60 protein-coding genes (2 of these 60 only partly in view) are annotated in these 57,036 nt (G+C 36.9%); 32 read left to right on the top strand and 28 right to left on the bottom strand.

Annotated elements, in window-relative coordinates; genetic code table 11:
• The 3 genes from BXY75_RS14065 to BXY75_RS14055 all read left to right on the top strand — a co-directional run.
• Positions 1 to 921, top strand: partial view of a mevalonate kinase family protein gene (locus BXY75_RS14065; protein ID WP_121908393.1) — the 3' portion only. Its footprint begins 162 nt before the window's first position; only the last 921 of its 1,083 coding nucleotides appear in the window; its start codon lies off the left edge, out of view; its stop codon occupies positions 919 to 921.
• Positions 914 to 1,780, top strand: coding sequence for a sugar phosphate nucleotidyltransferase (locus BXY75_RS14060; protein ID WP_121908392.1), 867 nt, complete (start codon positions 914 to 916; stop codon positions 1,778 to 1,780). The genes BXY75_RS14065 and BXY75_RS14060 overlap by 8 nt, the downstream gene beginning before the upstream one ends.
• 188 nt (positions 1,781 to 1,968) lie before the next feature.
• The gene (locus tag BXY75_RS14055; protein WP_121908391.1) at positions 1,969 to 2,631 is read left to right on the top strand and encodes a hypothetical protein; all 663 of its coding nucleotides are present in this window, start codon (positions 1,969 to 1,971) and stop codon (positions 2,629 to 2,631) included.
• A 64-nt stretch (positions 2,632 to 2,695) separates the two neighbouring features.
• On the opposite strand, the gene BXY75_RS14050 is transcribed toward BXY75_RS14055, so the two are convergent.
• From BXY75_RS14050 to BXY75_RS14025, 5 genes are all read right to left on the bottom strand, one after another.
• Positions 2,696 to 4,960 carry an aconitate hydratase gene (locus BXY75_RS14050; RefSeq protein WP_121908390.1) on the bottom strand — a complete coding sequence of 755 codons (2,265 nt, stop codon included), beginning with the start codon at positions 4,958 to 4,960 and terminating at the stop codon, positions 2,696 to 2,698.
• A gap of 312 nt (positions 4,961 to 5,272) precedes the next feature.
• On the bottom strand, positions 5,273 to 6,226 hold the full coding sequence (locus tag BXY75_RS14040; RefSeq protein ID WP_121908388.1) for an AAA family ATPase: 954 nt from the start codon (positions 6,224 to 6,226) through the stop codon (positions 5,273 to 5,275).
• A gap of 15 nt (positions 6,227 to 6,241) precedes the next feature.
• Positions 6,242 to 7,696 (bottom strand): peptidylprolyl isomerase, encoded by a 1,455-nt coding sequence (locus BXY75_RS14035; protein WP_245962985.1) that lies wholly within the window; start codon positions 7,694 to 7,696, stop codon positions 6,242 to 6,244.
• Positions 7,668 to 8,522: a peptidyl-prolyl cis-trans isomerase gene (locus BXY75_RS14030; RefSeq protein WP_121908386.1), complete on the bottom strand. Its 855-nt coding sequence runs from the start codon at positions 8,520 to 8,522 to the stop codon at positions 7,668 to 7,670. The genes BXY75_RS14035 and BXY75_RS14030 overlap by 29 nt, the downstream gene beginning before the upstream one ends.
• Positions 8,522 to 10,477: a peptidylprolyl isomerase gene (locus BXY75_RS14025; protein WP_121908385.1), complete on the bottom strand. Its 1,956-nt coding sequence runs from the start codon at positions 10,475 to 10,477 to the stop codon at positions 8,522 to 8,524. The genes BXY75_RS14030 and BXY75_RS14025 overlap by 1 nt, the downstream gene beginning before the upstream one ends.
• Positions 10,478 to 10,643: 166 nt before the next feature.
• Here BXY75_RS14025 and BXY75_RS14020 point away from each other — a divergent pair, with 166 nt between their 5' ends.
• The 4 genes from BXY75_RS14020 to BXY75_RS14005 all read left to right on the top strand — a co-directional run bounded on the left by BXY75_RS14020 (position 10,644) and on the right by BXY75_RS14005 (position 12,437).
• Positions 10,644 to 11,096, top strand: a complete 453-nt coding sequence (locus tag BXY75_RS14020) for an SRPBCC family protein (RefSeq protein ID WP_121908384.1) — start codon at positions 10,644 to 10,646, stop codon at positions 11,094 to 11,096.
• A gap of 2 nt (positions 11,097 to 11,098) precedes the next feature.
• Complete coding sequence (locus BXY75_RS14015) at positions 11,099 to 11,341, top strand: hypothetical protein (protein WP_121908383.1); 243 nt, start codon at positions 11,099 to 11,101, stop codon at positions 11,339 to 11,341.
• The gene (locus BXY75_RS14010; RefSeq protein WP_121908382.1) at positions 11,338 to 11,781 is read left to right on the top strand and encodes a DinB family protein; all 444 of its coding nucleotides are present in this window, start codon (positions 11,338 to 11,340) and stop codon (positions 11,779 to 11,781) included. The genes BXY75_RS14015 and BXY75_RS14010 overlap by 4 nt, the downstream gene beginning before the upstream one ends.
• Before the next feature lie 149 nt (positions 11,782 to 11,930).
• On the top strand, positions 11,931 to 12,437 hold the full coding sequence (locus BXY75_RS14005; RefSeq protein ID WP_121908381.1) for an OmpH family outer membrane protein: 507 nt from the start codon (positions 11,931 to 11,933) through the stop codon (positions 12,435 to 12,437).
• A 75-nt stretch (positions 12,438 to 12,512) separates the two neighbouring features.
• Here BXY75_RS14005 and guaB read toward each other — a convergent pair whose 3' ends face one another.
• The 10 genes from guaB to BXY75_RS13955 all read right to left on the bottom strand — a co-directional run bounded on the left by guaB (position 12,513) and on the right by BXY75_RS13955 (position 21,846).
• Entirely contained in the window at positions 12,513 to 13,985 is a 1,473-nt protein-coding gene (gene guaB / locus BXY75_RS14000) for an IMP dehydrogenase (protein WP_121908380.1), read from the bottom strand.
• Between the two features lie 81 nt (positions 13,986 to 14,066).
• On the bottom strand, positions 14,067 to 14,531 hold the full coding sequence (locus BXY75_RS13995; RefSeq protein ID WP_121908379.1) for a hypothetical protein: 465 nt from the start codon (positions 14,529 to 14,531) through the stop codon (positions 14,067 to 14,069).
• Between the two features lie 25 nt (positions 14,532 to 14,556).
• Entirely contained in the window at positions 14,557 to 15,051 is a 495-nt protein-coding gene (locus BXY75_RS13990; protein ID WP_121908378.1) for a hypothetical protein, read from the bottom strand.
• Positions 15,051 to 15,581 (bottom strand): FMN-binding protein, encoded by a 531-nt coding sequence (locus BXY75_RS13985; protein ID WP_121908377.1) that lies wholly within the window; start codon positions 15,579 to 15,581, stop codon positions 15,051 to 15,053. Before BXY75_RS13985 ends, BXY75_RS13990 begins: the two co-directional genes overlap by 1 nt.
• Positions 15,582 to 15,743: 162 nt before the next feature.
• Entirely contained in the window at positions 15,744 to 16,919 is a 1,176-nt protein-coding gene (locus BXY75_RS13980) for a hypothetical protein (RefSeq protein WP_121908376.1), read from the bottom strand.
• 136 nt (positions 16,920 to 17,055) lie between these two features.
• The gene (locus BXY75_RS13975) at positions 17,056 to 17,532 is read right to left on the bottom strand and encodes a heme-binding domain-containing protein (protein WP_121908375.1); all 477 of its coding nucleotides are present in this window, start codon (positions 17,530 to 17,532) and stop codon (positions 17,056 to 17,058) included.
• A 2-nt stretch (positions 17,533 to 17,534) separates the two neighbouring features.
• Positions 17,535 to 19,112, bottom strand: a complete 1,578-nt coding sequence (locus tag BXY75_RS13970) for a bifunctional metallophosphatase/5'-nucleotidase (RefSeq protein WP_245962979.1) — start codon at positions 19,110 to 19,112, stop codon at positions 17,535 to 17,537.
• Positions 19,113 to 19,234: 122 nt separating this feature from the next.
• The gene (locus BXY75_RS13965; protein WP_121908374.1) at positions 19,235 to 20,098 is read right to left on the bottom strand and encodes a hydroxymethylglutaryl-CoA lyase; all 864 of its coding nucleotides are present in this window, start codon (positions 20,096 to 20,098) and stop codon (positions 19,235 to 19,237) included.
• A gap of 115 nt (positions 20,099 to 20,213) precedes the next feature.
• Positions 20,214 to 20,828 (bottom strand): LysE family translocator, encoded by a 615-nt coding sequence (locus BXY75_RS13960; RefSeq protein WP_121908373.1) that lies wholly within the window; start codon positions 20,826 to 20,828, stop codon positions 20,214 to 20,216.
• A 4-nt stretch (positions 20,829 to 20,832) separates the two neighbouring features.
• Positions 20,833 to 21,846, bottom strand: a complete 1,014-nt coding sequence (locus tag BXY75_RS13955) for a quinone-dependent dihydroorotate dehydrogenase (RefSeq protein WP_121908372.1) — start codon at positions 21,844 to 21,846, stop codon at positions 20,833 to 20,835.
• An 87-nt stretch (positions 21,847 to 21,933) separates the two neighbouring features.
• On the opposite strand from BXY75_RS13955, the gene pepT reads away from it, so the two are divergent.
• The gene (pepT, locus tag BXY75_RS13950) at positions 21,934 to 23,169 is read left to right on the top strand and encodes a peptidase T (RefSeq protein ID WP_121908371.1); all 1,236 of its coding nucleotides are present in this window, start codon (positions 21,934 to 21,936) and stop codon (positions 23,167 to 23,169) included.
• A gap of 78 nt (positions 23,170 to 23,247) precedes the next feature.
• Here the strand turns inward: pepT and yajC are convergent, their stop codons facing one another.
• From yajC to BXY75_RS13930, 4 genes are all read right to left on the bottom strand, one after another.
• A complete protein-coding gene (gene yajC / locus BXY75_RS13945; RefSeq protein WP_121908370.1) occupies positions 23,248 to 23,541 on the bottom strand; it encodes a preprotein translocase subunit YajC in 294 nt (97 codons plus the stop codon).
• A gap of 19 nt (positions 23,542 to 23,560) precedes the next feature.
• Complete coding sequence (locus BXY75_RS13940; RefSeq protein WP_121908369.1) at positions 23,561 to 24,025, bottom strand: DUF1573 domain-containing protein; 465 nt, start codon at positions 24,023 to 24,025, stop codon at positions 23,561 to 23,563.
• Between the two features lie 50 nt (positions 24,026 to 24,075).
• Entirely contained in the window at positions 24,076 to 25,020 is a 945-nt protein-coding gene (gene nusB / locus BXY75_RS13935) for a transcription antitermination factor NusB (protein WP_121908368.1), read from the bottom strand.
• A 124-nt stretch (positions 25,021 to 25,144) separates the two neighbouring features.
• Entirely contained in the window at positions 25,145 to 26,242 is a 1,098-nt protein-coding gene (locus tag BXY75_RS13930; RefSeq protein WP_121908367.1) for a Glu/Leu/Phe/Val family dehydrogenase, read from the bottom strand.
• Positions 26,243 to 26,357: 115 nt separating this feature from the next.
• On the opposite strand from BXY75_RS13930, the gene BXY75_RS13925 reads away from it, so the two are divergent.
• From BXY75_RS13925 to BXY75_RS13875, 11 genes are all read left to right on the top strand, one after another.
• Positions 26,358 to 28,112: an ABC transporter ATP-binding protein gene (locus BXY75_RS13925; RefSeq protein ID WP_121908366.1), complete on the top strand. Its 1,755-nt coding sequence runs from the start codon at positions 26,358 to 26,360 to the stop codon at positions 28,110 to 28,112.
• A 64-nt stretch (positions 28,113 to 28,176) separates the two neighbouring features.
• Positions 28,177 to 28,566 (top strand): PUR family DNA/RNA-binding protein, encoded by a 390-nt coding sequence (locus BXY75_RS13920; RefSeq protein ID WP_121908365.1) that lies wholly within the window; start codon positions 28,177 to 28,179, stop codon positions 28,564 to 28,566.
• A 100-nt stretch (positions 28,567 to 28,666) separates the two neighbouring features.
• Positions 28,667 to 31,186 (top strand): M14 family zinc carboxypeptidase, encoded by a 2,520-nt coding sequence (locus BXY75_RS13915; RefSeq protein ID WP_121908446.1) that lies wholly within the window; start codon positions 28,667 to 28,669, stop codon positions 31,184 to 31,186.
• Between the two features lie 108 nt (positions 31,187 to 31,294).
• Positions 31,295 to 32,911, top strand: coding sequence for a SulP family inorganic anion transporter (locus tag BXY75_RS13910; protein ID WP_121908364.1), 1,617 nt, complete (start codon positions 31,295 to 31,297; stop codon positions 32,909 to 32,911).
• 86 nt (positions 32,912 to 32,997) lie between these two features.
• The gene (locus BXY75_RS13905; RefSeq protein WP_121908363.1) at positions 32,998 to 34,854 is read left to right on the top strand and encodes a mechanosensitive ion channel family protein; all 1,857 of its coding nucleotides are present in this window, start codon (positions 32,998 to 33,000) and stop codon (positions 34,852 to 34,854) included.
• Positions 34,855 to 34,940: 86 nt separating this feature from the next.
• Positions 34,941 to 35,369 (top strand): MarR family winged helix-turn-helix transcriptional regulator, encoded by a 429-nt coding sequence (locus BXY75_RS13900; RefSeq protein WP_121908362.1) that lies wholly within the window; start codon positions 34,941 to 34,943, stop codon positions 35,367 to 35,369.
• Between the two features lie 9 nt (positions 35,370 to 35,378).
• Positions 35,379 to 36,098, top strand: a complete 720-nt coding sequence (locus BXY75_RS13895; RefSeq protein WP_121908361.1) for a hypothetical protein — start codon at positions 35,379 to 35,381, stop codon at positions 36,096 to 36,098.
• The gene (locus BXY75_RS13890; RefSeq protein ID WP_121908360.1) at positions 36,088 to 36,804 is read left to right on the top strand and encodes an SDR family oxidoreductase; all 717 of its coding nucleotides are present in this window, start codon (positions 36,088 to 36,090) and stop codon (positions 36,802 to 36,804) included. Before BXY75_RS13895 ends, BXY75_RS13890 begins: the two co-directional genes overlap by 11 nt.
• Positions 36,805 to 36,886: 82 nt before the next feature.
• Positions 36,887 to 37,939, top strand: a complete 1,053-nt coding sequence (locus BXY75_RS13885) for a helix-turn-helix domain-containing protein (RefSeq protein ID WP_121908359.1) — start codon at positions 36,887 to 36,889, stop codon at positions 37,937 to 37,939.
• A 120-nt stretch (positions 37,940 to 38,059) separates the two neighbouring features.
• Positions 38,060 to 39,223 (top strand): pyridoxal phosphate-dependent aminotransferase, encoded by a 1,164-nt coding sequence (locus BXY75_RS13880; protein ID WP_121908358.1) that lies wholly within the window; start codon positions 38,060 to 38,062, stop codon positions 39,221 to 39,223.
• Positions 39,224 to 39,234: 11 nt separating this feature from the next.
• A complete protein-coding gene (locus BXY75_RS13875) occupies positions 39,235 to 39,663 on the top strand; it encodes a nuclear transport factor 2 family protein (RefSeq protein ID WP_121908357.1) in 429 nt (142 codons plus the stop codon).
• A 7-nt stretch (positions 39,664 to 39,670) separates the two neighbouring features.
• Here the strand turns inward: BXY75_RS13875 and BXY75_RS13870 are convergent, their stop codons facing one another.
• The gene (locus tag BXY75_RS13870) at positions 39,671 to 40,171 is read right to left on the bottom strand and encodes a MarR family winged helix-turn-helix transcriptional regulator (protein WP_121908356.1); all 501 of its coding nucleotides are present in this window, start codon (positions 40,169 to 40,171) and stop codon (positions 39,671 to 39,673) included.
• Positions 40,172 to 40,286: 115 nt separating this feature from the next.
• On the opposite strand from BXY75_RS13870, the gene BXY75_RS13865 reads away from it, so the two are divergent.
• From BXY75_RS13865 to BXY75_RS13840, 6 genes are all read left to right on the top strand, one after another.
• Positions 40,287 to 41,189, top strand: a complete 903-nt coding sequence (locus BXY75_RS13865; protein WP_121908355.1) for a hypothetical protein — start codon at positions 40,287 to 40,289, stop codon at positions 41,187 to 41,189.
• A 58-nt stretch (positions 41,190 to 41,247) separates the two neighbouring features.
• Positions 41,248 to 42,693: a S41 family peptidase gene (locus tag BXY75_RS13860; protein ID WP_121908354.1), complete on the top strand. Its 1,446-nt coding sequence runs from the start codon at positions 41,248 to 41,250 to the stop codon at positions 42,691 to 42,693.
• A 127-nt stretch (positions 42,694 to 42,820) separates the two neighbouring features.
• Positions 42,821 to 43,315: an SRPBCC family protein gene (locus BXY75_RS13855; RefSeq protein ID WP_121908353.1), complete on the top strand. Its 495-nt coding sequence runs from the start codon at positions 42,821 to 42,823 to the stop codon at positions 43,313 to 43,315.
• Between the two features lie 63 nt (positions 43,316 to 43,378).
• Entirely contained in the window at positions 43,379 to 43,669 is a 291-nt protein-coding gene (locus BXY75_RS13850; protein WP_121908352.1) for a DUF1272 domain-containing protein, read from the top strand.
• A 28-nt stretch (positions 43,670 to 43,697) separates the two neighbouring features.
• Positions 43,698 to 44,150: a pyridoxamine 5'-phosphate oxidase family protein gene (locus BXY75_RS13845; protein WP_121908351.1), complete on the top strand. Its 453-nt coding sequence runs from the start codon at positions 43,698 to 43,700 to the stop codon at positions 44,148 to 44,150.
• Between the two features lie 23 nt (positions 44,151 to 44,173).
• On the top strand, positions 44,174 to 44,557 hold the full coding sequence (locus BXY75_RS13840) for a RidA family protein (RefSeq protein ID WP_121908350.1): 384 nt from the start codon (positions 44,174 to 44,176) through the stop codon (positions 44,555 to 44,557).
• 1 nt (position 44,558) lies between these two features.
• Here BXY75_RS13840 and BXY75_RS13835 read toward each other — a convergent pair whose 3' ends face one another.
• From BXY75_RS13835 to BXY75_RS13825, 3 genes are read right to left on the bottom strand one after another with little or no spacing between them, the layout of a single operon-like run.
• On the bottom strand, positions 44,559 to 45,374 hold the full coding sequence (locus BXY75_RS13835) for a GNAT family N-acetyltransferase (RefSeq protein WP_121908349.1): 816 nt from the start codon (positions 45,372 to 45,374) through the stop codon (positions 44,559 to 44,561).
• A 7-nt stretch (positions 45,375 to 45,381) separates the two neighbouring features.
• Positions 45,382 to 45,915 (bottom strand): DUF6265 family protein, encoded by a 534-nt coding sequence (locus BXY75_RS13830; protein ID WP_211331826.1) that lies wholly within the window; start codon positions 45,913 to 45,915, stop codon positions 45,382 to 45,384.
• Between the two features lie 11 nt (positions 45,916 to 45,926).
• Entirely contained in the window at positions 45,927 to 46,262 is a 336-nt protein-coding gene (locus tag BXY75_RS13825; protein WP_121908347.1) for a tRNA-binding protein, read from the bottom strand.
• A gap of 248 nt (positions 46,263 to 46,510) precedes the next feature.
• Between BXY75_RS13825 and BXY75_RS13820 the strand changes: the two genes are divergently transcribed.
• Positions 46,511 to 47,116: a DinB family protein gene (locus tag BXY75_RS13820; RefSeq protein ID WP_121908346.1), complete on the top strand. Its 606-nt coding sequence runs from the start codon at positions 46,511 to 46,513 to the stop codon at positions 47,114 to 47,116.
• Between the two features lie 107 nt (positions 47,117 to 47,223).
• Here BXY75_RS13820 and BXY75_RS13815 read toward each other — a convergent pair whose 3' ends face one another.
• Positions 47,224 to 47,535, bottom strand: a complete 312-nt coding sequence (locus BXY75_RS13815) for a phosphoribosylpyrophosphate synthetase (RefSeq protein ID WP_121908345.1) — start codon at positions 47,533 to 47,535, stop codon at positions 47,224 to 47,226.
• Positions 47,536 to 47,656: 121 nt separating this feature from the next.
• Here BXY75_RS13815 and BXY75_RS13810 point away from each other — a divergent pair, with 121 nt between their 5' ends.
• Positions 47,657 to 48,211: a thioredoxin family protein gene (locus BXY75_RS13810; RefSeq protein ID WP_121908344.1), complete on the top strand. Its 555-nt coding sequence runs from the start codon at positions 47,657 to 47,659 to the stop codon at positions 48,209 to 48,211.
• 156 nt (positions 48,212 to 48,367) lie between these two features.
• Here BXY75_RS13810 and BXY75_RS13805 read toward each other — a convergent pair whose 3' ends face one another.
• The 3 genes from BXY75_RS13805 to recQ all read right to left on the bottom strand — a co-directional run bounded on the left by BXY75_RS13805 (position 48,368) and on the right by recQ (position 52,220).
• On the bottom strand, positions 48,368 to 48,904 hold the full coding sequence (locus BXY75_RS13805) for a YfiT family bacillithiol transferase (protein ID WP_121908343.1): 537 nt from the start codon (positions 48,902 to 48,904) through the stop codon (positions 48,368 to 48,370).
• Between the two features lie 87 nt (positions 48,905 to 48,991).
• Positions 48,992 to 49,927 (bottom strand): peptidylprolyl isomerase, encoded by a 936-nt coding sequence (locus BXY75_RS13800; protein ID WP_121908342.1) that lies wholly within the window; start codon positions 49,925 to 49,927, stop codon positions 48,992 to 48,994.
• A 100-nt stretch (positions 49,928 to 50,027) separates the two neighbouring features.
• Complete coding sequence (recQ, locus tag BXY75_RS13795) at positions 50,028 to 52,220, bottom strand: DNA helicase RecQ (protein WP_121908341.1); 2,193 nt, start codon at positions 52,218 to 52,220, stop codon at positions 50,028 to 50,030.
• A 204-nt stretch (positions 52,221 to 52,424) separates the two neighbouring features.
• Between recQ and BXY75_RS13790 the strand changes: the two genes are divergently transcribed.
• From BXY75_RS13790 to lptB, 4 genes are read left to right on the top strand one after another with little or no spacing between them, the layout of a single operon-like run.
• The gene (locus tag BXY75_RS13790; protein WP_121908340.1) at positions 52,425 to 53,390 is read left to right on the top strand and encodes a KpsF/GutQ family sugar-phosphate isomerase; all 966 of its coding nucleotides are present in this window, start codon (positions 52,425 to 52,427) and stop codon (positions 53,388 to 53,390) included.
• Positions 53,390 to 54,232, top strand: coding sequence for a twin-arginine translocase subunit TatC (gene tatC / locus BXY75_RS13785; RefSeq protein WP_121908339.1), 843 nt, complete (start codon positions 53,390 to 53,392; stop codon positions 54,230 to 54,232). Before BXY75_RS13790 ends, tatC begins: the two co-directional genes overlap by 1 nt.
• The gene (locus BXY75_RS13780; protein ID WP_121908338.1) at positions 54,222 to 54,575 is read left to right on the top strand and encodes a carboxymuconolactone decarboxylase family protein; all 354 of its coding nucleotides are present in this window, start codon (positions 54,222 to 54,224) and stop codon (positions 54,573 to 54,575) included. The genes tatC and BXY75_RS13780 overlap by 11 nt, the downstream gene beginning before the upstream one ends.
• A gap of 60 nt (positions 54,576 to 54,635) precedes the next feature.
• Positions 54,636 to 55,376 carry an LPS export ABC transporter ATP-binding protein gene (gene lptB / locus BXY75_RS13775; RefSeq protein WP_121908337.1) on the top strand — a complete coding sequence of 247 codons (741 nt, stop codon included), beginning with the start codon at positions 54,636 to 54,638 and terminating at the stop codon, positions 55,374 to 55,376.
• Between the two features lie 115 nt (positions 55,377 to 55,491).
• Here lptB and BXY75_RS13770 read toward each other — a convergent pair whose 3' ends face one another.
• Positions 55,492 to 56,244, bottom strand: a complete 753-nt coding sequence (locus BXY75_RS13770; protein WP_121908336.1) for a CDP-alcohol phosphatidyltransferase family protein — start codon at positions 56,242 to 56,244, stop codon at positions 55,492 to 55,494.
• 181 nt (positions 56,245 to 56,425) lie between these two features.
• On the opposite strand from BXY75_RS13770, the gene BXY75_RS13765 reads away from it, so the two are divergent.
• Positions 56,426 to 57,036: the 5' portion of a putative type IX sorting system protein PorV2 gene (locus BXY75_RS13765; protein WP_121908445.1), read on the top strand. The gene runs 460 nt beyond the window's last position; the window shows 611 of its 1,071 coding nt (coding positions 1-611); it begins with the start codon at positions 56,426 to 56,428; its stop codon lies beyond the right edge, outside the window.

The following is a 57,036-nucleotide window of genomic DNA, read 5'->3' as shown; positions in this document are numbered from 1 at the left end:
TCTTCGGAAAGGCATATTTCACTTGATAATACTTTCGAACAACTTGAATCATTGGACTTTTTTGGAGCAGCTTTAAGGGTAGTAAAAAGGCATGGTTGTTTTCCTTCGGAAGGATATACGGTTTCAATTCAAGGGAATATTCCAATTAATGCAGGAGTTTCCAGTTCATCTGCAATAGTCGTTGCTTGGATTCATTTTCTTCTGAAGGCATTTGGATGTAACAAACCTGTCACTTCTCAATTAATTGCACAATTAGCTTACGAAGCCGAAATTGTAGAACACGATGCTCCCGGTGGAAGGATGGATCAATATGCAATCGCAATAGGCAATGTTCTTTATATTGATACTTCAACAAATTCAGGTTTTAATACTATTGGAACTACACTTAATGGATTGATTCTGGCCGAGTCAGGGGTACCTAAACAAACGCTAACTACTTTAAAAGATTTGCGATCAAAAGCTGTTTTATCTATAGAATACGTTCAGAAAAAGGATCCAAAATTTGAAATTAAAAATTCAAAGCTTTCCGAATTTGAAGTCCTTAAAAAATATATTCCTGAGGATCTTCAAGCTTACTTTTATGCCGCTATCGCAAATCATGAGATTACGCAAAAGGCGTTGAAACTATTTAAAAGCGATATTATAAATTTTAAGCTTATTGGGAAATTGATGAATGAGCATCATACTATATTAAAAGATGTATTGAAAATTACAGTCCCAACAATTGATACCATGATCACGACTGCTTTACAGCATGAAGCCTATGGAGCGAAAATCGTTGGTTCTGGAGATGGTGGAAGCATAGTTGTCTTATCACCACCCAACAAAGAAAAAATAATAATAGACGCTTTACTTAAAAATGGAGCCAAAGCGGCTTACAAAGTTTCAGTAACTCAGGGTTCAAAAGAAATAAATGCATAAAAATCTTATCATACTAGCCGCCGGAGCATCTTCAAGAATGAAAAATTCTGTGGCGACTTCTTCCCTTTCCGAAGCTGAGAAAAAACAGGCCAATTCAAAGAGTAAAGCCATGATTGGAATCGGTAAAGACAATCGCCCTATGATAGATTATGTACTTTACAATGCCGAAAAAGCCGGGTATCGATCAGTCTATATTGTAATAGGTGAAGATGCAAAAGAATTCAAGGAATACTTTGAAACCCCTACTCCCACTAAAAATTTTAATAAGCTCAACATTTATTTCGCGACACAGTATATCCCCAAAGATCGAACTAAACCTTGGGGTACAGCAGATGCCATATATCAGACATTAAATCAATTTCCACAACTTCATAAAGAAAAATTTACGGTCTGTAATGGTGATAATCTATACTCTATTATGGCGCTAAAGACTATTCGGGAATGCAATCATAGAAATGCTCTTATTTGTTATGACAGAGACGGCTTACAATTTAGTGAAGATCGAATCGCACAATTTGCATTGGTAGTTACAGATGAATCAAATTATTTGAAAGATATTATAGAGAAACCCAATTCTAATGAATTGAATGCATTTAAGGATCCCTTCGGAAAACTTCGGGTGAGCATGAATCTTTTCAAACTGGATGCTTTAGAGATATTCCCATATCTTGAAAGTTGCCCTATTCATGAAATTCGTAATGAAAAGGAACTTCCCACAGCGATATTGTCGCTTTGTAAGGACATTCCAAATGCGGTAAAAGGCATTCCATTAAGTGAGCACGTTCCTGATTTGACCGCGAAAGGTGATATTCTTACACTAAATGAATTTTTGAAAATTAATTTCAATTTTAAGTTTTAGTTCTAGTAAATGAACTTATCCTAGGCTGTGAGTGCTATAGATGATTTAAAAATTTAACAATAAAAGTTAAAATATTATAAAATATATGCTTTTAATCGATTATTTTGGTTTTTAATCGAAAATATTAAAGATTTTTCCTACATTTGAAATGCTCCCCGGCAATAGACTAATAACTTAACGACCTACTTATGTATATCAAAGCTATTCTATTTTTATTGGTGAGCCTTCCATTATTTTCACAAGTCGGAATCGGCATCACATCCCCAACAGCAACATTAGATATTAACGGAGACTTGCGAATACGAAATACAACTCAAGAAACCGAAATAGAAATTGCAAAAGACTCAATGCTGGTCATATCCAGGAACGGTACTGTCAATAGAATATCATCAAAAACAGTGGTAAGCAGTGCACTACGAACGGCAGTTAAAGGAAATTTTTCATCTACCGGTCTTATTTCACTTTCTTTGGTATCAAACACAGCTTTGCTCACTTTCAATGACGAAGAATTCGATTTAAACAATGAATTCAATACAACCACAAGTACATTTACGGCCAAACAAGATGGGATCTATGATGTATATGCTCAGATAAAGGCCAGCGCTTTAATATCGGCTGCAACAAATTTTGGAATTGTAATCCTAAAAAACAACGTAACTACTGCGAAAAGCGACTTTGCGAATGTTGGAGTAATTGGAGTCAATGTCACCCCACCTGTCCGAAATGCACAAACTCTTTTGCAACTTAATGAAGGGGATACTATCACCATTAAAACGATATGTACGCTAGCTACAGTAGATGTTATAGGTGCCAATGAAGATAGTTATTTTACCATTCATCAAATTCGTTAAAACAATGTAAATAAAAAAAAGCTCCCAAAATTGGGAGCTTTTTTTTATTTAAACTATTTAGGAGTTAAGCGTTTTGTTTCTTAATAAGATTCAATGCAGATCCTTCACGATACCATACAATTTGTGCCTCATTATATGTATGATTTGCTTTTATCATGTCTTTACTTCCATCCTTGTGGACAACTTCAATCATTAATGGTTTTCCCGGAGCAAAGTCTGCAATATCAACAAAGTTGAAAGTGTCATCCTCTTGGATTTTATCATAATCAGCTTCGTTAGCAAAAGTAAGTCCCAGCATCCCTTGTTTTTTAAGGTTGGTTTCATGAATACGAGCAAATGATTTTACCAATACAGCCGCTACACCCAAAAATCTTGGTTGCATTGCCGCATGTTCACGTGAAGACCCTTCACCATAGTTATGATCCCCAACTACAATGGTTTTTATACCTGCCGCTTTGTATTGACGTTGAACATCCGGTACACCACCAAACTCACCATTCAATTGATTTTTAACAAAGTTTGTTTTCTTTCCAAATGCATTTACCGCACCAATCAAAGTATTGTTTGCAATATTATCAAGATGTCCTCTGAAACGCAGCCAAGGTCCAGCCATAGAAATATGGTCGGTTGTACATTTACCAAAGGCTTTTATCAATAATTTCATGCCCTGTAATTCACTGTCTTTAATTGGAAGGAAGGGTTCCAACAATTGTAATCTTTCCGAAGTCAAACTCACCTTAACATCAATCTTACTTCCATCTTCAACCGGTTCCAAATATCCATTGTCTTCAACGTCAAAACCTTTTGGAGGTAATTCTATACCCTGAGGGATTTCAAGTTTCACTTCCTGACCATCTTCATTAAGTAAAGTATCATTCATTGGATCGAAATCTAGTCGGCCAGAAATTGCGATAGCCGCTACCATTTCCGGAGATCCCACAAAAGCATGTGTATTTGGATTTCCGTCAGCACGTTTAGAGAAATTTCTATTAAAAGAGTGTACTATAGTATTTTTCTCTTCCCCTTTTCGGTCACTTCTGTCCCATTGTCCAATACATGGTCCACAGGCATTAGTAAATATAGTAGCACCAAGGTTTTCAAAAACTTTGAGCAACCCATCTCTTTCGGCTGTGAATCGAATCTGTTCCGATCCCGGATTAATTCCGAAGTCACTTTTAGGTTTTAATTTTTTATCAATGGCTTGTTGAGCGATAGAAGCCGCACGTGTAAGATCTTCATAAGATGAATTAGTACACGACCCTATTAAACCCCAATCTACTTTTAGTGGCCAGTCATTTTTTCTAGCCTTCTCGCCTAGTTCTCCAACCGGTGTTGCCAAATCTGGAGTAAATGGTCCATTTAAATGTGGGCGTAAAGTAGTTAAATCAATCTCAATAACCTCATCGAAGTATTTTTCCGGATTTGCATACACCGCATCATCTCCAGTTAGGTGTTCTCTAATTTTATTTGCTTCATCCGCTATATCAGATCGGTCTGTCGCTCTAAGGAAACGTTCCATAGAATCATCATATCCAAATGTAGAAGTGGTTGCGCCGATTTCGGCACCCATATTACAGATTGTTCCTTTACCGGTACAAGATAGATTTTTGGCACCAGGTCCAAAATATTCTACAATAGCACCAGTTCCACCTTTTACAGTAAGTATTCCTGCTACTTTTAGGATCACATCTTTAGAAGCTGTCCAACCGTTTAATTCACCTGTTAATTTTACACCTATTAATTTTGGAAATTTTAATTCCCAAGGCATTCCTGCCATCACATCCACTGCATCTGCACCACCTACTCCGATGGCTACCATTCCTAATCCTCCGGCATTTACGGTATGTGAATCTGTACCAATCATCATTCCTCCTGGAAACGCATAATTTTCTAGTACCACTTGATGTATAATTCCAGCTCCCGGTTTCCAGAAACCAATTCCGTATTTATCTGAAACAGACTCCAGAAAGTCGAAAACTTCGTTACTGGTTTCGTTAGCACGTTTTAAATCTGCCTTTGCTCCTTGTTTTGCCTGTATTAGGTGATCACAATGAACTGTTGTTGGTACGGCTACCTTTGTTTTACCCGCTTGCATAAACTGCAATAAAGCCATTTGTGCAGTCGCATCCTGACAAGCGATTCGATCTGGAGCAAAATCTACATAATCCTTTCCTCTAGCAAATGCTTTTGACGGGATACCATCCCAAAGGTGATTGTATAATATTTTTTCTGAAAGTGTTAATGGTTTTCCCACAATTTCCCGTGCTTTATCCACACGTTCCGCCATTTGGGAATACACTTTTTTGATCATTTCTATATCGAATGCCATAATACTGTTTTTTATTAATTGATTGAACTAACACCCTAAGAGAAGCACTCTCAGTGACGAAATGCAAAAGTACGAAAATTTGAAATAATTCAAAAATAATTAGCGAACTAAGCAATTCGTTGAATTATTCACAACAAAATAGCATTATTCATTTCAATAATTATCAATATCGTAATTTTAGATATACAAAATTGAGGATTTATAAATTTAAGTACTTCGGAAAGACTTATAATCCTCAAGATATTCTTTGGCAATTAATAGCTTTCAGAAGAAAAAATGGTATTGCAGAAAACTATTCAGGAAAAAGAAACCTTAAAACAACGACTGAATAATTTCTTCAATGGAAAGTCCTTCCGCTTCTGCCTTATAATTTTTAATCATACGATGACGAAGTATTCCAAAAGCAGCATTTTGCACATCGGCTATATCGGGTGAATATTTACCATGTAAAATAGCATGCGATTTGGCAGCCAAAATTAAATTTTGTGAAGCCCTTGGCCCTGCCCCCCAATCGATATAATTTTTCACAATTTCGGGAGCCGCCTGACTCTTTGGCCTGGTTTTTCCAACTAAAGTAACTGCATATTCAATTACATTGTCTGCTACAGGAACTCGGCGAATTAATTGCTGAAATTCGATAATTTCTTCTGCCGTGAAAAGGGCATTTACCTTTTTAGTCTCACCAGAGGTAGTGCTTTTTACCACTTCAACCTCTTCCGAAAAACTTGGGTAGTCGAGATTGATTGCAAACATAAAGCGATCCAGTTGAGCTTCAGGTAGCGGATAAGTTCCTTCTTGCTCGATTGGGTTTTGAGTAGCTAAAACAAAATAGGGAAGGTCTAATTTGTAATGATGACCTGCAACAGTTACCGCTCGTTCCTGCATAGCTTCCAAGAGAGCTGCCTGAGTTTTTGGTGGTGTACGGTTAATCTCATCCGCTAGAATAATATTCGCGAAAATTGGGCCTTTAATAAATTTAAACTCTCTATTCTGATCAAGAATTTCCGATCCTAATATGTCACTTGGCATTAAATCGGGAGTAAATTGAATTCGTTTAAATTGGAGCCCTAATGCCTCTGCAACAGTATTAACGAGTAGAGTCTTCGCAAGTCCAGGCACTCCAATTAGTAAGGCGTGACCTCCAGAAAAAATTGCTAACAGCACCTGATCTACGACTTCATCCTGCCCAACAATTACTTTTTTAATTTCCTGCTTAAGTGCATTATATTTTGAAACGAGTTGTGACACTGCTGCTACATCTGACATAGATTTATCCTTAGTTTATTTTTTTACCCAATTACTTGCATATTCACAATCACGATAATCTTCATTCACGTTCACATACGTTTCGTTAATCTTTTCTTCCTGCCATTTTTCAATTGCTCGGATTTGTTTTTCCTTAAGCGCTAATTCCTTAATTTTCTCGTAATCCTTTACATAATCCGCGGGATGTTCTTCCAATCGGTTGGTAATAGTCAATATCTTAAACTTACTTCTTCCGGTCCTGTCTCTGTCTGTAAAAACCTTAGACACTTCGCCTTCCTTTAAATTGTAAACTTGCGCACTCAAGGTTGGATCCATTTTGGTAAGATCGAATTTCGTATCGAAGGTGGTAGGATTTACCGATTGTCCTCCGTTATTTCGAGTTTCCTTATCGTCTGAATATCGCATCGCAGCTTCAGCAAAGCTAATATCCCCGGCAATTATTTTATCACGGAGACTATCTATTTTGCTTTTAGCACCATCAATCACAGTTTGTGAAACTTCAGGAAACAAAAGCACATGACGTACATCCACTTCCTGGCCTCGAATTTTATCGACTGTTAATATATGAAAACCAAAATCGGTTTCAAAAGGTTCACTCACCTCTCCTTCCAATAATGAAAAGGCATTATCTTTAAATTCTTTTGCCATAGGACCATTTCTCCTAACTCCTTCATACAAACCACCTCGGGATGCTGACCCCGGATCTTTTGAATAAAGCACAGCTTTAGTCGCAAAACTAGAACCACTTTCTATTACATCTTCTCGCATTTGATTCAGTTTGTCTATAACTCCCTGTCTTGCTTGCACCGTAATTTCAGGCTCAATCACTATTTGGGCAACTTCAACTTCAGCACTAAATATAGGACGCTCATCTTCAGGGATAGCGAAGAAAAACGAACGCACTTCCTCTGGAGTAATCTCGACATTCGCAACCACTTTCGATTGCATACGATTTGCAAGTTCCATGTCTTTCTTGGCATCGAACAAATCTTTTCTCAATTCGGCCATTGTCTCCTTGCGATAATACTGTACGACCTTATCCTCACTACCAATCTCACTCACCATATATTGTATAAGTTGATCAACCTGTGGATTAATTTCGGCGTCCGCGATAAGTATACTATCGATTTTTGCTTGATGAAGGTATAATTTATCTTCCATCAACTTTCCCATTAATTGACAACGGGTAATATCTTCAATAGAAACTCCTGTGCTTTGCAATTCGACGTAACTTTTGTCTATATCACTATCAAGAATCACATATTCACCAATCACAGCCGACACTCCTTCAGCTTTGAAACGCTTAAATGGGAGTACTGTATCTTTTTTTAATTCAGAGATTTCCGAAGTACTATTTTTTACTACCCCTGTGCTATCTACAACAATTACTTCCTGTCCAAAACTAATTGTTTGAACAAATAGAAGCATTACTACCAATAGGTTAATTGGGCGTATAAATTTCAAAGTCATCATTTTTAATTGCATCTTTTGTAATATCTTTTTCTAATTCTTTTATAAGCTCAAGCTTCCGCTTGTTCAAAATAATCTGTTCGATGGTAGGTTTAATATGAGAAAGTGGTGCTAAATCATTAGGTTTCAGCAGATTTTCAATTTTCACCAAATATACTCCTAATGAATCTTGTAATTGTGTAAAATTAGATTTTTTTAACACTTGACTACTATTTGCTTCCACAACAGGTAATGCCTTAAAAATCGCGTTTTTTTCGATCCAAATCGAATCGTTAAGATTAACAGCTTTAAATTGTATACTCAAGTCGCTTAGTTCCTTTTTATCGGATGCATTAAAGCGAACAAATTTATCCTTTGTCTCTCGAATATTAGAGTAATTCTTGTCTAAATGAATAAATCGAATTTGGATCAATTCATCGTTCAGTTTAAAATTTTCTTTGTTCAACTCATAGAATTCGTCATACTCTTTATTCGAAATAGTATTGTCCATTTGCTGCGCAATTATGGCACTTTTATACGCTTCGGTATAAAGATCATTTTTGTACTGTTGTACTAAGTTGTTAAAGTTATTAAGCTTTTCCTGAGACAAGTTTATTTTAGCCTGATCTATAAGAAGCTTCTGGGTTGCCCAGCGGTTGATATAATTTGTCACGATTAGAATACTATCTTCTTTGGAAGTCCCTTCAAAAGTTAAATCCACAAGATCCTTCTTGTACAAATAATTATCGTTCACACGTGCCACAGGAGTTTCACTCGGACCCTGTTTAAAATACTCACAAGACACCAATGTAAAAGCAATCAGAATTATCCAGACTGTTTTTTGCATTAAGAATTAAGTTCTTTTTTTACTTTTTTGAGTGCTTTTTTGTTTATTTCAACATCGTATTTTGAACGAAGTCCTTCTATCCAGGTTTTCTCTAGATACGTTTGATACTCACTCATTACCTTACCTTTTACGGCATCTAGTTCTTTCACTTCGGAAGGCATTACTTCCCGAACATTCACTATTACAAATCGATTATCTTTGGAGTAAATTGGTGAAACCCCTTTAATTGCATTAAAACTTTCCGGCAACTCTCTTTTTCCCAATTCAAATTTTCCATCCGATACGATTACATTTACAGTATCGTCTGTATTCATAGCAGCTTTAATTTCATCTGCAGTTTTAGCTTCTTTCAATAAGGACTCAACCTGTTTGGCCGCTTCGTTACTAGTGGCGGAGTATATAACTCCTTCCACTCGTTCTCCCCATTGATAATTATTTTTTATGGTTTCGTAGAATTTTTTTAGACCAACAGAATCATTTTTTGCTTTGGTCCAGATATTTTCATTCATCACATCGAAGATCAATAAGCCATTGCGATACTCATTAAGTATAGCGCCATATTCTTCATTCTCTTCTTCAAGGTTTTCTTTATAATACTTTAGTAATTCGAAAGTTTCAAATTCATCGTAAAAAGAAGCCAACATATTATCTTTTTGCTTAAAACCTCCTATTCTTCTTTGTCCTTTAGTGAGAAAAGCTCCAAAATCATTATAAGTAAACTCCTTCTTATCAAGCTTAAAGATTACTTTATTTTTTGAAGCATCAACATCAGCAAACTTCCAGTCTTTTCCGAAATAATCGGTTTTAAGCTCGTCATTAAAATACTTCTTGTATCCGGTCACAACTTTGTAATCGAACAACTCTTTAATTTTATCATTTAGAGCCGAGGTTACCATTTTAGAACGCAATCCTCCCTTTAATTTACTTAATAACTGTTCCTTTTCATCTTCAAAAGTGGTTATTGGAAACTTTTCCTCTAATCTAATGATATGCCATCCAAACTGAGTCTTTACAGGATCGGAAACATCACCACTCTTTTGAAGATTATAAGCAGCATCTTCAAATTCCGGAGCACGTAAATCCCCTCTTCTAAATGAACTTAACTTCCCTCCCTGTTTTGCTGAATTTTTGTCATCTGAGTATTGTTTTGCAAGGCTTTCGAATGTTTCACCCTGTTTTAACAATGCACTAATTTCATTTATTCGTTCTTTTGGATCAAAGGTCCTTTCCTCACCATTATCGGCGATCATTATATGAGAAACAGATATCTTTTCGGCCCTTATTCTACGATCATTCACTTTTATAATATGATACCCAAAACGAGTTCTCACGATATTGGAGATCTTGCCAGGCTTAGTGTTATAGGCCATATTTTCGAATGGATACACCATGTTAAACACAGTGAAATAACCCAGCTTACCAGCAGATTTGTTAGCATTTGGTTCTTCAGAATAAGTCTTCACTAAGGTTTCAAAATCTTCACCTGCGCGTGCTTTATCAAGCACCATTTTAGCCTTATTGTAAGCTTTTAATGTATCCTGAGGACTATCTTCGTAGTCAGCCAGAATTAAAATATGATCAGCGTTTATTTCCTCTAAACCCCTATCGTAAGCTTCATGCGCCAATTCATTGGTTACTTCTTCTTCATAGATATAGTTTCTCGATAATTGATCCCGGTATTTATTGAATTCATCAATGTAAGCCTTATTCTCATCAAGTTTTTCGGCATGCGCCTCAGCCACTTTCAGGTTATAATCAATAAATAGGTCTAAGTAACCATCAACACTTTTTTGTGATTCTTCTTTTACCAAATCAAGATTCTTGCTATATACCCTTATAAATTCCGAAGAGTAAACAGGTTTTCCATTCACAGTGAGTAAGACATCTTTCTTATTCTGTGATATTGATGTAGCACAAACAAATAATACTAAAATTGAAACAATATACTTCTTCATTTTTCTGAAACTTATTTAATGAGATTGAAACTTGGCAAAAATAACAAAAAGCTATCGTTACACAAGTTTCATACCCTAACGTTTTAATCAATTTTCTAGTGTATTTTCTGAAAGTTTAGCATTGTTTATTTTCGTAAATTGCATTTAGCGTTAAAATCATTAATTAATGAAGTATACTTCCGAAATACAAATTAATCTTTCAAGAGAGAAAGTAATTGAAAAACTTGATAATGCTAAAAATATGAAGCATTGGCAAAAAGGCCTGATTGGTTATGAATTTTTAAGTGATGATCCAAAGGCTGTCGGCGCAAAGATGAATCTTTCGTACAAAATGGGTAAAAGAGAAATTGAGATGACAGAAACCATAATAAAAAATGACTTTCCCAAAGAGTTTCATGCCGTATATGACGCAAAAGGAGTTCATAATATTCAAAAGAATTATTTTAGTGAAGTTGACGCCAATACCACTAAATGGGTCAGTGAAAATGAATTCCAATTTGGAGGCCTTATGATGAAAGTAATGGGGTTCCTTATGCCGGGAGCCTTCAAAAAACAATCCATGAAGTATTTAATCGATTTTAAAAATTTTGCCGAAAAAGGAATTTCGGTAGCAGAATAATTATGACAGAAAGAGTGAAATTGATTTGGGATTTTAGAGGTCCCAATGCAGCACCCATAGCCAAGCATCACGCAAAACATTTGGGAGAATTTGCGGATACGGAAGGTTTACTCAATACCTTACACGGATTTGAGAAATTCTCTGAACACCATCATATTGCTTATTTGGTAGTGGATAAAACACATATGAACGATCTTAGAGAGAGCTTAAAACCAACCCGAGGACAACTATATAATAAAAAATGAAAGCATTCTTCAAAGAAAAATTCGAATACAATCACCAATGTAATGAAAAGGTGATTAATCAAATTATTGAAAATAGCAATGCTTATTCCGATAAAGTGGCTACACTCATAAGTCATTCGTTAATTGCCCATGAAATATGGAACAGCCGTATTCTTAAGCTAAACTCATCAACAGGAGTATGGGACAAATTTCCTACTTCAGAATTAATAGAAATAAATCAAATAAATTTCGAAGCAAGTCAGCAAATTGTTAGACAATTCGAAGTCGAGGAAGTTGTTTCATACATAAACACTAAAGGGAAAACCTATGAAAATAGCGTAGCTGATATTCTTTTTCACATCATCAATCACAGCACATATCATCGTGGTCAGATCGTCTCAGCGCTTAAACTGGAAGGTGTTTCCCCAGCTGTTACTGATTATATCTTTTTTAAGCGTTAGGTAGAAATTAAAATCAAAAACTCAATTTTATTACAGTTTCTTGGTAGCTGCCAAGTTAAAAAGTTGGCTTAATTATTGAATGTCTGGCACTAACACTATAAATACTCAGAAAATTATTTAATTTTGCAACTTCATTTAAAAAAAGAATCATGAAACTTATAAAAATTTTATTTTTATTTATTAGCATTAGCACTTTCGCACAATCTAAAGTTGGAACTATAGATATTGATTATGTATTATCTAAAATGCCAAATTTAGCAGGTGCTCAGGCTCAAGTAGATGCTTACGGACAAGGACTGGACACAGATCTTAAGAAAAAATTTGACTCCTATAACGTTTTAATAGAAGCTTATAAAAATGGTGAGGCTGGTTTTACAGCAGCTGTGAAAAATGAGAAACAACAAGAAATCGCAAAAATTGAAGATGACATTAACAAGTTTCAACAAAACGGAGGACAATTGATAAAAATCAAGAGAGACGAAGTATTACGTCCCTTTTACGAAAAGATTGGAGCCTCTTTAGACAAGATTTCGAAGACAGAAGGTTTCACACAGGTGTTTCAAATAAGCAATGATATTGTTTATATTGATGCTACTTTGGACCTAACGATCAAGGTTTTAACCGATCTTGGTATTACAGTAAAAGAAGGAGAATAATCCTTTTTAGCTTAATGACACAAAAAAAGGAACTCATAATGAGTTCCTTTTTTTATATTCTAAATTTCTAAGATTTTATCTCGAGTAATTCGGCGACTCTTTGGTAATAGTGACATCATGCGGATGACTCTCGTTAATTCCGCTGGCAGTAATTTTTACAAACCTTCCGGTTTCCTTTAAAGTTTCAATGTCTTTTGCTCCGCAGTATCCCATTCCGGCACGTAGCCCTCCAATAAACTGAGTCATGCTTTCCAGCAACTCTCCTTTATAATTAACACGGCCAACAATTCCTTCAGGAACCAGTTTTTTAATATCGTCTTCCACATCCTGAAAATAACGATCCTTTGAGCCTTGTTTCATAGCTTCCACAGATCCCATTCCACGATAAGATTTAAACTTACGCCCTTCATAAATAATGGTTTCTCCCGGAGATTCTTTCGTTCCAGCTAAGAGTGAACCCAACATTACGCTATCGGCTCCGGCAGCAATGGCTTTAGGTATATCACCGGTGTAACGAATACCTCCATCGGCAATTACAGGAACACCGCTTCCTTTAATGGCAGCAGCCACCTCCAAAACAGCAGAAAATTGAGGGAAACCAACACCTGCAACGACACGAGTCGTGCAAATAGATCCTGGTCCAATTCCTACTTTAACAGCGTCGGCTCCAGCTTTGACCAAATATTTGGCAGCTTCGGCAGTTGCGATATTTCCCACGACAACATCAAGTTTTGGGAATCTTTTCTTCACCGCTTTTAAAACTGTTACCACTCCTTTAGTATGACCATGAGCTGTATCGATAATCACTGCATCAACTTGCGCATTTACCAAAGCTTCCGCTCTTTCTACAGCATCCGGAGTAACTCCAAGAGCAGCGGCAACACGAAGTCTTCCGAATTTATCCTTATTGGCATTAGGTTTCTGAGTAAGTTTTGTAATATCTCTAAATGTGATTAATCCAAGTAATTTCCCGGATTCATCAGTTACAGGTAATTTTTCTATTTTATTTTTCTGAAGAATAAGCTCGGCTTCTTTCAATGAAGTCCCTTGGGCAACAGTAACAAGATTTTTAGTGGTCATTACCTCGCTAAGCTTGCGATTGAAGTTCTTTTCGAAACGAAGATCTCGGTTAGTGACTATACCAACTAACTTACCTTTGGAATCGGTTATTGGAATACCACCTATACTATACTCACGCATAGTGCTTTGTGCATCACCAACAGTTGCCGTTTTTGGAAGTGTCACCGGATCCTGAATCATGCCACTTTCGGCACGCTTTACTTTTCGAACCTCAGCTGCCTGTTCTTCGATGCTCATATTTTTATGAAGCACACCAATTCCTCCTTCACGGGCAATTGCGATCGCCATAGCACTTTCGGTAACCGTATCCATGGCAGCCGAAATAATGGGAACATTTAAAGTAATATTCCTGGAAAATTTTGTTTTAATAGAAACCTCTCTAGGTAAAACTTCAGAATAGGCGGGTATTAATAATACGTCGTCGTATGTAAGACCTTCTCCTAGAATTTTGTTTTCGTGTGCAGTCATCGCAATTAAATTTAAGATGTGAAGTTACCGTAATTGGTTACTATTTAATTGCGTGCAAATATAATGAAATTTAAGTGATAACTATAAGTTTCTTTTAGTAAATCCACGAGGAATATAAAGCGTTTCACTATCGTAAAAACTAATATATACTAAAATAGGTTGCTTTATATTTCCGTAACTCACTTCATATACATCCACCAAGCCAACTCCATCCATCCCATTTTCACTTTCATAAGAACAACAACTTCCGCGTCTGTGAAATGTTAATTGCTCTCCATAAGGACCAGCAAGCGAAGCTAGATACCTGCGCTGATTCACCGAACTCTTTTCACCTACCATTACCGGGTTTTCTCCCGAAAGCCCATAATTATCGTCAGGAGCATCTCGTGTAACATCCAAAAAAGGTTCAAAATCTTCCGATGTTGAATATCCGTTTGTTGAGGTACTTAAAATATCAGGACCATTAGTGCCTACAGTTGTCGTTTTTTTTGCACCACATGAAATCAGTAAAAAAGCTGCGACGAAGAGGAAAAAGAACTTATTCATAAACGTATTTTTTATGAAAGTACAACTATTTCTTTTCCGAAGAAAATAATTGTATTAAAACCGCTCCCGCTCCTATCACAAAAACAGCGGTCATTAAAGTACCGGAAATCATCACCACATACTTCATCCAGCCAACACCTTTCCAGAGAAAATAAATTCCGCCAAAAGTGAGAATTATTGAAACAAATGGTTCAATCATTAGAAAGGACTTCAACTTTAAAGGCAGAGAAGAAATAGCTAATAAACCCCCTAACAAGAAAAAAATAAACGACATCGAGAGAATGTGCGTGTGAATAATAGTAAGCATTTCTCGCTCTCCTTTTTCGAATTTCATCACCTTAACATCTTCCACTTCTTCGTTACCAAGATAATTCTCCTCAATCCCGTCTGGGTTGGTAGATTCTGTTTGTCCAACAAAAAGCAGCCCACTGATATATCCAATGCTCAATACAACTACGAAGGCAGCGATAAAAAATTTTATGTGCTTCGGAAAGCTATGTATGAGTCCGTGAAGCTGCATTATAGAAGTGATTTTTTCTGAAGTTTTGCAATACTCTGAAGCAAATCGTTCACAGCACGCGTCATAGATTTTACCGAAATAGTGGCGCCACTTATTGGAATAATATCCATATTGTACACTAATTCTTCTGAAGCTGAGGAGGCACCTATAAATTGTTTTAACCAACGCTTACTTCCAATTTCTCCCCCATACTCCTCCCGATATACCAACACTTTACTTTTGGTAATGATAAAGTCAGTATCGAAGAGCACCAAATAATCGAAGGTAGCGGTTTTACTGGGAGCATTACCTATATAACCGTAACCCAGTGACTTCCCATTTGATGAAATTTTAAACAAATTACCATCACCAAATTCTGAAGTGGTTGCCTTGTTGGCAGCTTCAGAAATATCGATTGCACTTTTCTCGAAAGTTTCTAATTCATAAAACTTCGCAATTTCTTTATCTGCCTTTTTTACAATCTTTTCAGGAATAATAAAAGCGGAACAAAAGACGACTATGCTGAGTAATAAGAACGATTTTTTTAGCATTTTGCAAATGTATTTAAAACTAATTTTATAATAGCTATTGAAAAAATAAATGTCAATCAGAGCCGGTCAATCTAAAAGAAGTACAGTATCAACTTCCTTTAATTCGCCAACCCCAACTAACTCCTTAACACTAACAATATATTTATTCCAATTAATTAAGCATTAAAACCAAACTCCAATTCCAAAGTTTAATTGATTTGCGACTTCTAAGTTATCCGCAGCATTTTCTCTAAACTGATAATCTCCTTTTACTACAACTCCCGGAGCAATATGGTAGGACAAACCCGTAGTAATATCCTGACGGTTAAAAGCATCATTTCTTTGAAGACTTCCATCGGTCGCGGCATGGGTATCGTATTGTTCAAATCTCGCAAAGGCATATAGTTTTTGCTGAGCCGTTAACGGTAATAAATTGTAAGCTCCTTCTACATAAAACCCTTGTAATGCACTTCCAAGATCCTTATCTGTTGCATTATTGTATGCTTCAGTATCGCTCAATGAGGCATAAATAAATTGTCCTCTTGCAGTAAATCTTCGGAAGGCGTAGCGGGCATCGAACCCAACCATAGCGATCCCAATGTTGGCCCCTTCCATTTCTTCAATGTCATCTGCAGCCTGAGTCTTTCCGAAGTAACCAGACAAACCTAAACGCAGTCCCGGAAGGCCGTAATAATCAATTTTAGTCGATAAAGTTGGAGAATCTACAGTAGACTCGATCCCTTTTTGACGACCACTTCTAAGTCCGTTGCTGCCTTTTAAAAACCCGGAAATTCCTCCTTCACCATCGGCTTGGGTAGATTTAAATCCGTTAAAAACATACACCTGATATCCTAAAGATGCATTCGGGAAACGACCCGTCACCCCTACTCCTAATTCTCTCCAGGTAGTTGGAACAATAGCATTATCTACCGCTGGGCGCTCCACTCCGTTGTAAGTCGTAGGTTCGTGATATTCGTTGATTATTCCCATAGGCACCAACATTAATCCACCTCGCAAGCTAATATTATCACCTACGGCGTAGTTAATAAACGCTTGTTCTACAAAAATTTCTTCTACATGCTCTATTTCAATTTCAGAAACGAATTGTGTTTTGTCGTTAAACTTATATCCTAAAAGTAATACCAATCGATGAACATCTAAAGTACCATTATCACCTTCCGGCTGATTATAATCTATTTGTCCATAAGCCCCTATTGTAACCTTGTTTCCGAAGTTACCAGAAAGCAAAGTTTGAGCAGCATTCATCTGATTCTGAGGATTGTTAACAGAGTCCTGAGCTGTTTGAGCCAAGGTAATTCCTGATATAATTAAGAGGGCTAGTAATGCAATGTTTTTCATTTATTTTTATTTAGACTGAATATAAATAGTTATTAATTTCAGCCGCAAAAATAAAATTGAAATCGCTTTTACGCAAGTTTATTTAGAATAATTTTAAATAAAGTTTTAGAATTATTTATACTTCCTTCAATTGCAGTTAATTAGAAGATACTTTAAGGAGGTTTTTATATTCAATTCTGGCAATCGTTGCCCATTGAAGAAGTAATTTTACTTCATTTTCTTTTAAATTGCCATGTAACCAGGTATATGAATCCAATGGCATTTCCTCTTTTTCGACCATTTCGATCAGTTCTTCCAACTTGTGTTCCTTTTTCTTCACCGAATATGTATCCCAAGCCGAGACATTAAAGTGTCCTTTCCCTACTTTAATGTGATCTGCCAGCCAAAAAGAAACTGGCGCAATCTCTGCATACCAAGGGTATCGTGTTTGATCACTGTGGCAATCATAGCAGTTTTCCTTTAAAATCATCCCTACTTCCACAGAAGGTTTTACTTCATTTTCGAAAGTAGTTACACTTTCATATCCACCTTGATTTTTATCGGGACGTATAAACTGAATTACCACTAAAGCAATTAGCAGAACAATTAAAAAATACTTTATAAATTTATGCATACCTACTTTTTGATGGGTTTTAGAGATTTCATATAATTTATTACAGCTTTACGAACATCGAAGGCAGCTTCAGATGGAATCGGTTCGTAGACCTCTATAATACCGGGATTATCAGCTTTCAGAAAAGGAATATCATATCCTTTCATTAAAAAATCACTCATCGCAATCGTATACTCATCATTAATTCTAATGGGTTTCGAATTGATCATCCATCCTGCGATATCACTCTCTTTAATATTGTGACGTTGCAAATATGCTCCGGTCCCACTTTTGGATTTCCCATACTCCAAAACTTCTATAAGCAGGCTACCTTTTAGTTTCACCTTCACCACCTTTCCTCCAAATGGAAGCACCCTAAAAACATCAAGACTACTTATATCTCCATCGAGCATATCATCCAATCGGAAAGACCCGCCATTAACGATAGCCGCCTGTGCAGGTATGTTAAAAGAAGTAGCCATTGCGGCAGTAAAAATATCGCCTAAATTAGTCTGTATTCCCCTATTTGCACTATCTGTACCATCCAATGGAGGTTTCGCATGAAATACAATTTCGTTAGGATCGGAAATTACTTCTTTTATGTTTTTATCTAATATATCATTCCATTTATCCACCAAAGCTTTCACTTTAGGACTGGAACTTATCTTGTCATCTACAGGCATTAAATGCGAATCTATCTTTAAATTTTTTGTTTTCTTATTGTAGGTAAGCGTATGTATATAAATGGTTTTGGCGTTAGCATCTGCTTTTGCAATAATTGTGTTATTCACAGGAACCAACATGCCATAATGCTCATGGCCACCCATAATTAGCTGTAAATCAGGTAATTTATTTGCCAACGCTTTATCCTCTTCCAAACTTAAATGTGTAAAACCAACTACAAAATCTACCTTGTCTATTAATTCATTGTACGCCCTAACTCCTTCTAAAATTACATCACCATAAGCAACAAATTCTACCGGATTAGTAGGCGTAGTCACACTAAAAAAACCAACTTTCACTCGATCGCCTTCCTTATCTTCTATAGTAAGTATATAGGTCTCTTTTATCGGAATATTTCCTATATCATTCTTAACCATAAACACCTCCTTGCCTTTGGAAGTTATTTGCTTTACATTGGCAGAAGTCCAGATGAAATTTGATTCATTTAATCTATTCTGAAGGGCTTTTTCTCCAACATCAAATTCATGGTTTCCGAAGGTGACCAAATCGAAATTCATCGCATTCATCACCTCTACCATATGCTTTCCATTTACACGCTCTCCATCAACTTTAAGAGTACCTAATAAGGATGGATTCAAAAAATCCCCTGCCATAAACATATAGGTATTCGGATTTACATTGACCACTGAATCCCTGATATGAGCAACTCTTGCGAGTCCGCCATATAAACCACCTCCCAAAGGCGCAATTTCATATACATCGTTTAATTGAATGAATTTAAAGCTTATTTCGTCAGAGCTTTCTGTTACCGGAAGACTTTGTTGAGTACCACAGCTTTGGAGAACTAACAATAATATCGATACGAAAATCGGCAAATAACCCATTTTCTTGAAAATAGTACGATTAGAATAGCGCATAATCATGATGGTTTATAAATTAGTACATTAAAGATAAGTGATTCATTTTAATAGAGACCAAAAATGTTCTATACTAACCCGGGTTTGACCGTAGGCATTAAAACAATTATGTTTTCAGTTAATCAATGGTACCGATTAAACACCTTGGATGCCTCGTTATGAGCACTTTCGAACGACATCGGATTTATATTACTATCGACTTTATTTGTAGTAAAATAGCTTAGCATTTTTTCCGTAGGCATATTTCCGGTAAGCTCATCTTTTGCCATCGGGCAGCCTCCAAAACCTTGTATTGCGCCATCAAATCTTCTGCAGCCTGAAGTATATGCTGCATCTATTTTTTCATGCCAAGCCGTTGGTGTAGTGTGTAAATGCGCTCCGAATTCTATATTTGGATAGGCTTTAATCAGTTTAGAAAATAAATAGGTTATGATTTCTGGAGTCGAAGAACCAACTGTATCACTTAGAGAGAGAATTTTTACGCCCATAGCTGCAAGTTTTTCGGTCCACTCACCTACTATTTCCACATTCCAGGGATCACCATAAGGATTCCCAAAGCCCATTGATAAATAAGCCACCACCTCTTTGTTATTTGCATCTGCCAGATTTAGAATCTCATCGAGAATGTCTATGGATTGTGCAATTGTCTTATGAGTATTCCGCATCTGAAAATTCTCAGAAATCGAAAAAGGATATCCCAAATAATCAATTTCAGGATGTAAAACGGCCGCTTCAGCACCTCGAACATTTGCAATGATCGCCAATAACTTACTATCGCTAGCCGAGAGATCTAATTTTGACAGCACTTCGGCAGTGTCCTGCATTTGCGGAATTGCCTTGGGAGAAACAAAGCTTCCGAAGTCAATAGTATCGAAACCGCAGCGCAAAATAGACTGAATATACTGTACCTTTTCCTCGGTTGGAATCCAATCTTTGATTCCCTGCATGGCATCACGAGGACATTCTATAAGTTTTACTTTTTGCATTAGTGTAAAGATAGTATTTTGGAATACGTTTTACGGAAATAGAAATGCGAAATTTTATTCAGAAATAATTCTCTTCTGGAGACTATATTAAAAGTTTAAGTATGTCGATTTGGTATCAAGGAACCAATATAAAAATCGCAATCCCAACAAACACGAGAATTTGAAGCCACTTCAATATTTTTCCAACCGATTGATGTTTCAGAAGAAATTGCGAAACGCTTCCAGCTAATACTGCAATCGTACTAAATGTAATAAACGAAACGATCATAAATGTTATTCCGAGGATATAAAACTGGGAGACAGTATTTTCATTCAAATCCCATAAAAAAGCAGGGAAAAAGGCGAGAAAGAAAATCATAACTTTCGGATTCACTAAATTCATAAAAACGCCTTGCTTAAAAAGTTCCCAATTTGATTTTTTGGGTGCACTTTCCGAAAGATCGATACTAGCATCGCTTTTATAGACACTGTAGGCAAGGTAAAGCAAATACAGGGCGCCAAACACTTTGATTCCATAAAAAATCCCTTCCGAAGCTGTAATCAAAGCTGAAACGCCGAAGGCTAATAATGTAGTATGAACAATGCATCCGCTAATTAAACCCGCGGTGGTCGCAATACCACTTTTCGTTCCATTAATTAGTGACTGAGTAAGCACATAGATATTGTCGGGACCCGGTGATAGCGCTAAAGCCAGTGTTGCCAATGAAAAGGAAAGTAGGTTTTCAATCATCGAACTAGTCTTTTAATAGCGCTTTGTTTATGTCTTTTACAAGCTGCGGACCTTCGTAAATAAAACCTGTATACAATTGCACAAGACTTGCGCCTGCAGCAAGCTTTTCTAACGCATCATCTGCAGAATGGATTCCTCCAACACCGATAATTGGAAAGGCTTTATTGCTTTTTTCTGAAAGGAACCGAATCACTTCGGTAGAGCGCTTACCAAGAGGCTTACCACTCATGCCGCCCATTTCTTTTTTATTTTCTGAAGTGAGACCGTCTCTGGAAATAGTGGTGTTTGTTGCAATAATTCCGTCAATTTTGGTTTCTGAAACAATGTCGATAATATCCAGTAATTGCTCATTACTAAGATCAGGCGCGATTTTTAAGAGAATAGGTTTTCTAGCAGGCCTGGTATTGTTGTTATTCTGAAGGGTTTGCAATAATTTTGTTAGAGGCTCCTTGTCCTGAAGCTCCCGAAGATTAGGAGTATTAGGAGAACTCACATTTACAACAAAGTAATCGACATGATCGAATAATGCATCAAAACAGATCACATAATCATCTACCGCATCTTCATTGGGCGTTACTTTATTCTTACCAATATTACCGCCAATAAGTACATTCTGGTTTTTCTTTAATCGCTCTACAGCTTCGGAAACACCACCATTATTGAATCCCATCCGATTTACAATTGCAGAGTCTTCCTTTAATCGAAACAAGCGTTTTTTCGGGTTTCCAGCTTGTGGCTTTGGCGTCACAGTTCCAATTTCAATAAAGCCAAATCCGAAATCAGACAACTCCTTATACAATTTCGCATCCTTATCGAAACCAGCTGCGAGTCCCACGGGATTAGGGAATGTAAGGCCAAACAATTCTCTTTCAAGTTTCTTGTTTTTTACCAAATACATGCTTCGGAAAAGTCCTCCCAAGCCAAGACTGCTAAGAAAACGAATAAATGAAAAGGTAAAATGGTGAATTTTTTCCGGATCGAATAAGAAGAAAATCGGACGAGCAATCGCTTTATACATAGGTTGTAAAATCTGAAGCAAAAATAGTATTAAAGAATGTATTTATTATTTTGAATATGTTTTAATTTGCAGAGTAAATGAAATGCTATGATTGAAAAACAACACCTTATTAAACGATTTGTAAGTTATGTAACCGTAGACACTGAAAGTGATCCGGAAAGTGAGACAACTCCTAGTAGTGACAAACAGTGGGATCTTGCCAATGCATTAGTTGAAGAACTAAAACAGATAGGGATGGCAGATGTTACTATCGATGAGAACGCTTATATAATGGCAACTCTACCTTCGAATGTGGATCATGACACTCCGGTTATCGGATTTGTTTCCCATTTCGATACTACTCCCGATTTTACAGGTAAAAACGTAAATCCGCAGATTATTGAAAATTACGATGGTAAAGACATCGTATTAAATAAGGAACTGGATATTATTCTCTCGCCTGATGATTTTGATGATTTACTCTTATATAAAGGACAGACACTTATCACAACAGACGGAACTACCTTATTAGGAGCCGATGACAAGGCTGGAATCGCCGAAATTGTATCGGCAATGGAATACTTGATTAACCATCCGGAAATAAAACATGGTAAAATTAGAGTAGGTTTTACCCCAGATGAAGAAATTGGACGAGGCGCACACAAGTTTGATGTAGAAAAATTTGGAGCAGAATGGGCTTACACTATGGATGGAAGTCAGGTGGGTGAATTAGAATATGAAAATTTCAATGCTGCAGGTGCTATGGTCACGGTAAAAGGTAAAATCGTGCATCCGGGCTATGCAAAAGGGAAAATGGTGAATAGTATGTACATCGCTACCGATTTCATCAATTCACTCCCTAGACTGGAAACTCCAGAGCATACCGAAGACCGTCAAGGTTTCTTTCATCTATACAGCATCAAGGGTGAAGTGGATGGCACAAAGCTTCAATATATTATTCGCGATCATGACAAGGGTCATTTCGAAGCCCGTAAGGAAATGATACAACAACTAGCGGATGAGTTGAATGCACAATATGAAAAAGAGATGATTTCCGTAGAGATAAAAGATCAGTACTTTAATATGCGCGAAAAAGTGGAGCCGGTGATGCACATCGTCGATACGGCAGAGGAAGCTATGATAATGGCTGGTATAAAGCCACTTATAAAGCCTATTCGAGGTGGTACCGATGGATCTCAATTAAGCTTTATGGGACTTCCTTGTCCGAACATTTTTGCAGGCGGCCATAATTTTCATGGAAGGTATGAATACGTTCCTGTAGAGAGCATGCAGAAAGCAATCGAAGTTATTATAAACATCGCACAGCTCGTAGCGAAGAAGTAATTAGAGAACATATCTAAAATAAAAAACCTTCAGTTTTCACTGAAGGTTTTTTTAATATAGATGCCTAATAAGGTATCCTTATTTTTTAGCAGGAGTAGCCGGAGCATTCAATTTTGCGGTAAGCTCCATAGATAATGAAGATCTTTCAAACTTCATTTTCCCTGCACCAGATTCAATGATACACGTACCATCGTCATTTAGGTTCAGGAGTTTTCCATGTAAACCACTTTTAGTTATCACTTTATCTCCCTCTTTTAAAGTTTGGGAAAATTGCTTCTCTTGTTTTTGCTTTTTCATTTGAGGACGTATTAAAAATAAATACATCACCATGAATAAGAGAATAATAGGCAAAAAGCCTTGAATTTGCTCCATAATTATTGACTGCTATATATTAACTTGTTGGTAAAGAACCTTCTTTTGCATTAACAAAAGCCTTGATTACCAATGTTTCTTTTCCTTTTTCAGTATTAGCAGTAACAGTTACTGTTTTGCTTACCTGATTTTTTCCACTACCGTTAAACTTCACTAGTAACTCACCTGAATCACCTGGTGCAACTGGAGCCTTAGTGTATGTAGGTACTGTACAACCACAGCTACTTTTAGCGTCAACGATTACTAATGGCGCGTTACCCGTATTCGTAAATTTAAAAACGTGTTCAACATTTGTTCCTCCTTCGATTGTTCCGAAGTCAAATTCACTTTCTGCGAAAGTCATTACTGGCACATCACCAGATTTGGCATCACGGTCGGCAGCAGCAGCAACATTTTCTTCATTTACTTTATCCGCAGCGTTTTCCTTACAAGAAGTAAAAGCGAATACCGATAATACAGCTAATAATAAAATTGATTTTTTCATAGTTATTAAATTTAAATTTAAAGAGTTGCAAAAATACTAATTTTTTGCTTTTATTGAAGCCCTCTCCCAATTTTATTTAATTTCTTGGATGTCTCGAATTCTTTGACCAGCTTATCCAATATTCCATTAATGAACAGGCTGCTTTTTGGAGTAGAGTATTCTTTTGATATTTCGAGATATTCATTGATAGTAGCCCGAACTGGAATTGAAGGGAAGTACAAAAATTCTGCAATCCCCATTTTTAGTATAATTAAATCTACTTCTGCAATTCGTTCTTTATCCCAGTTTGGCGTTTTACCTTCAATTTCGGCAGAGAGTTTTTCCTCATTTAGAACCACTTTCCGTAATAATCTCAAGGCAAATTCGCGATCCTGTTCATCTTTATACAACTCAGGAACTAATGTAGCTGCTGCATTTTTTTCGTTGAGTTTCGACAACATTTTCACCAAAGCAGTGTTCACAATAGGAAAATCATCTACCCAAGTAAGTCGTTTATCCTCTAGATAATCGTATAATTTATCGTTTGGAGCAATGACCTCTTTAAACACTTTAATTATAAAAGCCTGATCATCTTTGAATGTAGTTTCAGGTAGAGACAAATAATCGGCGTACCATTCCTGTTCCCGTAAAGAATTGAATAATACCGCCACATATTCACCATCCTGTGCCCAATAATTTAATTTTTTCCTTTTAATAGTTTCTGAAAGAATTGGATTGGAGGCGATTAATCGCAGCATTTTATTTTCAATAAATGTCCTGCTCGGATTTTTCTCTAGGGCTGTTGGGAGGTGTTTTTTTTGTGAAACAATCAGATAATTTTCGGCATGATTTCTCATTTCGACCATAAGCTGAAGCATTAGCAAATACAAATCAAGCATTTGCTCTATGCTATAGAAAAGAAATTTCTCCTGCTTATCAAGGTCTGAATACTCTGTTTGATTAAAAGCGTAAACAGATTGTAATACTTTAACTCTTATATGTCTTCTTGTAAGCATATTTTAAAAGAACTTATTTCTGAAATTTAACAACAAATAAAGCAATTCCGCTTCACGCGGAATAACCAAAACGCACAGCTATTCACATATGCATTGCAAAGATATACTTTTAAAAAATTGAAAACTATTTTTCTTTCTTCCTTGAGTCAATTCTCGCTTGTGCAACTGCCAAAGCCGCTTGATGCGTGGTCATATTCCCCGCCTCTGCGTTGGTCAAAATCTCCAGAGTAGTATTGTAAATATTTTCAGTTTTTCGAATAATTTCTTGTCGGCCGTAATTTTCTAATTCCGCGTAAACATTAATTATCCCACCGGCGTTGATCAAGAAATCGGGAGCATACACGATGCCTTTTTCTCGCAATAGCATCCCATGTTTATTTTCATCAGCTAATTGGTTGTTAGCGGCTCCTGCAATAACCTTAGCGGTTATTTGATTAATAGTTTCATCATTCACAGTTGCGCCTAAAGCACATGGAGCATAAATGTCCATTTTCTCAGCATAGAGATTATTCCCTTCATAAATAGTAACACTATATTTGTCTCGAACTTCTTCTAGTCGCTCTCTATTTATATCTGAAATATAGATTTTAGCACCTTCGTTAGTAAGATTTTCAACTAATGCTTCACCTACATTTCCAATTCCTTGTACATATACGACCTTGTCTTCAAGCACATCGCTTCCATAAGCGAATTTAGCCGCAGCCTTCATTCCCATAAACACACCGTAAGCTGTAATTGGTGAAGGATTTCCCGAACCACCAATTTCTTCAGAAATACCCGTAACAAAAGGAGTTACAGTACGCACAAGATCCATATCCTTAGTTTCCATCCCGACATCTTCAGCTGTGATATATCTTCCACTAAGCGAATGCACAAACTCACCAAAACGAAGCATTAATTCAGGAGTTTTTTGCGTTTTAGCATTTCCTATTATGACAGCCTTTCCACCTCCCAGATTAAGTCCGGTAACGGCCGATTTAAAAGTCATCCCGCGCGATAGTCTTAATACATCATTTAGCGCTTCCCATTCACTGTTATATTGCCACATTCGTGTGCCTCCCAATGCAGGTCCCAATACTGTATTGTGTATTCCAATTATTGCTTTTAAACCTGTATCTTTGTCGTTGCAAAAAACGATTTGCTCGTGATTATCAAAAGATAATTGTCCAAAAACCGGATCGAATTTCTTTAATTCATTTGGAGTCATTATTTCTGTCTGCATAGTATGATAAATTTAGGATTCCTTAAAAAGGACTGGCAAAAATAGTGGTTAACTAACAATACTGCAAAATAATTGTTGTTAAATTAAGAATTTGTTAATAAAATTTTAGTAATAAATGAAAGAACTCCAGTATCTTAACCGCTATTTTTATAAGTATAGAGGTCGTTTGATTTTTGGATTACTTATTACAATTATCGCAAGGATATTTGCTTTACTCACACCTAAATTTATTGGTGACTCTACAGATATTGTAGAAAAATACATCAATGGTGAATTAACGGATCTTGCGTATGTAAAATCAGAATTGTTAACCAATATTCTTCTCATTTTAGGTACAACAATTCTTGCCGCCTTCTTTACATTTTTAATGCGACAAGCAATAATCGTCGTTTCCCGTTATATTGAATTCGACTTAAAGAATGAAATTTTCAAACAGTATGAAAGGCTCTCTCTCGGTTTTTATAAAAACAATCGAACGGGAGATCTTATGAATAGAATTAGTGAGGACGTTTCGAAGGTACGTATGTACGCCGGACCGGCAATCATGTATAGTGTCACCACTGTAACTCTGTTTATTGTGGTTATAAGCTATATGTTTTATACAGCTCCCGTACTCACCCTCTATGCAATTGCACCCTTACCTGTTTTGTCGATCGCAGTGTATAGACTAAGTGTTGCAATTCATAAACGCAGCACCGTGGTACAGCAATATTTATCTAAACTCACATCATTTACACAGGAAAGTTTTAGTGGGATAGCGGTGATAAAGGCTTACGGAATTGAAGGCCGAACTAACATTGAATTTGCAGAACTCGCCAAAGGCAGTAAAGAAAAAAATATTGATTTAGCGAAAGTACAAGCGCTGTTCTTCCCACTAATGATGTTGCTTATTGGCGCCAGTAACCTGATGGTTATATATGTAGGCGGCAACCAGTTTATGGAAGATAAAATCGACTTTGGAACCATCGTTGAATTTCTTATCTATGTAAATATGCTTACTTGGCCTGTAGCAGTAGTTGGTTGGGTGACCTCAATGATACAACAGGCAGCGGCTTCCCAAAAACGGATCAATGAATTTTTAATGGAAGAACCCGCTATTAAAAATACTGTGGATAAAAGCACCCCTATTAATGGTAGAATAGCCTTTAAAGACTTGTCATTCACATATACCGACACCAATATCACGGCTTTAAAAAATGTTTCATTTGAAGTTAAACCAGGCGAAACTTTATCAATCATCGGAAATACAGGATCGGGGAAATCAACCATCCTTGAACTCATAGGACGTTTATATGATGTTGAAGAAGGACAATTGACAATAGACGACGCAAAAATAACGGATTTGAATCTACGGGATTTAAGATATAGTATTGGTTACGTTCCTCAAGATGCTTTTCTTTTTAGTGATACGATTAGTAATAATATAAAATTTGGTAAGGAAGCGGCCTCCGAAAAGGAGGTAATTGAAGCCGCTAAACTTGCTTCAGTACATAAGAATATTGAAGGTTTTAGTAAAGGTTATGATACTATATTAGGAGAAAGAGGTATCACACTTAGTGGAGGCCAAAAACAGCGAGTATCTATCGCAAGAGCTGTTATTAAAAACCCACAGATTTTGTTATTTGACGATTGTTTATCGGCGGTAGATACCGAGACAGAGGAAGAAATCCTACAAAATTTACACCGCATCTCACAGAATAAAACAACGATAATAGTAAGTCACCGGATATCTTCAGCCAAAAATGCGGACAAGATTATAGTGTTAGAAGAAGGAAAAATCATTCAGCAAGGCACTCATAATGAGCTTGTAAACGTAGATGGCTATTACAAAGAGCTTTACATAAAACAACTTTCAGAAAAAGAAATTTAAGTTAAAGTTGCCATATTTGGTTTTTTTTTAGATTTTTGAGCAACGCTATAAATAAATTAAAACTATGAGTGAGCAGTATTCAATGGAGCAAGAAGAGATATTTTCTAAGGTAATGCGAGCAGGAAGACGCACCTATTTTTTTGATGTGCGATCTACTAAAGCAGGTGATTATTATCTAACCATCACTGAGAGTAAGAAGTTCACAAACGACGACGGCTCATTTCATTATAAAAAACACAAGATTTATCTCTATAAAGAGGATTTTTCAGAATTTCAAGATAGCTTGAACGAAATGATTCAATATATTATTGATGAAAAAGGAGACGAGGTAATTAGCGAACGTCATCAAAAAGATTTCAAAAAAGAATCTGATATGACTCCATCTGAAGTCAGTACGGAAAACGACGAGCCTTCAACTTCAAGCTTTACAGATGTAAGTTTCGACGATATTTAATAGTTAAACCAACCAAAATTAACTATTTGCAGAACCGTTCTCAATACTCTTGGGAACGGTTTTTTATTTTTTATATTTAGGTCGCAATAAAAACAAAATGATGAGAACCCTTCTTTACCTAAGCTTTTTACTTTCTTACTTTCTAACAGCAGCTCAGGATTTTAAGGTCGATCTGTCTTATTATTTACCACAAAATATCACCTACAATGACAAAACGCCCACGCCAAAAAGTATTATAAGACATGAAGTTGGTGATTGGCATATTACACATGATAAGCTTTTACAATATATGTATGCACTTGCCGAGGCTAGTGATCGTATTAGTATTGAAGATAGAGGAACAACGTTCGAAGGTCGTCCTTTGATATTATTAACCATTACAAGTCCTAAAAATCACAGCAATCTCGAATCGATCCGACAATCTCATCTCGAACTAACAGAGAAAAATCCTTCAAATCTCGATACGAATTCTATGCCTGTTGTAGTGTATCAAGGTTTCTCGATTCATGGAAATGAACCCAGCGGCTCCAATGCTGCTCTCGCTGTGGCTTACTACTTGGCGGCAGCCCAAGGCCCGAAAATTGACGAACTACTTGACAACACTGTGATACTTTTTGACCCTTCTCTCAATCCTGACGGTTTGCAAAGGTTCGCGTATTGGGCAAATTCCAATAAAAGTAAAAACATAAATCCCGATCCCAACGACCGTGAGTACGATGAAGTCTGGCCTGGAGGACGAACTAACCACTATTGGTTCGATATGAACCGCGATTGGCTACCTGTACAACTTCCTGAAAGTCGGGCCCGTATTGAGACCTTTCATAATTGGTATCCTAATATTCTAACCGATCATCATGAAATGGGTACGAATTCAAGTTTCTTTTTTCAACCGGGAATTCCTTCACGAACTCATCCGTTAACACCACAAAAAAATCAAGACTTGACCGTGGCAATTGGTAAATTTCATGCCCAGGCCTTCGATAAGATTGGTAGTTTGTATTATTCTGAAGAGGATTTCGACGATTTCTACTATGGTAAAGGCTCCACCTTTCCTGATATCAATGGAAGTATTGGTATTCTATTTGAACAAGCCTCGTCTCGCGGGCATGCTCAGGAAAGCAAGAATGGAATCTTAACATTTCCTTTTACTATCCGCAATCAATGTACTGCAGCACTCTCTACTCTTGAAGCTGCCGTTTCAATGAGAAAAGAGCTCTTGGACTATCAACGTAAGTTTTATTCCGAAGCCCGAAATGAAGGAAGCTCGGGAGGTGCCATTATTTTTGGAGATGAAAAAGATGCCTCTAAGGCTTATCATTTAGCTGAAATACTTCAGAGGCATAAGATTGAAATCCATGAATTGAAAGAAAATTTCTCTTCTAATGGAAAAAACTTTAAAAAAGGATATAGTTATGTTATTCCGAAGAACCAACGACAACATAGATTGATCAATGCCATGTTTGAAAAACGAACACAGTTTAGAGATAGTCTCTTCTACGACATTAGTGCATGGACGTTTCCACTAGCATTTAACCTCGATTATGATGAATCCGGGACTATGAGTAAGGCCGGAGATAAAATCACAGATTTACAAAAGCCACAATCAACCATTCCCACCCAATCCAATTATGCTTATCTAATGGAATGGCATGAATATTATAGTCCGAAAGCGCTTCAAATGATCCTTCAAAAAGGACTTAGAGCCAAGGTGGGCATGTCGGCATTTTCAGCAGGAAATAAAAACTACGACTACGGCACCATTCTAATTCCGGTGCGGAATCAGGAATTATCGGCTTCAGACTTGCATGCTTTTCTTTCCGAAGTAACAAAAGAAACAAATGTGAAAATTCATAGTGTTGCTACAGGACTTAATCAAGGGATTGATCTGGGCAGTAGTAAATTTAAAGCACTAGAACTTCCTAAAGTTGCAATGCTGGTTGGCGAGGGAATTAACAGCTATGATGCCGGAGAAATGTGGCATTTATTTGATCAGCGATACGATATTTTACTTACAAAATTGGACACTAAAGACTTGGCCCGTGCCGATTTAAGTCGGTACACCGATATTATAGTTCCTAGCACGTCTGGAAGTGAGTTAGGCGATGAAATCGTCAAGGATTTAAAAAGTTGGGTGCAGAACGGAGGTACATTAATAGCCTATAGGAATGCGGGAAAATGGCTTGATAAAACTAAAATGCTAAAAATTCCATTTAAAACCTTAAAAGATACTGCAAGAAATATCACTTTTGAGCAAAAACGGGCGTTTTCGGGTGCAAAAGTAATTGGAGGTGCAATTTTTGAAACAAAACTGGATCGCTCCCACCCCATTGCTTTTGGGTATAAAAATGAAACTTTACCGATTTTCAGAAATACTACACTTTTTGTGGAAGCCGACAAAACAAGTTACAATAACCCAATTCAATACACCGACAACCCCTTGTTAAGTGGTTATATTTCTCAAGTCAATTTGAAAGAACTTGGAAATACAGTGCCTTTTAAAACAGGAAGAATGGGGAAAGGGCGTATTATTTATTTTACAGACAACACTAATTTTAGAGCATTTTGGTATGGCACTAATAAATTGCTGATGAATGCTATTTTCTTCGGAAATGAAATGTAGCTCCATGTTGCTTTATTCTTAGCTAATTTTCCCAATCAAACTAAGCCATATTTTTTAGGGGCCACTAGTTCTGAAAATCATATCTTTGCGGCTTTTTAAGCGAAAACTATGTTGCAGAAAACGATCAAGAATTTCACTCAGAATCCAAAAAACGATATACTTTCCGGATTAACAGTAGCATTGGCGTTAATACCGGAAGCTGTAGCCTTTGCCTTTGTGGCGGGGATAGACCCTTTAGTTGGTTTATACGGCGCTTTTATGATGGGAATAATCACATCTTTATTTGGTGGTCGTCCTGGAATGATCTCAGGGGCAACAGGAGCTATGGCTGTTGTTATGGTGCATTTGATTCAGAAAGGAAACGAGGTTGGTGATGCGCTAGCCGTTCCAATTGAAAACTTAGGCCTTCAATGGCTATTTATAACGCTTTTGTTCGTTGGTGCTATTCAAATTGCTGCAGGAGTTTTTCGTTTAGGAAAATTTGTTCGATTGATTCCGCATCCTGTAATGATGGGATTTGTAAACGGACTTGCGATTGTGATTTTCTTATCGCAATTGGGACTCTTCAAAGAAAATGTAGATGGAAATCAAGTGTATATGCAAGGCACTCAGCTTTGGATTATGCTCGTACTTGTTTTACTCACGATGGGCATAATGTTTGGTCTTCCGAAGCTTACTAAAAAAGTACCCGCAGCACTTGTAGCTATTGTTGTCGTTGCTTCCGTAACCATATTTGGAGGTGTTGATGTAAGCACCGTTGGATCATTTATAAAAGATGGTGGAGGTGCAGGATTACAAGGAGGGCTTCCTTCTTTTCAAAGTCAAATCTTTGGACTATTAGATACTTTAAAAGGAAATTGGGGTCTCATATTTTCTACTGCTTCTATATTGGCGGCAGTTGGACTTATTGAATCCTTAATGACTCTTAACTTAATTGACGAAATGACCGAAACCCGTGGAAGCGGAAACCGTGAATGTGTTGCACAGGGTTGCGCAAATATACTCAACGGTCTTTTTGGAGGTATGGGTGGTTGTGCAATGATTGGTCAATCAATTATTAATGTTAATTCAGGTGGTCGAGGTCGTTTATCTGGTGCAGTAGCAGCAGTAGCTTTACTGTGTTTTATTCTATTTGGAGCACCACTAATCGAACAAATACCTATTGCAGCTTTAGTTGGTGTAATGTTTATGGTAGTAATTGGCACCTTCGCATGGAGTAGTTTTAGGATATTACATAAAATACCATTATCGGATGCTATTGTATTGATTGCTGTCTCGGCGATAACTGTTTGGCAGGATCTTGCGATTGCTGTAATCGCTGGTGTAATAATGTCTGCACTGGTCTTTGCCTGGAAAAATGCAACTATGATTCGAGCACGAAAACATCTTAAAGATGATGGAACTAAGGTGTATACAGTATGGGGGCCGTTGTTCTTCGGATCTGTACAAAACTTCAACACGAAATTCGATCCAAAAACTGATCCTGAAAGGGTCGAAATTGATTTTATGGAATCGAAAGTTAGTGATCATTCGGGTGTGGAGGCACTTCGGAATATCGCAAACAAATATATGGACCTTGGGAAAGAAGTGAAATTAACGCATTTGAGTCCAGATTGTAAAACGCTGCTACTAAAGTGGAATCCAGAATTTGAAACCATTATCGAACATAATATTGATGATCCGCGTTACTACGTAATGACAGATACCTTAGACAGTGAGGTTTAGCCGAAAAATATCATTGTTAATTAATTTTTAAAATTAAATCAGTTCTCTATTTAATAACTACTTTAGCCTGAATTTAATAGAATCGAATGAAAGTTTTAAGACTACTCTTTATAAGTGTTTTTTTCTTTTTTACCTCACAGTTTGTGTATGCGCAAACAGATAGCACCACTACCGTTACAGATACCATTAGTAACGATCAGCTTTTAAAGAAGTTGTCGGATATGGAGAAACAACGAATTGTTGATTCTATTCGAAAAGTCAATCTGGAAGCGGAAATCGTATCATTACAATCTACCGATGAGACAAAAAGAGCGCAGCTCGAAGAACAATTACAATCAATCAATCAGCAAGAAGAAGAATTTACTAAGCAGAGAAGATCGCAAATCGAAGCTCTAAAGAAGAGTACGAAGGGATACCCCGTAACTGGATTTTTTAACGACACCTTATTTTTAATACATAATAAATTAGGGAGTTTTTCCCCTATGGAGCGTGCAGATGCTATAAGCAGACGTATAAAACGACTACCGGAAGTTCTGGAATTTTCGGCCGATTCATTAAAATTGGTTGAAGCAGAAACCACTTTCGACATTACGTATGGCGAACGCATCATTTTAAGTGTTTCTGAAAATGATGCTCTTTGGAACGACAATACTACTTATGGATTGGCAAAGAACTACAAAACAATAATAGGTGAATCTGTAACAAGATATCGAAGCGAAACAAGCCTTTTTACTATTGGTAAGGGAATTGGGCTTGCGTTTTTAGTAATCATCATCATTGGGCTTATTATCAAGTATATAATTCGGCTATTTAAATGGTCTGCGGTAAAAATTCAGGAGCAAGAGAATAAATACATCAAAGGAATCAAATTTAAAAACTACACTTTATTTGATTCCAAAAGACAGATAACTGCACTGTTATTAGTAAATAGAATACTTAAATGGATTGTTATTTTATTGGCCATTTATATTGCCTTACCAATCTTATTCGGCCTTTTCCCTTGGACACAAAATTTTGCCGATACTTTATTTGGTTATATTCTGAATCCAATTAAAAACATCCTTGTTAGTTTTTGGAATTTTTTACCTAACCTCATCACTATTGTTGTGATAGTTTTTGTCTTTAGATATGTTCTGAAGGGGATTCGGTTTTTAAAAGACGAGATTGCAAAAGGTAATTTACATCTCAACGGATTCTACCCGGATTGGGCAAACCCTACCTATCAGATTGTTCGGGTTTTGGTAGTCGCGTTTATGATTGTGGTTATTTTCCCTTACCTACCTGGAAGTGACTCCCCTATTTTTCAAGGGATTTCGGTCTTTTTAGGATTTTTATTCACCTTCGGATCTGCAGGATCACTATCTAATTTAATAGCAGGATTGGTTTTAACCTATATGCGGTTATTCCGAATAGGAGACCGTGTAAAGATTGGTGAAGTTGTAGGAGATGTAATAGAAAAATCCTCGCTAGTCACCAGAGTTCGAACCATCAAGAATGAAATAATTTCTATCCCAAATTCAACGGTAATGAACAGTCATACTATTAACTATAGTAGTGATGCGCCTGAAAAAGGGCTTATAATTCACACTACTGTGACCATTGGTTACGACGTACCCTGGAAAGACATGTACCAAACCTTGATCGACGCTGCCTTAAGAACCGACCTAGTATTGAAAGAACCCGCTCCCTTTGTATTGCAAACCAGTTTGGAAGACTTTTATGTCGCTTATCAAATCAACGCATATATTCGTGAAGCCAATAAACAGGCTGTTATTTATTCGAACCTACACCAAAATATTCAGGATGTTTGTAATGAGAATGGTATCGAAATTCTTTCGCCACATTATAGAGCCGCCCGAGATGGCAATATGAGTACGATTCCTTCCGATTATCTACCGGAAGATTATGAAGCGCCAAGTTTCAATATTAAAAAAGAAAAATAACCCTCACTTTTGATTTCAGAAATAACTAAGAATATAATAATTACCTATAAAGTTGTATATACAACTAATTGTTATACATTTGTAGCATGAGTTCTGAAGCACATAAATTATCCTTTAGTCCAAGAGAATGTTTATCCGGAAAAATTGGTCGGATCAATAGGCTAACAGCAAACATATTTAGGAAATATATCGCGCCTTTTGGTGTTACCGACAGTCAGCTGACTTTACTCTTTATTCTCTCTTCCGGAATGGAACTCACGCAGAAAGAACTTTCAGACATAGCGAAATTGGAAAAATCTTCCGTGAACCGAAACTTAAAACGCCTTATTGAGTCTGATTATATCACTCGGAAATATTTTCCGAAGTTAAAAATCACTTCAACAGGAAAAAAATTAGTGACTAACATCTTACCTGAATGGGAAAAAGCAATGGCAGAAATAACCAATCTGTTAGGTTCAGAAGGTGTTTCTGCCGTAAATACCATCCATTCGAAACTAACTAAAAACATTTCTTAAAACCACCTTATGGGATTACAACTTGCATACATCGGACTTTCAATCATCATGTTTCTTATTATACTTCGCATAGGATTTACGGCGATTAATGGAGCTTTTGGAAAGACACCCAAAGCACATAAAAAGAAATTACTCTTAGTCATACTATTGTTACTATGGCAAGTGTACGTCATTGGAATCGCCGCGACAGGGATTCTGCAGAACTTCGATTTACCGCCTCGTTTTTTTATATTTCTAATACTTCCTGCATTTACTTTCACCGGAATTTTTATCTATAAAAACCGTAATAATTCCTGGATACATCACATTCCTAAAAGTTGGTTAGTTTACTATCAAAGCTTTCGGATTTTCATAGAATCCATTTTTGTTTGGACCGTCGCTATGGGTATTCTCACACCTATTGTGACAGTTAAAGGCTACAATTACGATATGATATTTGCTTTTACAGCCCCCGTGCTTGCAGTACTAGTATTTAAAATGAACGTTCTTCCCGAAAAATTCTTGATTTTTTGGAACTATCTTGGGCTTGTCGTGATCGCTGTTATCATATTTTTATTCCTTTCTTCGGTCTACGCGCCACATTTATACGGTAGCGATGTACCATTACTTTCAACAGACTTTATTGTTTATCCTTATGTACTTGTACCTGCATTTCTAATGCCAAGCGCGGTATTTATTCATGTTTTGAGTATTGTTCAATTAACTAAATCCAGAAAAAATGAAGGATAAGATAATAGTAATTACAGGAGGTAGTAAAGGAATTGGCAGGGCATTGGTTGCGCAATTGGCATCGGATAATACCTTGATCATTTGTGGTCGGACTCAAAAATCTCTCGATAGATGCAAAAAAGAGTTTCCGTCTATTTATACCGTAAAAGCAGACATTTCTAAAGAAACGGGACGTGACAAACTCGTTGAATTTGTAAAGGATCACTTCGGAAGTATGGACGTTTTGATTAACAATGCAGGGGTTTCCAGCTTTACCGATCTTTCAGAAGTTATCGCCATAGAAAAAAGTCATGATATGGAAATCAATTTTGAAGGCACCGTGATACTCACTGCTCAATGTATTCCCTTACTTCGGAAGAGTAAAGACGCTTCAATTGTGGTAGTAACTTCGATTCTTGCCAAGGTGCCAGTGTACGTATTACCATTGTACTCGGCTTCTAAAGCTGCACTTCACTCCTATTGCATCTCCTTACGTGAACAGCTAAAGAATATTAGTGTGATCGAAGTCCTGCCTCCACTCGTCGATACTGATTTCACCAAGGATATTGTATCGAATTCCAAGATGAATCCCGAAAAAGTAGCTTCAGATATAATTAATGGCCTGGAACGAAAGAAAAAGGAGATTTATCCGGGCGTGGCAAAAACAGCTAATGTCATGAACTTATTTTTTCCGAAGAAAATAGCCAAGATTGTAAACAACCCATAAAGCATCGAGATTTCTTCCCTACTTAAGCTCCGCTTTTTGTCTTTGAATAAGGTGATTGATTTTAATTTAGTTTCTTTGCGCTATGAATCTCAATCCTGATATTTTAAAGCATATCGAATTACTAGTTGGGAGTATTGGAGTAATTTTAAGCTTATTTTTCGCCATTTTTCTACTTAGCAATCGGAAACAGCAACCTAAAGCCAATACCTTCTTAGCCCTCTATCTTCTGGCTTTTAGTCTCCGCATAGGGAAATCTCTGTTTTATAACTACTTCCCTATCGATCCCATAATTCGAAATATGTTTCTGGGTATCTTATTGGCTATAGGACCTTCCGTATGGTTTTATGTTTCTCTTCTAAAGAATCCTAATAAAGAATTGCGCTTTAAATCTTACATATGGCATTACGTTCCAATGTTTGTTGTGATTGGCTGTTGCTGGTTTATTCCGAATGATTCGGGAACTATTTCTCGCATATTTTACTACAGTTTGATAGTGCATATGGCAATATATAGTAGCTATTCCCTCTTTTTTCTTCTGAAGAACAAGCCAACACTAGCTAGTTCTAAGGAAGTCAAAATCCACAAATGGTTATTGTTTTTCGTGATTACCACCCTAATTATGCTGCTTATCTCTATTTTAATCTCAACGAGAATTATCCCCTATTATTTAGGAATCGCTTTTTTGTTTTCGGTCGTGGTGATTTGTTTTTCGATATGGGCATTGAAAAATCCGTTTTTGTTTAAGCTTGAAACCGAAAAGTACTCGAACTCTTCACTGAATAAATCTGAAGCAGAAGACCATATTCTTAAACTGAATCAGTTAATGAACGATGAAAAATTATACCTCGATCCTGAACTAAAACTGTCCAAATTAAGTAAGAAGATTGGAGTTTCATCAAAATTGCTTTCGCAAGCGATAAACCAGATAGAAAACATCAATTATTCACAGTATATCACCCAGTATCGTGTGGAAGAAGCTAAAAAAAGACTAGCTTCGGAAGCATTCGAAAACTATAAAATTTCTGCGATAGCCTACGACAGCGGATTTAACAGTCTGTCCTCCTTCAATGCTGCCTTTAAGAAACATACTTCTATTACAGCAGTGCAATTCCGGAAGAATGAAGGAAAAAAGTAAATCAGTAATTCCCTAAAAACTTAAGTTTCACTATTAAAATCGTCTTTTAATGTCCCTAAATCAGGATGTTGTTAGGAATTAAGCCTAGTTACTCCCACATTTGTTTAAAATACACAACAGATGAAAAATAAAGGATACGACCGAAGACGATTCTTACAGCTGGGAGGATTGGCCGCTGTTGCCAGTACAATTTCCCCTGCGCTTTATGGAGCCGGATTATTTAACAAATCTGATGCTTCTACACTTTTTACGGAAGAAGAGAAAATCCGACTTTTCTCGAACGAAAACCCTTATGGGCCGGGAGAGAAGGTCATGGATGCTATTAATTCTCAGATAAAAAGGGTAAATCATTATGCATCCTTTCATCAATACGATACAAATCATTTAAAGGAAGCGATTGCAACGAAAAACGGGATTAATACCGATCAAGTGATCTTAGGGCATGGCTCTTTCGATATACTTCGCATGCTTACGAGATCATTCGGTAATACCGAAAATAGTTTAATAATGCCAGCACTAACTTTTAATGTGGTAGGGCGATTTGCTGATAAGGTATTTGATCATAAGCAAATAGAAATTCCATTAGATTCAGAAATGAACATTGACCTTAAGGCTACAGCAAAAGCGGTTACCAATGAAACAAAACTTGTGTTTATCTGTAATCCTAACAATCCAACAGGAAGAATTTTAAAAGCTTCAGAACTAGAAGATTTTTGTAAGGAAGTTGCTTCGGAAGAATGTGTGGTCGCTATTGATGAAGCATATATCGATATGGTAGCACCTTCAGAAAGACCGGATACTGTTAAATTATTGCTTCAGAAACATAACGTCTTAATCCTTCGCACTTTTTCTAAGGCTTATGGGATGGCTGGATTAAGAGTTGGTTACGCTATGGGGTTGCCGGAAACGGTAGAAAAGATCTATGGTGAGCACTATACATTTAACGGACTTATCAATACGCTAGGCGTTGTGGCTGCCATTACAGCGTTGGAAGATGATACTCATGTAAATGCCTTCCGAAGTAAAAATCTAGAAGTAAGATCTTATACAGAAAATGCATTGCGGTCTATGGGTATCGAATTTCTACCAAGCAGCACTAACTTTTTACTTATAAATATAAAGGAGATCGAAAAATATAGAAATAAACTAAATGATGCTGGAATTTCACCTGTTGGTGGAAGTGGAAAAACTTACCCTAATTGGTCCCGAATTAGTATAGGTGATCAAAAAACGATGGAAAAATATATCTCAGTTGTTCAAACAATGGATTGGCTGGTTAAATAAAAAGAATTCAAATGAAAAAACACATCTTATTAGTTCTAGCATTATCAACCTTATTCTTCGGATATGCACAATCTGACGAAGAACTGGCAATTAAAGCAACGCTAAACAACTATATACATGGCAGTTCTTACAATGAAATTGAACAATTGGAGAGCGCCTTCACCGAAGATGCAACACTTTACCTGGTTTCAAGAGATACTTTAAAACGATATTCCCCTGTAGAGTATACAAATTTCTTTAAAAAACGGGTTCCTGGTGAGTACAACGGTAGAAAAGGAACAATCTTAGAAGTAGCAGTCATAAAAGATATGGCTACGGCTAAGGTGGAGATTTTAATAGAAAAATCTAATACCCGCTATCTGGATATTTTCCTTTTGAGGAATATTAAAGATTCCGGCTGGAAGATTATTAGTAAAACCGCTACGATTGTGGATGATTAGCAAATAGCTAACTATTCAGTGCGGCCATCAATTTTTTAAGTAAGTCCGATAATTGTTCTTTTTCCGAGTTGTTTAAAGTCTGAACAGATGTTGTGGCTTCGGAAAACCGTGTTTCTATGGCTTTATCGATGATTTCAATTCCTTTTTGAGTTAGGCCGGCACGCCTTATTCGTCCATCTGAAGAATCCGGTGCGCGATAAATAAGATCCAATTTTGTGAGACGATCCAATAAAGCGGTCATTGCTCCTGAGGTGATTAATACAGACATCATTAACTCTTTTGGAGTAAGTTCATAGGGACTACCCGATCGTCTTAGAGTAGCCAGAACATCGAGATCGGTATAGTAAATTCCACTTTCCTGAAGTGCTTTCCCAGCTCTCTTTTCTAGTGTCTTCCCAAGTTTAAGGATTCGACCCACAATGTGCATAGATGAAGCGTCCAGATCCGGGCGTTCCTTTTTCCAGTCACTAATTAATGTGTCGATAATATCATTATTCTTAGTGTTCATTTATTGATAAATTTTTCCTTTTGAAAATAAAAGTACATTAATATATCTTTATATCAAGATAAATTTTATATTTACAAAGTATCTTTATGTAAAGATATTTAATTTATACAATTCTATGAAGTCTTTTCTTACAATTATTATATCCATTTCACTGTTCCTGTCTGCATCTATCGCGACGAGTCAGCCTATTAATCAAACACTAAATACAAATTTCTCTTATCCCGAAACCATTCTTCCCAGCGACACAACTAAACTATGGCTAGCAGAAGGTGATCCCACAAATCAAATCGTAACTATATTTTTACAAGGTGGTCCGAAAGATGATTTGGATTTCGAAACCAGAAAGAAATCAAGCTGGCGATACTTGCCAGAATACGATAAATATTACGCTATTCATCTTCATCAATCGAACACTCTAAACCCTGCCATGTTTGCATACGACTGTGATTTTACCATGGCCATGGCGAGAAAAGAAGTTGATAATTCTTCCGAAATTCTATACAGAGCAATCAAACATTTTAAAGATTTAGATAAAACAGTTTATGTAATGGGTCATTCTTATGGTGCTTTTATCATTCCTCATTATTTGGCTACAAGACCTTCCATAGCAGATAAATATTTTATTATTTCAGGAAGAATCGATGATCCAAAAGTCGTAGTTAAAGCTCATAAAAAAGGTTTTAACGGGATTTATAAAAACGGTGTTACATTTATTTCAGATGAAGGTGCCAAAGATTACAGCGATTATAACGGTTGGGCACTAAAATATTATATTGCGAAGCAGCGAATTAAAGCAGCAATTGGCGAAATTTCGTATTCGAAGGCTCTTAAAAACGTAGACCTCTCGGACGTAACTTATATCTACAATCCTAATGATGACCGCGTTGGTGGCCTAACTGAATCTGAATTAGAATTTCTAAATTCAAAATCAGTTTCAACGTTTTCTGTCGACTGGGAACATGGTTATACAATTCGAGGTTTGGTAGATTTAGTAAAGGCCGGAAAAATTGACCTATAGAATTTTAGGTATTTTTACATTACTAGTACCTAGCATCTAAAAAACGAATCCGCCACATATGAAAAATTTCAGATTACTACTAACACTATTTATTTCTACCTCTTTTCTTTTCATTAGCTGCGGGGAAAATAAAACAACCGATAAGACTAAAACAATAGACGGGGTTTACACATCTATAGGCTACGGTCACTTGGTGAAAATTGAATCAGGGAATTATTTAGTGGCAGATATTACTTCAATTTCATGTATTCCGTTAATGAGTGGTGATGTTTCCGAGTTTGGTGATTCGCTAAAGTTGAAAAACGATACGCTCAGTTATCAGGATGGCATTAACACCTATTACTTCACTAGAATCGAGGATAGCCCAGCTATTTGCAAATCAGAACTTTCCGAAGAAAAGAAAATGGATCCTGAATATAATTTTGAGGTTTTGTGGGAAAACTTCAAAGATCATTACGCTTATTTTGAGCTTCGGAAGGTGAATCCTGAAGAAACCTATGCTAAATACAGAGCTAGAGTCAGCAATGAAACGACCCAAGCAGAATTATTCGTAGTGTCATCCGAAATGCTCGAAAGCTTTCATGACGGTCATATAAGTATATCCGCTTCGGAAGAAGTAGAAAAAGCAGCTGCAAAAATGAAGTCTGAAATCACTTCCGAAGCAACAGAAAACGAAAAAAACGAGCTGACTAAGCCTCGACTTCGAAAGTGGGAGGTTTCAGAAAAAGTCGCCGAAAAATACATTCCTGAAGGCACTTCTATTAAAAATGGAAATCTGAGATGGGGAATATTGAAAGACAATGTAGGATATCTACAACTGAATCAGATGATGTGTTTATCAGATTATAATCTTAGTGATACCCTGTCTTATCGTGATTATTGGATGGCCTATATGGAAATCGCAGATGAAAGTGCAAACGATAATGAAGATGAGATCGCGGGAACTATCAGCTCCATGGACATCATCATGAACGAACTTGGTAATACCGCAGCCATGATTATCGATGTACGTTTTAATGGTGGTGGAAAAGACGAAGTTGGTATGGAAGTTTTAAAACGATTTAATGAAACAGAAAAAGTGGTTTTTACCAAAAAAGGCAAATTGGATGAAGGTTTTACAGCCGTAAATAAAGTAATACAGCCTGCTTCACAAAAACCTTACAAAAAGCCCGTGTACCTGCTGATTAGCGTGGAATCTGCCAGCGCCACCGAAATTATGGCGCTTAGCGCGTTATCTATGCCCAATGTCACACAAATTGGTTCTAACACAGAAGGTGTTTTCTCTGATGTATTAGATAAAGTCCTTCCTAATGGCTGGGAATTTGGATTGTCAAGTGAGGTGTATTTAGACTTGAATGAAATTAATTACGAAAGTATTGGCATCCCACCAGACGTTGAAATAGGATATCCCAGAGATCCGCAGGAATTTCTTTATAAAGTGATAGACGATTTAGATTCTGGGGATTTGGCGATAGAAAAGGCCTTATCCATGTTTACGAACTAGTGCATATACTTATCTATCTTCTCGCAAATAAAAAACCGACACAAAAGGATTTAAGCAACTGAAATAGCACGAGATACAACACGATTGAAATTATGTTATTATCTTTAAGTATTCTAAACTAATCCTTATGAAAGACTTCGATTGGACAAAATTTACACGAAAAATTGCAATAAATGCTACTATAAAAGAACTCTATGATGCCTGGACAACCGCTTCAGAAATAGAACGCTGGTTTTTGGAACGCTCCGTCTATAAAAATTCAGAAAATAAAGAAATTCCGAAGACAAAAAGAGTAGAAAAAGGAGATTCGTATGTATGGTCCTGGTATTTATATGAACCCACGGAAGATGGAAAGATTACCAAAGCGAATGGTAAAGATCATCTTCAATTTACTTTTGCCGGTGACTGCTTGGTGGATGTCGTACTTACAGAGAAGGAAGGCAAGGTAATAGTAACCCTTACCCAATCTAATATTCCTGTTGATGATAACTCGAAAAAAGGTATAAGATTGGGATGTGATTCTGGTTGGTCCTTTTATCTCGTAAATTTAAAATCGGTTTACGAAGGTGGTGTCGATCTTAGAAATAAAGACGAAAGCCTAAAAGGGATGTTGAATGCATAGTTCAAAACGAGTATTGTTTATATTCAATCAACTATTTTAGTACTAAATAACTACAATTTCATCATGTTAGAATTAAGGCAAAACTGCGAAAATTGCAATAAAACACTTCCTCCCAACAGCACCGAAGCAATGATTTGTACCTATGAGTGTACCTTTTGCAAGGATTGTGTAGATAATGTACTTCAAAATGTTTGTCCGAATTGCTCTGGAGGTTTCGAAAAACGCCCTATTCGCCCAAAAATTGAATTAGAAAGCAATCCTCCTACTGACATAGTTGTTTACAAACCGGTAATTATGGAAAAGTTTCAGATTTTATTAGAAAAATATGTAAATATTCTGCCTAATGAGCGATAATTAAGGAAGATAAAACCTCGCAGCAAGCATGAAAATTTCGAAGGAAATAAAAAAATATATCAATCAGAGTGTGCTTTGCTGGCTTGCGACATCTTCTGCAGATAATACACCCAATGTTTCGCCAAAAGAGATTTTTTCAGAATTTGGGGAAGATGCTATTATTATTGCCAATATCGCTTCCCCTCAAAGTGTTCGTAATATCAAGGAGAATAAAAAGGTTTGTATTAGCTTTATAGATGTACTGGTACAAAAAGGTTTTCAGTTGCATGGAACTGCCACCCTCCATACTAAAAAGGATTCCGATTTTACAACTATGGAGAAGGTGCTTCTGAAAATGACGGAAGGTAAATTTCCCTTTGCATCTATTATCAAAATCACGATAGAACACGCTAAACCAATTATTGCTCCTAAATATATCTTATATCCGGAAACCACTGAATCACAACAAATTGAAAGCGCTAAGAAAGCGTATGGATTTTAACTTGAAGATAAATCAGCTAAAAAATGACAAGAAAATATATTAGTTCAGGTTCAAGCTTCGAAATGGAGATTGGGTATTCTCGTGCCGTCGTTGATGGCGATTGGATATTTGTTTCAGGCACCACGGGATTCGACTATTCCAATATGACCATTGAGGATGATATTGTCGCACAAGCCGAACAATGTTTTGTAAATATAATTGACGTTCTTGAAAAAGCAGATTCCGGATTAAAGGATGTAGTACGCGTCTTATATATAGTGCCTGAAGCTTCCGAATTTAAGAAGTGCTGGCCCACTTTGAAAAAATACTTAGGGAATGTAAAACCTGCGGCAACCATGATTTCTGCAGGATTGGCAGACCCAAGAATGAAGATTGAAATTGAAGTAACAGCCAAGAAACACGGCTAATTTAAAGCATCATTTCCATCTCGAATTGATCGATGGTATTTTCCATTCCAATTTTATCTAAACAAGCGATTAATTCAATTCTGCGATCATCAATATTGTTGATTTTAATTGAAGCAGCGATTTCAGTTACGGCCGTTAAAAGGGCTTCCAAGTTCTTGGATTTTGCTTCAAGCTGTGCTATATATCCGTTTGAAGGATTGATTACGAAAGAACCAACATAATTATCCTCTTCAAGCTCGTTCACCAAATAACATTTATAACTTTTCCCGGAAAGCTGAATGGCTTCATGACAATTATCCCATGAATACGGAAATTGAGGTTTATTTACTATTTCGGAAAGTTTTACTTCTCGAACTTCCAATTGCTGATTACCGACGGATTTTGGTTCACCTTTATAACACTTCATCCGTCTTGTAATACTAAATCCTATACGTTCATAGACTCTTATGGCTCTTATATTTTTATCAATTACTTCCAGTTTGCATTTTTGTATTCCGTGTTTTTTTAACTTCGGAAGAGCAAATGCATACATTTTATCTACAATTGCTTGTCCACGATACTTCTGAAGCACTCCTGTTCCCGAGTTAAAAGCAGTTTTCAATCCATCATTGGTATCAATTCCATGAACTATAAATGCCACTAGTGTACCTTGTTCAAAAACTCCAAATGACAACGACAAATCAACTCTAGCTGCCTTAAATCGTTGTTCCCAGAACGAAACTTCCGAAGGCAAGGGCACAAAATATCCTTCAAATGAAGACACCAAACAGTCAACAATATCGTTTAATGAAATTCCTTCCAGACTTTTGATTACCATAACTTATTTATTCTAATGACCTTCTTTTAAAATAAAAATTTACTAGCCTATCTTCACCATTAACTTTCCCTTCAATCCAAGCATGGATAGAGTCTTTCACCGGATTTGTATAGTTTATTCGCTCCGGAAAATCGTGGTTCTTATTCTCGAAAGTAAACTGTCCAACTTTGGAAGGAATCATAGTAAATGTAACCGGTTTATCATCATTTTGATCGTAAGCCACGGCTGTAAACGCTAGTGTTTCGCCATTTTGCTGAAGTATTACCTGCTCAGCAAAAACAGTGTCCTTACCAACCTGCGTATAACTGAAAGCAGTATAGGTGCTATCGTTTTCTTTTTTCCAACTTTCTTTAGAATACTCCTGGGTTGTTTCGTTCTCCCAATCACCAAGCAGCCACTGCATTGCTTCGAGTTTTTCAAAATTCCTTTCAATTGTTTTTACTTCGGAAGCTTCCTTTTCTTTGACTTGATTGTTACAACTCAATGTAATTCCAACCATCATTATAAAGGGTATGGAACTACTTAAGGCAAACTTTTTCATATATATTTTATTCATGAGATTCTAAGTCCGTTTTTCACTTTTAACCCTGGCTCTAACAAAGTAACTTCTTTTCCTTCAACTGCACCCAGAACCAAGCATTCACTCATAAAAGGTCCTATTTGTTTCTTCGGAAAATTAACAACTGCTATTATTTGCCTGCCAATTAATTCTTCCTTCGTATATCTTGTAGTAATTTGTGCAGAGGATTTTCTGAAACCGATATCATTTCCGAAGTCAATAATAACTTTATAGGAAGGATTACGTGCCTCAGGAAAATCGGATACTTCAGTTATTGTTCCTACCCGCATTTCTACCTTTTCAAATTCGCTCCAGGAAAGATCGTTCATATACTTCAGATTGGTTAAAAGAATACTGACCTCAATTATGATGATACTATCGTTTTTCTTCCGAAGTCATTCAAACCTAAATTTACAACATTTTGGGATTACTCATAGCGAACAATTTCAGAATACAATGCGTTTATTTTCAAGAGGTTAAATAAAAATTTTATATTTTTAGTAGTTGGTTGTCCAAATAATCATATAACGAACGTCATATTAATGTTATAGAACATTTTAATTAAAATCATTATATCATGAAAAAAACAATCCTAATACTGGTAGTACTATTTCTAGGAAGTGCCAGTTTCAGCTACGCCCAACTTCAACAAACGGAACGAGATATTGCAATTGAGGAATTATCAAAAACTAAAGCACATTTGCTCGAATCACTCGACGGACTTAGTGAAGAACAACTAAATTTTAAGGCAGCCCCCGATTCATGGTCAATTGCCGAATGTGTTGAGCACATTGCATTGTCTGAGAATAATATTTTCGGATTATTAGAAAAAAGTCTTGAAACCGAAGCAGATCCTTCAAAAAGAAGCGAAGTTGCCATGACCGATGAGGCTATTCTTATGATGATAGTCGATAGATCCAACAAGCTTAAAACCCAAGCTCCTTTTGAGCCTACCGGAAAATTTGGTTCTCACGATGCTACGCTTAAAGCTTACCTCAGCAAAAGAAAAGAAAATACAGACTTTGTAAAAAATACAACTGAAGACTTACGCAATCATTATGCACAATTACCTTTTGGCACTATGGATGCCTATCAAGTACTGTTGTTTATGTCGGCGCATAATGAACGACATGTATTACAAATTGAAGAAGTTATGGATGATGAAGATTTTCCTTCTTCTTAAATTCTGAATTTTAGAGAATAATAACAAACCTGCTCTCAGCTACTTTTAGCTCGAGAACAGGTTTGTTTACAATATGAATTAGAATAAGCGAATGAACGCAAAAATGTTTAATCGTTGGTATGCATGCGTAACTTCTCAATCATCTCTCTGGAAACCGGTCCTGAATCTGCACCATAAGTATCTACAAGCAGGCCTTTTTTTCCATCGTTGGTTTCTATCACGAACAAAATAGTGTTGTCTCCCGGATCGGTCATTCCTTCGAATCGATAATATTTAATAACGTCCAATTCACAAGATTTCCATTCTGTTTTTAATGATTTCGAGTGCAAACCATTTTTCGCTAAATTAAAATCAACCGTGTATCCTTCATTCTGCAACGCTCCAATAGCAACCGAAAGTGATGTATATGACTTTTCCATGCTTCTTTTTATTAGTTTCTTAAAGTTACGAGACATAATAGACACAGACAAAAATTTATATATTCTTTATGATGTTGTAACTTTGAGCTATATTCTTGCACTAATTCTGAAAAGATAACTTATGTCACTTACCCCTTCAAATATGTTAGCACTTGGTACAAAAGCACCCGATTTTTCACTGGTGGACGCTTCGACAAACAAACTAGTGACTCTAAATAGCATAAAAGGTGAAAAAGGTACTGTAGTAATGTTTATCTGCAACCATTGTCCTTTTGTAAAACATGTGAACGATGAACTAGTAAGAGTTTGCAATGATTATAGAGTTACCGGCTTTGGATTTGTCGCTATTAATAGTAATGATGTCGACAATTACCCGGAAGACAGCCCTCAGGAAATGTGGAATACGGCTAGAAAAGAAAATTACTCTTTCCCTTACCTTTATGACGAAACACAAGAGGTAGCCAAAAGCTACAAAGCGGCCTGTACCCCAGATTTTTATTTATTTGATGATAATTTAAAGCTCATCTATCGCGGACAATTAGACGATTCCCGTCCGGGAAATGGGATCCCGGTTAACGGTAGAGATCTGAGGGAAGCATTAGATAATGTTTTAAATAACAATCCGCAGCGAAAAGATCAAAAACCCAGTATTGGTTGCAATATTAAATGGAAGTAATAAATATTTGACGTCGAAAGTTACTGAACACTACTCACCGATCACTGTAAACTGTAAACTGTAAACTGTAAACTGAATATTACTCATTAAATTTTAAACGTTGAGTGTTCCGTATTAGTAAGGTGTTTTCATTCTAGCGTTTCAATAGATAAGAACCTATTTCCACCCTTCTCTTTTTACTAAAGTTTCGATGTGGGCATAATGATGATTGCAATGCCAGGCGTAGATTCCTGTATTTTCTGCAAGGGTCACCTTTTCCTTTTTATCTGGATGAATAAACTCTCTTTGAAAATCCTCTGGTTTCATACCTTTTAATAAAAAAACAAGTTTGGCATGAAGTGCTGTTAACGCAGGAAGCGTAGTTTCAATAGGTGCCGTAGCTCCGTCAAATAATTTTGCCCAATCGGCTTCATTGTAAACCTTTATTAATGGTGTTTCTTCTGTCAAAGCCCATTTATATCTCGAATAACTATTGTGATGACTATCATAGACATGATGGATTACTTGCCGTACCGTCCAACCATCGGGGCGATATTGAGTATTTAATTGTGCTTCGGAAAGATTTTCGACCAATGAAGCCAATCGATTTGGAAAATGCTCTAAGATCGAAATCCAGGCTTCCAGTTTTTCAGAATCAATATTCGAAGGGCAATCAAATTTGCCGATGGGGTATTTTAATTTTTCAATATCCATCTTATAAAAATACAAAACGCCTTAGTCTCCTAAGGCGTTCTGAACTTATTATTTCTGAAAGTTTTTTCTTTCTATTCGATGTGAAAATTATCCCTTTACATTCATCAATTCGACATCAAAGATCAGCGTTGCATTGGGAGGAATAACTCCGCCAGCACCTTGTTCACCATATGCCAAATTCGATGGAATTACAAATCGAGCCTTATCACCTTGGTTCAAAAGCATGATTCCTTCATCCCATCCTTGTATCACCTGTCCTGTTCCTACTGGAAACTCGATAGGATTCCCTCTTTTGTATGAATTATCAAATTCTTGTCCGTTTGCCAGCATTCCTTTATAATGAACAGCAACTGTTTGTCCTTGATTTGGTTTTACACCTTCTCCCTTCTGAATGTGTTTAAAATATAAACCACTTTCAGTTTTATCGAAGCCTTGAACCAGATCTTTCATCGAATCTTCTTGTGCCTTATTAGCCGCAGCTTCCCGCTCTGCCTTAGCACCATTAAATTTTCTGAAGGATTCAACAGCATTCCAATCTTGAGCTTCTTTCCCAACTCTAATAATCTCTACTGTTTTCATACTGTCCCCCTGAGCAACAGTATCAACCACATCCTGTCCTTCTATCACATTACCAAATACAGTATGCTTATTATCTAACCAATCTGTAGGTACATGTGTGATAAAAAATTGACTTCCATTAGTCCCCGGACCTGAATTTGCCATTGAGAAAACTCCAGGCTTATCATGTTTTAATTCTGGATGGAATTCGTCCTCAAACTTATAACCCGGCCCTCCGGCTCCTGTTCCAGCAGGATCTCCTCCCTGAACCATGAAATTAGGGATTACTCTGTGAAATTTTAAGCCGTCATAGTATGGCGTTCCTTGTGGTTTCGCGTTGTTTTCTAAATTTCCTTCTGCTAACGCCACAAAATTTGCAACCGTTCCCGGTGTCTTTTTGTAGGTTAATTTTCCAAGAATTTCTCCTTTTTCAGTCGTTATTTTTGCGTAAATACCGTCTTGCATTGCTTACTAGTTTTTTATGAGCGGCAAAGGTACGGATTGCTTTTGAAATAAATAGAACGGATAATAGGATTGTTATAAATGAAAAGGATGATGTAAAAATCTAATTTGCAACCTCACTAATAAACTTGATTCGATACAACCGAAGCTCTTCAATATCATAATCACCGTCGAATTCTTCCATGGCGATTTCAATATTATCATTCTCTGCTTCCAGAAAATACTCGTGTATCTCTTCTTGTTGTTCCTCATCGAGTAAATCGTCTATCCAATAACTAATATCGAGTTTGGTGCCGCTATAAACAATGGCTTCCATTTCCTTAATTAGGTCACTTATTTCCAAGCCTTTCGCAGAAGCGATATCGGTAAGGGGTAATTTTCGATCTACATTTTGGATTACATATAATTTAATAGCACTATTACTTCCAGTAGTTTTCACAACAAAATCATCTGGTCGTAGTATATCATTTTCATCAACATACTTTTGGATAAGCTTCACAAAAGATTTTCCATATTTTTTAGCTTTTCCCTCGGCAACGCCATGTACATTTGCAAGTTCCTCAAGACTTGTTGGGTATTTTAAGGCCATATCTTCAAGTGAAGGATCCTGAAAAATCACAAATGGGGGTAATTTTAATGTATCTGCCACCTTTTTACGTTCGGCTTTAAGCAATTTGAAGAGCTTATCATCGGCAACGGCTCCGCTCATCTCTGAGACAATAACAATATCATCATTTGCCTCTTTGAACGAATGATCCTCGGTCATCAAAAATGAAACCGGCGATATAAGGTAATTCTTTCCTTCTTCCGTTAGTTTTACCACACCATAGGTTTCAATATCTTTCTTAAGATATCTTGCGACTAATAGTTGCCTTAACAAAGCCATCCAATAAGCAGCTTCATGCATGTGACCTATTCCGAAGAAATCCTGAGTATCTGTACGATGTGACTTAATCATTGCATTGGCCTTACCAATCAAAACATTTACAATTTCCTTCGATTTATATTGTTCATTGGTTCGATCCACTACAGTGATTAACCGAACCGCATCTTCTTTAGCTTCGTGTTTCTTTTTCGGATAACGCATATTATCGTCCATGGCTCCACCATCTCCGGTTTCATTATCAAATTCTTCCCCGAAATAATGCAAAATAAACTTTCTCCTTGACATGGAAGTTTCAGCGAATGCTACGACTTCCTGTAATAATGCATGTCCTATCTCCTGCTCTGCAACCGGTTTACCACTCATAAATTTTTCCAGCTTCTCAATATCCTTGTACGAGTAATAAGCCAAACAATGCCCTTCTCCTCCATCTCTTCCAGCTCTACCAGTTTCCTGATAGTAACTCTCTATACTTTTTGGAATATCATTGTGTACTACAAATCGGACGTCAGGTTTGTCAATTCCCATCCCAAAGGCAATAGTTGCAACTACCACATCTACATCTTCCATCAAAAACATATCCTGATGCCTAACTCGAGTTTTTGCATCCAGTCCAGCGTGATAGGGAACTGCCTTTACCCCATTTACTTGAAGAATTTGAGCTAATTGCTCCACTCTCTTTCGGCTCAAACAATAAATAATACCACTTTTACCTTCATGTTGTTTTACAAAACGAGTGACATCACCATCCACATTCTTGGTCTTAGGACGAATTTCGTAATATAAATTCGGGCGATTAAATGATGCTTTAAAAGTATTGGCATCCTGAATTCCAAGATTCTTTAAAATATCTTCCTGTACTTTAGGAGTTGCTGTAGCCGTAAGACCGATAATAGGAATATTATCACCGATTCGTTGAATAATAGATTTTAGATTTCTGTATTCAGGACGGAAGTCGTGTCCCCACTCGCTAATACAGTGCGCTTCATCTATTGCTAAAAACGAAATAGTTTGATTCTGAAGAAATTCTACATACTCTTCTTTCGTAAGGGATTCCGGAGCCACATAAAGCAGCTTAGTTATTCCTGCTTCTATGTCGCTCTTAACTTTCTTAACTTCTGTTTTATTCAATGAAGAATTCAATACATGAGCAATGCCTTCTTCCGAAGAGAGCGCACGTAACGCATCCACCTGATTTTTCATTAACGCAATTAAAGGGGAAACTACAATAGCAGTACCCTCATTAATCAATGCCGGTAGCTGATAGCACAAAGACTTCCCACCTCCCGTTGGCATAACAACAAAAGTATCATCTCCGGAAAGTAAACTTTTAATTACCGGTTCCTGGAGTCCCTTGAACTTTGTAAATCCAAAATAAGTCTTGAGTGCTGCGTATATATCAATTTCGCTCACGCCGCTTGGGTTGTTTTAAAAAGAATTAGTTTCAGCCATCAAAATTAATTGTTTATGCAATGGAACAATTGTAATTTTGCAACCAATATTATATAACTGCATCTTATTTGTGTAAAATCTGATCTTTAAACCACATATGATTTAAATTTCAATCTAAATATACTAATTTCTGAATCAGTTACAAACAATCAAAAGCGTAAAATTTTGAACAAAAAAGCCCGAATTATTTCAGTGGCGAGGAAAACCATTGAAACTGAAAGCAAAGCGATTTTTAATCTGTCCTCCCTTGTGAACGAAGAATTCGCTGAGGCCGTTGATTATATTTATAATTCGAAGGGAAGAGTGATCATCACCGGGATTGGAAAAAGCGCGAACATCGCAACCAAAATTGTGGCAACGCTCAATTCAACCGGAACACCTGCTATCTTTATGCATGCAGCCGATGCGATCCACGGAGATCTGGGAACCATACAGGAAAACGACACTGTTATTTGTATTTCAAAAAGTGGTAATACCCCGGAAATAAAAGTGCTGGTTCCACTAATTAAAGCGATTGGAAATAAGCTTATTGCGATCACCTCCAACCGAGAATCATTCCTTGGAACTCAAGCAGATTATGTATTACACGCATATGTTGAAAAAGAAGCATGTCCAAATAATCTCGCGCCCACGACCAGTACGACAGCTCAATTAGTGATTGGTGATGCGCTGGCAATGTGCTTATTAGACCTTCATGGTTTTTCGAGTAAGGACTTCGCGAAATTTCATCCTGGTGGATCTCTAGGTAAAAAGCTCTATCTAAGAGTAAGCAACCTAACCGCTTTAAACGAAAAGCCTGAGGTTCATCCCGATACAGATCTAAAAGAAGTTATTGTTGAGATCTCCAAAAAAATGCTTGGAGTTACCGCTGTTGTTGAGAACAATAAGGTTGTAGGGATTATTACCGACGGGGATCTTCGTAGAATGTTAAGCAAAGTTGACACCTTTAAAGGATTAACCGCAAAAGACATTATGTCTAAAAATCCAAAAATGATATCTAACGATGCCATGGCAGTCGAAGCAATGGAAATTATGGATACCTTTGGCATCACTCAGATCCTCGCTGAAGAGAAAGGAAAATATTGCGGGGTAGTGCACATCCACAACCTTACGAAAGAAGGTATCATTTAATGTCGAAAACCTTAAAAAATAAAAATTCCGAAAAAGAAATGTCATTTCTAGATCATCTTGAAGATCTAAGATGGCACCTCATTCGCGCGACAGGAGTAGTATTGGCGCTGTCTGTAGTTGCTTTTCTAGCGAAGGACTTTATTTTCGATGTGCTAATATTTGGACCAAAAAATCCGGATTTCCCTACGTATAAATTACTTTGCAGACTTGCAAATACAATTGGACTAGAAGACAGCTTCTGTTTTACCGAATCACAATTTCGAATTCAAAGCAGAACCATGTCAGGACAATTTTCTGCACATATATGGACCTCAATAATGACCGGGTTTATCGTTGGTTTCCCTTATGTTATCTATGAATTCTGGAAGTTTATCAGCCCGGGAATGCGTTCTAATGAACGCAGTAACAGTCGCTTCTTTATTGTAATTGCTTCCTTTCTATTCTTTCTGGGAGTGTTGTTTGGATATTACGTAGTCACCCCATTATCAATTAACTTTTTAGGAAGTTACCGCGTAAGTGATCAAGTCTTTAACGATTTTGATCTTAGTAGCTATATTGGTCTCGTTCGAGCCTCGGTATTAGCCAGCGGACTTATTTTCGAGTTACCAATAATCATTTATTTCCTAACTAAAGTTGGGATTGTCACCCCTAAATTACTTCGTACTTATCGCAAATTTGCGCTGGTTGGGGTACTAATTTTGTCTGCTATAATTACTCCCCCGGATATTGCCAGTCAGGTAATCGTTTCGGTACCAGTTCTAATATTATACGAGATAAGTATCTTTATTTCAGCTGCTGTAGTACGAAAACAACGTAAAAGAGAAAAAGCCCATGTCAAATAATATAGTAGAAGAATTTAACGCCTATCGTTCAAAAATGAACGAAAAAATGCTTGCCGATAATAATAAAATCATCAAGCGAATTTTTAATCTGGACACCAACGCATTTACTGAAGGAGCCCTTTCAAAAAAGACAAAAGAACTGTTAGGACTAGGAAATTCACTCGTTTTAAGATGCGACGACTGCGTTCGTTATCATTTGGAAGAATGTTACAAGCTGGGAATAAGCAAGGAAGAAGTAGTAGATGGAATGAGTGTATCGCTTTTAATTGGAGGCACCATTGTAATTCCACATTTACGTCGTGCTTATGAATATTGGGAAGCTTTAGAGCAAAATAATGCCTGATTTTTTCTTCGGAAAATTATATAGTACTTTTAACGTTAACTTATCTGAAGCCAAGTCCGAATGAAATTAAAAGCCGAGAACCTAATGAAATCCTACAAAGGCCGAAAAGTGGTCAAGGGTATCACTGTGGAAGTTAACCAAGGTGAAATTGTAGGGCTTTTAGGACCTAATGGAGCTGGTAAAACCACTTCTTTCTACATGATTGTAGGACTCATAAAACCGAATGGAGGGCGCATCTATCTGGAAGGAACCGAGATCACTAATTACCCAATGTACAAACGTGCTCAAAATGGTATCGGTTATCTTGCGCAGGAGGCATCAGTCTTTCGAAAATTGAGTGTGGAAGATAATATTTTAAGTGTATTGCAACTCACCAAGCTTTCCAAAAAAGAGCAAAACATGAAGATGGAAACGCTCATTGACGAATTTGGCTTGGGTCATATTCGTAAAAACCGTGGAGATCTTTTAAGTGGTGGGGAACGTAGACGTACCGAAATTGCACGCGCATTGGCAACCGATCCACATTTCATTCTTCTGGATGAACCCTTTGCCGGCGTAGACCCAGTTGCTGTGGAAGACATACAACGCATTGTTGCACAGTTAAAGAATAAAAACATAGGAATTCTCATTACCGATCATAACGTGCAGGAAACGTTGGCTATTACAGACCGCACGTATCTAATGTTCGAAGGTAGCATCTTAAAACATGGCGAACCTGAAGAACTTGCAGCCGACGAAATGGTGCGTAAAGTATATTTGGGACAAAATTTTGAACTTCGTAAAAAACGTTTGGAGTTTTAATATTTGGGCATTCCCTCACTACTCCCTCTCGCTCGTAGTTAAGGTCGGGTCATCGCTACTCGCTTCCTCTTTCGCTAAAGGCTGCAGAGGAGAGCTCAAACAAACCGCTCTACCCCTAATGCACTTCTTTTTCTTTCCAGAACAACGAAAGCAGTATATAAAGTAAAATGATGGCCGGAATTGCCATAAATTTCAGAAAAACCAATAACACTACACAAATAAGTAAAAATACGTACCGAATTGCATTGCTCTTGAAATCCCAGGTTTTAAATTTTAAAGCAAATAAAGGAAGTTCTGCATTCAATAGGATGCAACTCAGCAATGTCAATCCTATTAGAAACCACTTATTCAGAATAATCTGTTCTATTCCTTCTGAATACTGAAAATGAAGAATTAGAGGTAAGCTAAGAATCAGAATTGTATTTGCGGGTGTAGGTAAGCCAATAAAGCTGGTTGTCTGTCGAGTATCTACATTAAACTTCGCCAATCTATAAGCAGATGCAACCGCAATTAAAAGTCCGATTAATGGCACAAACGGAATGCTTCCACTATTCCAGTGCATCGATTCCGTGTTTTCAGAGACTAATTGTAATGGTACTCCTTTGGTAGCTTCACTTAACAACTGCACCATTACGATTGCAGGAGCCAGACCGGAAGTAACCATATCTGCTAAAGAGTCGAGCTCAAGACCTACATCGCTTTGCGCGTTTAAGACTCTGGCAGCCAATCCATCGAAGAAATCGAAAAAAATTCCGAAGAAAACAAAAATAGAAGCCGATACAAGATCTCCCGAAACTGCAAATAAAATGGCAACGCAACCACACAATAAGTTAAGTGAGGTAATGATATTCGGTATTTGTTTAATCATATATTTTGATGGTATTTCCTAATAGTTTCAAACAGGATTAGACCTGCTTTTAATTACTATTCGTAATTTAATGTAAAAATAGGAAAGTATTTGCGTCTAATGCCATGAAAACACAATATGTCGTTAAAATTATAGTTTAGTATTCTGTAAATTAATGAGATATTTGTCCAAAATTTCACGCTTGAAGAAGAACCTGTTTTTTGTTTTATTTTTAGTTAGCTGTGCTGCCTTTTCACAAACTGTTCGTAAATACTCAAACGAATTTATGAACATTGGTGTGGATGCCGCTGCCTTTGGTATGTCTAACGCCGTGGTCGCGTCCACATCTGATGTAAATTCTGGCTATTGGAATCCGGCGGGTCTCTTAAAATTGGAAGACAAGCAATTTTCTTTAATGCATGCCTCCTATTTCGCCAACATCGCGAGTTACGATTATGCTGCGTTCGCAATGCCCTTGGATGATAAGAGTGCCGTAGGTTTATCGATTATTCGCTTTGGAGTAGATGATATTCTTAATACTACTCAATTAATTGATGACGAAGGAAATATAAATTACGACCGAATTAGTTTATTCTCAACTGCCGATTATGGTTTCACTTTTTCCTATGCAAGAAAACTCCCATTAGACGGACTACAATACGGTATCAATGCGAAAGTAATTAGACGAGTAATTGGGAAGTTCGCATCCTCATGGGGATTTGGGCTAGATGCCGGAATACAGTTTGAAAATAAGAAGGGATGGCAATTCGGGATCATGGCGCGTGATATTACCACCACTTTTAACGCCTGGTC

The organism is Ulvibacter antarcticus, from assembly GCF_003688405.1.
Lineage (GTDB): Bacteria > Bacteroidota > Bacteroidia > Flavobacteriales > Flavobacteriaceae > Ulvibacter > Ulvibacter antarcticus.
The sequence above is the reverse complement of the archived record's forward strand: the minus strand, read 5'-3'. Positions and strand labels throughout refer to the sequence as shown.

What these genes read in the sequence shown, in the direction of transcription:
- BXY75_RS13825 (WP_121908347.1), bottom strand. Translation starts at nt 46,262, where the DNA reads ATGAACGATCTTTCCTGGAGCGAATTTGAAAAGGTAGAAATGCGGGTA.
- BXY75_RS13930 (WP_121908367.1), bottom strand. Translation starts at nt 26,242, where the DNA reads ATGCAGACAGAAATAATGACTCCAAATGAATTAAAGAAATTCGATCCG.
- BXY75_RS13875 (WP_121908357.1), top strand. Translation starts at nt 39,235, where the DNA reads ATGAAAAAACACATCTTATTAGTTCTAGCATTATCAACCTTATTCTTC.
- BXY75_RS13905 (WP_121908363.1), top strand. Translation starts at nt 32,998, where the DNA reads ATGAAAGTTTTAAGACTACTCTTTATAAGTGTTTTTTTCTTTTTTACC.
- BXY75_RS13900 (WP_121908362.1), top strand. Translation starts at nt 34,941, where the DNA reads ATGAGTTCTGAAGCACATAAATTATCCTTTAGTCCAAGAGAATGTTTA.
- yajC (WP_121908370.1), bottom strand. Translation starts at nt 23,541, where the DNA reads ATGGAGCAAATTCAAGGCTTTTTGCCTATTATTCTCTTATTCATGGTG.
- BXY75_RS13800 (WP_121908342.1), bottom strand. Translation starts at nt 49,927, where the DNA reads ATGCAAGACGGTATTTACGCAAAAATAACGACTGAAAAAGGAGAAATT.
- BXY75_RS13845 (WP_121908351.1), top strand. Translation starts at nt 43,698, where the DNA reads ATGAAAATTTCGAAGGAAATAAAAAAATATATCAATCAGAGTGTGCTT.
- BXY75_RS13830 (WP_211331826.1), bottom strand. Translation starts at nt 45,915, where the DNA reads ATGAAAAAGTTTGCCTTAAGTAGTTCCATACCCTTTATAATGATGGTT.
- BXY75_RS13940 (WP_121908369.1), bottom strand. Translation starts at nt 24,025, where the DNA reads ATGAAAAAATCAATTTTATTATTAGCTGTATTATCGGTATTCGCTTTT.
- lptB (WP_121908337.1), top strand. Translation starts at nt 54,636, where the DNA reads ATGAAATTAAAAGCCGAGAACCTAATGAAATCCTACAAAGGCCGAAAA.
- pepT (WP_121908371.1), top strand. Translation starts at nt 21,934, where the DNA reads ATGATTGAAAAACAACACCTTATTAAACGATTTGTAAGTTATGTAACC.
- BXY75_RS14060 (WP_121908392.1), top strand. Translation starts at nt 914, where the DNA reads ATGCATAAAAATCTTATCATACTAGCCGCCGGAGCATCTTCAAGAATG.
- BXY75_RS14015 (WP_121908383.1), top strand. Translation starts at nt 11,099, where the DNA reads ATGACAGAAAGAGTGAAATTGATTTGGGATTTTAGAGGTCCCAATGCA.
- BXY75_RS14050 (WP_121908390.1), bottom strand. Translation starts at nt 4,960, where the DNA reads ATGGCATTCGATATAGAAATGATCAAAAAAGTGTATTCCCAAATGGCG.
- BXY75_RS13890 (WP_121908360.1), top strand. Translation starts at nt 36,088, where the DNA reads ATGAAGGATAAGATAATAGTAATTACAGGAGGTAGTAAAGGAATTGGC.
- tatC (WP_121908339.1), top strand. Translation starts at nt 53,390, where the DNA reads ATGTCGAAAACCTTAAAAAATAAAAATTCCGAAAAAGAAATGTCATTT.
- BXY75_RS13880 (WP_121908358.1), top strand. Translation starts at nt 38,060, where the DNA reads ATGAAAAATAAAGGATACGACCGAAGACGATTCTTACAGCTGGGAGGA.
- BXY75_RS13855 (WP_121908353.1), top strand. Translation starts at nt 42,821, where the DNA reads ATGAAAGACTTCGATTGGACAAAATTTACACGAAAAATTGCAATAAAT.
- BXY75_RS13850 (WP_121908352.1), top strand. Translation starts at nt 43,379, where the DNA reads ATGTTAGAATTAAGGCAAAACTGCGAAAATTGCAATAAAACACTTCCT.
- BXY75_RS14035 (WP_245962985.1), bottom strand. Translation starts at nt 7,696, where the DNA reads ATGACTTTGAAATTTATACGCCCAATTAACCTATTGGTAGTAATGCTT.
- BXY75_RS13920 (WP_121908365.1), top strand. Translation starts at nt 28,177, where the DNA reads ATGAGTGAGCAGTATTCAATGGAGCAAGAAGAGATATTTTCTAAGGTA.
- BXY75_RS13965 (WP_121908374.1), bottom strand. Translation starts at nt 20,098, where the DNA reads ATGCAAAAAGTAAAACTTATAGAATGTCCTCGTGATGCCATGCAGGGA.
- BXY75_RS14020 (WP_121908384.1), top strand. Translation starts at nt 10,644, where the DNA reads ATGAAGTATACTTCCGAAATACAAATTAATCTTTCAAGAGAGAAAGTA.
- BXY75_RS13780 (WP_121908338.1), top strand. Translation starts at nt 54,222, where the DNA reads ATGTCAAATAATATAGTAGAAGAATTTAACGCCTATCGTTCAAAAATG.
- guaB (WP_121908380.1), bottom strand. Translation starts at nt 13,985, where the DNA reads ATGACTGCACACGAAAACAAAATTCTAGGAGAAGGTCTTACATACGAC.
- nusB (WP_121908368.1), bottom strand. Translation starts at nt 25,020, where the DNA reads ATGCTTACAAGAAGACATATAAGAGTTAAAGTATTACAATCTGTTTAC.
- BXY75_RS13820 (WP_121908346.1), top strand. Translation starts at nt 46,511, where the DNA reads ATGAAAAAAACAATCCTAATACTGGTAGTACTATTTCTAGGAAGTGCC.
- BXY75_RS13835 (WP_121908349.1), bottom strand. Translation starts at nt 45,374, where the DNA reads ATGGTAATCAAAAGTCTGGAAGGAATTTCATTAAACGATATTGTTGAC.
- BXY75_RS14025 (WP_121908385.1), bottom strand. Translation starts at nt 10,477, where the DNA reads ATGAAGAAGTATATTGTTTCAATTTTAGTATTATTTGTTTGTGCTACA.
- BXY75_RS13915 (WP_121908446.1), top strand. Translation starts at nt 28,667, where the DNA reads ATGAGAACCCTTCTTTACCTAAGCTTTTTACTTTCTTACTTTCTAACA.
- BXY75_RS14040 (WP_121908388.1), bottom strand. Translation starts at nt 6,226, where the DNA reads ATGTCAGATGTAGCAGCAGTGTCACAACTCGTTTCAAAATATAATGCA.
- BXY75_RS13910 (WP_121908364.1), top strand. Translation starts at nt 31,295, where the DNA reads ATGTTGCAGAAAACGATCAAGAATTTCACTCAGAATCCAAAAAACGAT.
- BXY75_RS13895 (WP_121908361.1), top strand. Translation starts at nt 35,379, where the DNA reads ATGGGATTACAACTTGCATACATCGGACTTTCAATCATCATGTTTCTT.
- BXY75_RS13810 (WP_121908344.1), top strand. Translation starts at nt 47,657, where the DNA reads ATGTCACTTACCCCTTCAAATATGTTAGCACTTGGTACAAAAGCACCC.
- BXY75_RS13770 (WP_121908336.1), bottom strand. Translation starts at nt 56,244, where the DNA reads ATGATTAAACAAATACCGAATATCATTACCTCACTTAACTTATTGTGT.
- BXY75_RS13885 (WP_121908359.1), top strand. Translation starts at nt 36,887, where the DNA reads ATGAATCTCAATCCTGATATTTTAAAGCATATCGAATTACTAGTTGGG.
- BXY75_RS13985 (WP_121908377.1), bottom strand. Translation starts at nt 15,581, where the DNA reads ATGCTAAAAAAATCGTTCTTATTACTCAGCATAGTCGTCTTTTGTTCC.
- BXY75_RS13815 (WP_121908345.1), bottom strand. Translation starts at nt 47,535, where the DNA reads ATGGAAAAGTCATATACATCACTTTCGGTTGCTATTGGAGCGTTGCAG.
- BXY75_RS13970 (WP_245962979.1), bottom strand. Translation starts at nt 19,112, where the DNA reads ATGCGCTATTCTAATCGTACTATTTTCAAGAAAATGGGTTATTTGCCG.
- BXY75_RS14005 (WP_121908381.1), top strand. Translation starts at nt 11,931, where the DNA reads ATGAAACTTATAAAAATTTTATTTTTATTTATTAGCATTAGCACTTTC.
- BXY75_RS13870 (WP_121908356.1), bottom strand. Translation starts at nt 40,171, where the DNA reads ATGAACACTAAGAATAATGATATTATCGACACATTAATTAGTGACTGG.
- BXY75_RS14055 (WP_121908391.1), top strand. Translation starts at nt 1,969, where the DNA reads ATGTATATCAAAGCTATTCTATTTTTATTGGTGAGCCTTCCATTATTT.
- BXY75_RS13860 (WP_121908354.1), top strand. Translation starts at nt 41,248, where the DNA reads ATGAAAAATTTCAGATTACTACTAACACTATTTATTTCTACCTCTTTT.
- BXY75_RS13975 (WP_121908375.1), bottom strand. Translation starts at nt 17,532, where the DNA reads ATGCATAAATTTATAAAGTATTTTTTAATTGTTCTGCTAATTGCTTTA.
- BXY75_RS13925 (WP_121908366.1), top strand. Translation starts at nt 26,358, where the DNA reads ATGAAAGAACTCCAGTATCTTAACCGCTATTTTTATAAGTATAGAGGT.
- BXY75_RS13955 (WP_121908372.1), bottom strand. Translation starts at nt 21,846, where the DNA reads ATGTATAAAGCGATTGCTCGTCCGATTTTCTTCTTATTCGATCCGGAA.
- BXY75_RS13990 (WP_121908378.1), bottom strand. Translation starts at nt 15,051, where the DNA reads ATGCAGCTTCACGGACTCATACATAGCTTTCCGAAGCACATAAAATTT.
- BXY75_RS13865 (WP_121908355.1), top strand. Translation starts at nt 40,287, where the DNA reads ATGAAGTCTTTTCTTACAATTATTATATCCATTTCACTGTTCCTGTCT.
- BXY75_RS13960 (WP_121908373.1), bottom strand. Translation starts at nt 20,828, where the DNA reads ATGATTGAAAACCTACTTTCCTTTTCATTGGCAACACTGGCTTTAGCG.
- BXY75_RS13805 (WP_121908343.1), bottom strand. Translation starts at nt 48,904, where the DNA reads ATGGATATTGAAAAATTAAAATACCCCATCGGCAAATTTGATTGCCCT.
- BXY75_RS13995 (WP_121908379.1), bottom strand. Translation starts at nt 14,531, where the DNA reads ATGAATAAGTTCTTTTTCCTCTTCGTCGCAGCTTTTTTACTGATTTCA.
- BXY75_RS14030 (WP_121908386.1), bottom strand. Translation starts at nt 8,522, where the DNA reads ATGCAAAAAACAGTCTGGATAATTCTGATTGCTTTTACATTGGTGTCT.
- BXY75_RS13840 (WP_121908350.1), top strand. Translation starts at nt 44,174, where the DNA reads ATGACAAGAAAATATATTAGTTCAGGTTCAAGCTTCGAAATGGAGATT.
- BXY75_RS14010 (WP_121908382.1), top strand. Translation starts at nt 11,338, where the DNA reads ATGAAAGCATTCTTCAAAGAAAAATTCGAATACAATCACCAATGTAAT.
- BXY75_RS13980 (WP_121908376.1), bottom strand. Translation starts at nt 16,919, where the DNA reads ATGAAAAACATTGCATTACTAGCCCTCTTAATTATATCAGGAATTACC.